At 72.0% G+C, this 57,671-nt stretch carries 43 protein-coding genes (1 of these 43 running past the window's edge); 13 read left to right on the forward strand and 30 right to left on the reverse strand.

The window, feature by feature from the left end:
* Positions 1–480 precede the first annotated feature (480 nt).
* The 3 genes from ACFYZ4_RS18615 to thyX form a co-directional block, all read right to left on the reverse strand.
* Complete coding sequence (locus ACFYZ4_RS18615; protein WP_351288737.1) at positions 481–2,166, reverse strand: ribonuclease J; 1,686 nt, start codon at positions 2,164–2,166, stop codon at positions 481–483.
* A 122-nt stretch (positions 2,167–2,288) separates the two neighbouring features.
* The gene (dapA, locus tag ACFYZ4_RS18620) at positions 2,289–3,188 is read right to left on the reverse strand and encodes a 4-hydroxy-tetrahydrodipicolinate synthase (RefSeq protein WP_351288739.1); all 900 of its coding nucleotides are present in this window, start codon (positions 3,186–3,188) and stop codon (positions 2,289–2,291) included.
* 230 nt (positions 3,189–3,418) lie between these two features.
* Complete coding sequence (thyX, locus tag ACFYZ4_RS18625) at positions 3,419–4,159, reverse strand: FAD-dependent thymidylate synthase (protein WP_030708713.1); 741 nt, start codon at positions 4,157–4,159, stop codon at positions 3,419–3,421.
* A 213-nt stretch (positions 4,160–4,372) separates the two neighbouring features.
* On the opposite strand from thyX, the gene ACFYZ4_RS18630 reads away from it, so the two are divergent.
* Together ACFYZ4_RS18630 and ACFYZ4_RS18635 are read left to right on the forward strand one after the other, a co-directional pair.
* Positions 4,373–4,612, forward strand: a complete 240-nt coding sequence (locus ACFYZ4_RS18630; protein ID WP_351288741.1) for a hypothetical protein — start codon at positions 4,373–4,375, stop codon at positions 4,610–4,612.
* Positions 4,613–4,660: 48 nt separating this feature from the next.
* Complete coding sequence (locus ACFYZ4_RS18635; RefSeq protein ID WP_351288743.1) at positions 4,661–5,233, forward strand: hypothetical protein; 573 nt, start codon at positions 4,661–4,663, stop codon at positions 5,231–5,233.
* A 35-nt stretch (positions 5,234–5,268) separates the two neighbouring features.
* Here ACFYZ4_RS18635 and ACFYZ4_RS18640 read toward each other — a convergent pair whose 3' ends face one another.
* From ACFYZ4_RS18640 to eccD, 6 genes are all read right to left on the reverse strand, one after another.
* Positions 5,269–5,721: a hypothetical protein gene (locus ACFYZ4_RS18640; RefSeq protein WP_362804174.1), complete on the reverse strand. Its 453-nt coding sequence runs from the start codon at positions 5,719–5,721 to the stop codon at positions 5,269–5,271.
* A gap of 7 nt (positions 5,722–5,728) precedes the next feature.
* Positions 5,729–6,481 (reverse strand): 4-hydroxy-tetrahydrodipicolinate reductase, encoded by a 753-nt coding sequence (gene dapB / locus ACFYZ4_RS18645; protein ID WP_351288747.1) that lies wholly within the window; start codon positions 6,479–6,481, stop codon positions 5,729–5,731.
* A gap of 25 nt (positions 6,482–6,506) precedes the next feature.
* The gene (locus tag ACFYZ4_RS18650; RefSeq protein WP_351288749.1) at positions 6,507–7,886 is read right to left on the reverse strand and encodes a pitrilysin family protein; all 1,380 of its coding nucleotides are present in this window, start codon (positions 7,884–7,886) and stop codon (positions 6,507–6,509) included.
* On the reverse strand, positions 7,883–10,105 hold the full coding sequence (locus ACFYZ4_RS18655) for a polyribonucleotide nucleotidyltransferase (RefSeq protein ID WP_351288850.1): 2,223 nt from the start codon (positions 10,103–10,105) through the stop codon (positions 7,883–7,885). The genes ACFYZ4_RS18650 and ACFYZ4_RS18655 overlap by 4 nt, the downstream gene beginning before the upstream one ends.
* A gap of 304 nt (positions 10,106–10,409) precedes the next feature.
* Positions 10,410–10,697, reverse strand: a complete 288-nt coding sequence (gene rpsO / locus ACFYZ4_RS18660; protein ID WP_030011220.1) for a 30S ribosomal protein S15 — start codon at positions 10,695–10,697, stop codon at positions 10,410–10,412.
* Positions 10,698–10,881: 184 nt separating this feature from the next.
* Positions 10,882–12,387 carry a type VII secretion integral membrane protein EccD gene (gene eccD / locus ACFYZ4_RS18665; RefSeq protein WP_384340975.1) on the reverse strand — a complete coding sequence of 502 codons (1,506 nt, stop codon included), beginning with the start codon at positions 12,385–12,387 and terminating at the stop codon, positions 10,882–10,884.
* Positions 12,388–12,582: 195 nt separating this feature from the next.
* On the opposite strand from eccD, the gene eccCa reads away from it, so the two are divergent.
* Together eccCa and ACFYZ4_RS18675 are read left to right on the forward strand one after the other, a co-directional pair.
* Positions 12,583–16,539: a type VII secretion protein EccCa gene (eccCa, locus tag ACFYZ4_RS18670; RefSeq protein WP_351288753.1), complete on the forward strand. Its 3,957-nt coding sequence runs from the start codon at positions 12,583–12,585 to the stop codon at positions 16,537–16,539.
* 143 nt (positions 16,540–16,682) lie between these two features.
* Positions 16,683–16,928 carry a DUF397 domain-containing protein gene (locus ACFYZ4_RS18675; RefSeq protein WP_351288755.1) on the forward strand — a complete coding sequence of 82 codons (246 nt, stop codon included), beginning with the start codon at positions 16,683–16,685 and terminating at the stop codon, positions 16,926–16,928.
* 109 nt (positions 16,929–17,037) lie between these two features.
* Here the strand turns inward: ACFYZ4_RS18675 and ACFYZ4_RS18680 are convergent, their stop codons facing one another.
* From ACFYZ4_RS18680 to eccB, 4 genes are all read right to left on the reverse strand, one after another.
* Entirely contained in the window at positions 17,038–17,349 is a 312-nt protein-coding gene (locus ACFYZ4_RS18680; RefSeq protein WP_351288757.1) for a WXG100 family type VII secretion target, read from the reverse strand.
* A gap of 49 nt (positions 17,350–17,398) precedes the next feature.
* The gene (locus ACFYZ4_RS18685) at positions 17,399–17,740 is read right to left on the reverse strand and encodes a hypothetical protein (protein ID WP_351288759.1); all 342 of its coding nucleotides are present in this window, start codon (positions 17,738–17,740) and stop codon (positions 17,399–17,401) included.
* Between the two features lie 215 nt (positions 17,741–17,955).
* Positions 17,956–19,212, reverse strand: coding sequence for a type VII secretion-associated serine protease mycosin (mycP, locus tag ACFYZ4_RS18690; protein ID WP_390784382.1), 1,257 nt, complete (start codon positions 19,210–19,212; stop codon positions 17,956–17,958).
* A gap of 11 nt (positions 19,213–19,223) precedes the next feature.
* Complete coding sequence (gene eccB / locus ACFYZ4_RS18695) at positions 19,224–20,807, reverse strand: type VII secretion protein EccB (protein ID WP_351288763.1); 1,584 nt, start codon at positions 20,805–20,807, stop codon at positions 19,224–19,226.
* A gap of 287 nt (positions 20,808–21,094) precedes the next feature.
* Between eccB and eccE the strand changes: the two genes are divergently transcribed.
* The 3 genes from eccE to ACFYZ4_RS18710 all read left to right on the forward strand — a co-directional run bounded on the left by eccE (position 21,095) and on the right by ACFYZ4_RS18710 (position 25,664).
* The gene (gene eccE / locus ACFYZ4_RS18700) at positions 21,095–22,369 is read left to right on the forward strand and encodes a type VII secretion protein EccE (RefSeq protein WP_351288765.1); all 1,275 of its coding nucleotides are present in this window, start codon (positions 21,095–21,097) and stop codon (positions 22,367–22,369) included.
* Positions 22,366–23,064 (forward strand): hypothetical protein, encoded by a 699-nt coding sequence (locus tag ACFYZ4_RS18705; RefSeq protein WP_351288767.1) that lies wholly within the window; start codon positions 22,366–22,368, stop codon positions 23,062–23,064. The genes eccE and ACFYZ4_RS18705 overlap by 4 nt, the downstream gene beginning before the upstream one ends.
* 107 nt (positions 23,065–23,171) lie before the next feature.
* Entirely contained in the window at positions 23,172–25,664 is a 2,493-nt protein-coding gene (locus ACFYZ4_RS18710; protein ID WP_390784383.1) for an SCO5717 family growth-regulating ATPase, read from the forward strand.
* A 63-nt stretch (positions 25,665–25,727) separates the two neighbouring features.
* On the opposite strand, the gene ACFYZ4_RS18715 is transcribed toward ACFYZ4_RS18710, so the two are convergent.
* The 9 genes from ACFYZ4_RS18715 to rimP form a co-directional block, all read right to left on the reverse strand.
* Positions 25,728–26,684: a bifunctional riboflavin kinase/FAD synthetase gene (locus ACFYZ4_RS18715; RefSeq protein ID WP_390784384.1), complete on the reverse strand. Its 957-nt coding sequence runs from the start codon at positions 26,682–26,684 to the stop codon at positions 25,728–25,730.
* A 128-nt stretch (positions 26,685–26,812) separates the two neighbouring features.
* Complete coding sequence (locus ACFYZ4_RS18720) at positions 26,813–30,415, reverse strand: serine protease (RefSeq protein ID WP_390784385.1); 3,603 nt, start codon at positions 30,413–30,415, stop codon at positions 26,813–26,815.
* A 226-nt stretch (positions 30,416–30,641) separates the two neighbouring features.
* On the reverse strand, positions 30,642–31,550 hold the full coding sequence (truB, locus tag ACFYZ4_RS18725; RefSeq protein WP_390784386.1) for a tRNA pseudouridine(55) synthase TruB: 909 nt from the start codon (positions 31,548–31,550) through the stop codon (positions 30,642–30,644).
* Entirely contained in the window at positions 31,547–31,999 is a 453-nt protein-coding gene (rbfA, locus tag ACFYZ4_RS18730; RefSeq protein ID WP_281211222.1) for a 30S ribosome-binding factor RbfA, read from the reverse strand. Before rbfA ends, truB begins: the two co-directional genes overlap by 4 nt.
* A gap of 28 nt (positions 32,000–32,027) precedes the next feature.
* Positions 32,028–32,321: a DUF503 domain-containing protein gene (locus ACFYZ4_RS18735; RefSeq protein WP_030651158.1), complete on the reverse strand. Its 294-nt coding sequence runs from the start codon at positions 32,319–32,321 to the stop codon at positions 32,028–32,030.
* A 160-nt stretch (positions 32,322–32,481) separates the two neighbouring features.
* Positions 32,482–35,613, reverse strand: coding sequence for a translation initiation factor IF-2 (infB, locus tag ACFYZ4_RS18740; protein WP_351288778.1), 3,132 nt, complete (start codon positions 35,611–35,613; stop codon positions 32,482–32,484).
* Between the two features lie 148 nt (positions 35,614–35,761).
* Positions 35,762–36,049 carry a YlxR family protein gene (locus ACFYZ4_RS18745; protein WP_351288780.1) on the reverse strand — a complete coding sequence of 96 codons (288 nt, stop codon included), beginning with the start codon at positions 36,047–36,049 and terminating at the stop codon, positions 35,762–35,764.
* 169 nt (positions 36,050–36,218) lie between these two features.
* Complete coding sequence (nusA, locus tag ACFYZ4_RS18750; protein WP_351288782.1) at positions 36,219–37,229, reverse strand: transcription termination factor NusA; 1,011 nt, start codon at positions 37,227–37,229, stop codon at positions 36,219–36,221.
* A gap of 2 nt (positions 37,230–37,231) precedes the next feature.
* Positions 37,232–37,753, reverse strand: coding sequence for a ribosome maturation factor RimP (gene rimP / locus ACFYZ4_RS18755; RefSeq protein ID WP_351288784.1), 522 nt, complete (start codon positions 37,751–37,753; stop codon positions 37,232–37,234).
* Between the two features lie 156 nt (positions 37,754–37,909).
* Here rimP and ACFYZ4_RS18760 point away from each other — a divergent pair, with 156 nt between their 5' ends.
* Genes ACFYZ4_RS18760 through ACFYZ4_RS18775 form a run of 4 tightly spaced genes read left to right on the forward strand, consistent with a single transcriptional unit; the run spans position 37,910 to position 40,819 of the window.
* Positions 37,910–38,452: a hypothetical protein gene (locus ACFYZ4_RS18760; protein WP_351288786.1), complete on the forward strand. Its 543-nt coding sequence runs from the start codon at positions 37,910–37,912 to the stop codon at positions 38,450–38,452.
* Positions 38,449–38,916, forward strand: a complete 468-nt coding sequence (locus ACFYZ4_RS18765; RefSeq protein ID WP_351288788.1) for a ferritin-like domain-containing protein — start codon at positions 38,449–38,451, stop codon at positions 38,914–38,916. The genes ACFYZ4_RS18760 and ACFYZ4_RS18765 overlap by 4 nt, the downstream gene beginning before the upstream one ends.
* 16 nt (positions 38,917–38,932) lie before the next feature.
* Positions 38,933–39,835: an aminoglycoside phosphotransferase family protein gene (locus ACFYZ4_RS18770; RefSeq protein WP_390784387.1), complete on the forward strand. Its 903-nt coding sequence runs from the start codon at positions 38,933–38,935 to the stop codon at positions 39,833–39,835.
* Positions 39,836–39,877: 42 nt separating this feature from the next.
* The gene (locus ACFYZ4_RS18775; protein ID WP_351288792.1) at positions 39,878–40,819 is read left to right on the forward strand and encodes a slipin family protein; all 942 of its coding nucleotides are present in this window, start codon (positions 39,878–39,880) and stop codon (positions 40,817–40,819) included.
* Between the two features lie 110 nt (positions 40,820–40,929).
* Here ACFYZ4_RS18775 and ACFYZ4_RS18780 read toward each other — a convergent pair whose 3' ends face one another.
* The 8 genes from ACFYZ4_RS18780 to ACFYZ4_RS18815 all read right to left on the reverse strand — a co-directional run bounded on the left by ACFYZ4_RS18780 (position 40,930) and on the right by ACFYZ4_RS18815 (position 51,656).
* Complete coding sequence (locus tag ACFYZ4_RS18780; protein ID WP_390784388.1) at positions 40,930–42,627, reverse strand: proline--tRNA ligase; 1,698 nt, start codon at positions 42,625–42,627, stop codon at positions 40,930–40,932.
* A gap of 42 nt (positions 42,628–42,669) precedes the next feature.
* Positions 42,670–43,212: a GNAT family N-acetyltransferase gene (locus ACFYZ4_RS18785; RefSeq protein ID WP_351288796.1), complete on the reverse strand. Its 543-nt coding sequence runs from the start codon at positions 43,210–43,212 to the stop codon at positions 42,670–42,672.
* 125 nt (positions 43,213–43,337) lie between these two features.
* Positions 43,338–44,183, reverse strand: coding sequence for a GNAT family N-acetyltransferase (locus tag ACFYZ4_RS18790; RefSeq protein WP_351588761.1), 846 nt, complete (start codon positions 44,181–44,183; stop codon positions 43,338–43,340).
* Positions 44,184–44,349: 166 nt separating this feature from the next.
* Positions 44,350–45,507: a flavodoxin-dependent (E)-4-hydroxy-3-methylbut-2-enyl-diphosphate synthase gene (gene ispG, locus ACFYZ4_RS18795; RefSeq protein WP_351288800.1), complete on the reverse strand. Its 1,158-nt coding sequence runs from the start codon at positions 45,505–45,507 to the stop codon at positions 44,350–44,352.
* Positions 45,508–45,683: 176 nt separating this feature from the next.
* A complete protein-coding gene (locus ACFYZ4_RS18800; RefSeq protein WP_384340952.1) occupies positions 45,684–46,985 on the reverse strand; it encodes a M50 family metallopeptidase in 1,302 nt (433 codons plus the stop codon).
* A complete protein-coding gene (gene dxr / locus ACFYZ4_RS18805) occupies positions 46,982–48,235 on the reverse strand; it encodes a 1-deoxy-D-xylulose-5-phosphate reductoisomerase (protein WP_351588758.1) in 1,254 nt (417 codons plus the stop codon). The genes ACFYZ4_RS18800 and dxr overlap by 4 nt, the downstream gene beginning before the upstream one ends.
* 21 nt (positions 48,236–48,256) lie before the next feature.
* Positions 48,257–49,579 carry a hypothetical protein gene (locus tag ACFYZ4_RS18810; RefSeq protein ID WP_390784389.1) on the reverse strand — a complete coding sequence of 441 codons (1,323 nt, stop codon included), beginning with the start codon at positions 49,577–49,579 and terminating at the stop codon, positions 48,257–48,259.
* Between the two features lie 91 nt (positions 49,580–49,670).
* Complete coding sequence (locus tag ACFYZ4_RS18815; protein ID WP_351288808.1) at positions 49,671–51,656, reverse strand: acyl-CoA dehydrogenase family protein; 1,986 nt, start codon at positions 51,654–51,656, stop codon at positions 49,671–49,673.
* Between the two features lie 336 nt (positions 51,657–51,992).
* Between ACFYZ4_RS18815 and ACFYZ4_RS18820 the strand changes: the two genes are divergently transcribed.
* Positions 51,993–55,463 carry a helicase-related protein gene (locus tag ACFYZ4_RS18820; RefSeq protein WP_390784390.1) on the forward strand — a complete coding sequence of 1,157 codons (3,471 nt, stop codon included), beginning with the start codon at positions 51,993–51,995 and terminating at the stop codon, positions 55,461–55,463.
* 81 nt (positions 55,464–55,544) lie between these two features.
* Positions 55,545–57,671, forward strand: partial view of a DUF1156 domain-containing protein gene (locus tag ACFYZ4_RS18825; RefSeq protein WP_390784391.1) — the 5' portion only. 735 nt of this gene lie beyond the right edge of the window; only the first 2,127 of its 2,862 coding nucleotides appear in the window; the start codon lies at positions 55,545–55,547; its stop codon lies off the right edge, out of view.

The following is a 57,671-nucleotide window of genomic DNA, read 5'->3' on the forward strand; positions in this document are numbered from 1 at the left end:
ATCCACCGAAATGGACGGGGTATCAACTTTTGGCGTTGATTTTTGGCACGCTGTTGAGTTCTCAAGGAACGGACGCTTCCTTTGTACTCACCCTCTCGGGCTTTCCTCCGGGCTTCGTTCTGTTCTGCTGTGTTCTTGCGTTTCCGACTCTATCAGACTCTTTCGTGTCCGACTTCCTCGGTGCTTTCCAGTTCCAGCGCTTTCACGCTTTCCCTTTCCGGCGATTCCGACTCTATCAGATTCTTTCCGGGCCGTTTCCGGCTGGATTCGAATTCCGATGGCCTTCGGAGGGCCTTTCCCTTTCGGGCGGATCAGACTTTATCAGGTCTCCCTGGTCTGGATTCACACCCGCTCGCGCGGATCGTCCGGACACACGTGTGTGCCCGGATGTCGTGCGAGGTGGAGACGTAAACGTACTGGAGCGGGGCCCCCGGATGCAAATCCGGTTGCCCCGCTCCCCGTCCGGCGTTACGGCGAGGCTCAGACCTCGACGACGACCGGGAGGATCATCGGGCGGCGGCGGTAGCCGTCCGAGACCCACTTGCCCATCGTGCGGCGGATCAGCTGCTGGATCTGGTGCGGCTCGGCGACGCCGTCGGCCGCGGCGCGGGCGATGGCTTCCTCGATCTTCGGGATGACCGATCCGAAGGCCGAGTCGTCGATGCCGGAGCCGCGGGCCTGGATGTTCGGGCCGGTGACGACCTTGCCGGTGGTGCTGTCGACGACGACGTAGACCGAGATGATGCCCTCGTCGCCGAGGATCCGGCGGTCCTTGAGCGAGGACTCCGTGACGTCGCCGACCGAGAGGCCGTCCACGTACACGTAGCCGGCCTGGACCTTTCCGGAGATCCGGGCCTTGCCGTCGATCAGGTCGACGACCACGCCGTCCTCGGCGATGACGATGCGGTCCTTGGGGACGCCCGTCATGGCGCCGAGCTCGGCGTTGGCACGCAGGTGGCGCCATTCGCCGTGGACCGGCATCAGGTTCCGCGGCTTGCAGATGTTGTAGAAGTACAGCAGCTCGCCGGCCGAGGCGTGGCCCGAGACGTGCACCTTGGCGTTGCCCTTGTGCACGACGTTGGCGCCCCAGCGGGTCAGGCCGTTGATCACGCGGTAGACCGCGTTCTCGTTGCCCGGGATCAGGGACGACGCCAGGATCACGGTGTCGCCGGGGACGATCCGGATCTGGTGGTCGCGGTTGGCCATGCGGGACAGGGCCGCCATCGGCTCGCCCTGGGACCCCGTGCAGACCAGGACGACCTCGTGGGCCGGCAGGTCGTCGAGGGTCTTGACGTCCACGACGAGACCGGCCGGGACCTTCAGGTAGCCGAGGTCGCGGGCGATGCCCATGTTGCGGACCATCGAGCGGCCGACGAAGGCGACCCGGCGGCCGTACTCGTGGGCGGCGTCGAGGATCTGCTGGATGCGGTGCACGTGGCTGGCGAAGCTGGCCACGATGATCCGGTTGTGGGCGTTCGCGAAGACCGTGCGCAGGACGTTGGAGATCTCGCGCTCGGGCGGGACGAAGCCCGGGACCTCGGCGTTCGTCGAGTCCGAGAGGAGGAGGTCGATGCCCTCTTCGCTCAGACGCGCGAAGGCGTGCAGGTCGGTGAGGCGCTTGTCCAGCGGGAGCTGGTCCATCTTGAAGTCGCCGGTGCAGACGACCATGCCCGCACCGGTGCGGATGGCCACGGCCAGCGCGTCCGGGATGGAGTGGTTGACCGCGATGAACTCGCAGTCGAAGGGGCCCAGGGCCTCGCGCTCGCCTTCCTTCACCTCGAGGGTGTAGGGGCGGATGCGGTGCTCCTGGAGCTTCGCCTCGATGAGGGCCAGCGTCAGCTTGGAGCCGATCAGCGGGATGTCCGGCTTCTCCCGGAGGAGGTAGGGGACGGCGCCGATGTGGTCCTCGTGACCGTGCGTGAGGACGATGCCCTCGATGTCGTCGAGGCGGTCCCTGATGGACGAGAAGTCCGGCAGGATCAGGTCGATGCCCGGCTGCTCCTCCTCGGGGAAGAGGACGCCGCAGTCGACGATCAGCAGGCGACCGTCGAACTCGAAGACGGTCATGTTGCGGCCGATCTCGCCGAGACCACCCAGGGGGGTGACTCTGAGGCCGCCCTTGGGCAGCTTCGGCGGCGGACCGAGTTCCGGATGCGGATGGCTCAAAAGGTTCTCCTCACCACGCACGCCACGTACCCGGAAGGCACGTGGCGCGCATGTCATTCGTGCACTTGCTGTTGTCTGTTCTGTATTTGTTCGTCTTGCTTATTCAGTTGTGAAGTCTGTTGTCAGAGCTGTACCCCGCCGGCGGCAAGATCGATCTTGAGCTGCGCCGTCTCTTCGGCGGTCAGTTCGATCAGGGGGAGCCGGAGCGGGCCCGCGGGCAGGCCCTGCAGGTTCAGCGCGCCCTTGGTCGTCATCACGCCCTGGGTGCGGAACATACCGGTGAAGACCGGGAGCAGCTTCTGGTGGATCTCGGCGGCCTTCTGGACGTCTCCGCCCAGGTGGGCCTCCAGCATGGCGCGCAGCTCGGGGGTGACCACGTGGCCGACCACGGAGACGAAGCCGACCGCGCCGACCGACAGGAGCGGCAGGTTCAGCATGTCGTCGCCCGAGTACCAGGCCAGGCCGCTCTGCGCGATGGCCCAGCCGGCGCGGCCGAGGTCGCCCTTGGCGTCCTTGTTGGCAACGATACGGGGGTGCTCGGCCAGCCGTACGAGAGTTTCCGTCTCGATCGGGACACCACTGCGGCCGGGGATGTCGTAGAGCATGACCGGCAGCCCGGTGGCGTCGGCGATGGCCGTGAAGTGCCGGTAGAGGCCCTCCTGCGGCGGCTTGCTGTAGTAGGGGGTGACGGCGAGCAGGCCGTGGGCGCCGGTGCGCTCGGCCTGGCGGGCCAGCTCCAGGGTGTGGCGGGTGTCGTTGGTACCGATGCCGGCGACCACGTGGGCGCGGTCTCCGACGGCTTCGAGCACGGCTCGTACGAGGTCGTTTTTCTCCGCGTCGGTGGTGGTCGGCGACTCACCGGTGGTGCCGTTGATGATCAGGCCGTCGTTGCCTGCGTCCACCAGGTGGACGGCGAGCTGCTGCGCGCCGTCGAGGTCGAGTGCGCCATCCGCCGTGAACGGCGTGATCATGGCGGTGAGGACCCGCCCGAAGGGGGTCTGCGGAGTCGAGATCGGAGCCATGGGTAACACGCTACTCGCTGCCATGCTCGCGGTGTCCCCTCGGGGGACGTCAACGGGGTGTGCCGCCCGGCGGCGGCCGGGGGGGAGGTGTTGGACGCCGGCACTGCCTGCTCGGGGGTTCAAGCAGTGCCGGGTCCGTTTGATCAGCCTAGATGAAGTTTACGAAACGTCGCAATACGGACACTTAGGACTTGACGCAGCACATCTGTACGCCGCTGGAGCAACGGGCCTTACGGGGCAACGCGCCCGTTGCCGTTGTAGGCCGCGTACGTGAGCGGCATGAGCTTCGCCCAGTGCTGCTCCATCTTCTCGCCGACCATCTCGATCTCCCGCTGCGGGAAGGACGGCACGGCCGCGAGCTCGTGCTGCGTGCGCAGGCCGAGGAAGTGCATCAGCGAGCGCGCGTTGCAGGTGGCGTACATCGAGGAGAAAAGACCGACCGGCAGGACCGAACGGGCAACCTCCCGGGCCACGCCCGCGGCGAGCATCTCCTGGTAGGCCTCGTAGGCCCGCACGTAGGAGTCCTCCATGACGCGGCCGGTCAGCTCCTGCTGCGCCCGGGTGCCCTCGACGAAGACGTACTTGCCCGGGCGGCCCTCCTGGACCAGCTTGCGCTCCGCGTCCGGGACGTAGAAGACCGGCTCGAGCTCCCTGTAGCGACCCGATTCCTCGTTGTACGACCAGCCCACGCGGTGGCGCATGAACTCGCGGAAGACGAAGATCGGGGCGCTGATGAAGAAGGTCATCGAGTTGTGCTCGAAGGGGCTGCCGTGGCGGTCCCGCATCAGGTAGTTGATCAGGCCCTTGGAGCGCTCCGGGTCCTTCTGCAGCTCCTCCAGGGACTGCTCGCCGGCGGTGGAGACGCGCGCGGCCCACAGCACGTCGGAGTCGGCGGCGGAGTGCTTCACCAGCTCCACCGTCACGTCACTGCGGAAGCTGGGTTTCAGATCTGAAGCGGCGGTCTCGCTCACCGGGGGTCCTTCCAAACGTGCGTTCCTGGGGCGCGCCCACTCTACGGCGCCCCCTGCGGCTCCTCGCGCAATCGCACGGGCACGGCGGACGCCGCACAGCTGACGCACAGCCATGAAATCTGGTGAATGTCCCGAAATCCGGCACCGATTGACCGGTTCGTTCGTCCTACGTAGGAGAACGCACACCCACCCATCTCGAGGAGATTCGCTCTGATGTTCCTCCGGCGTGAAGCCGTCCCGTTCGCTTTCGTCTCCGAGGCCGACCGTTTCCGAAGCAATGTCACTCCGCCGCCGCGCGAGCGTCCGAGCCGGACCCAGATGGCCGCCCGTAGTCTGGTCGGACTGACCGTGGTTGCGGGGCTCGCCGGCTCACTGCTCTTCGGTATGCCCGCACTGCAGCCGAGCAAGGCACCGGAGAAGTCGCAGCAGTCGGAGGCGTCCCAGGGGCGGTAGCCTCACGGGCACAGCCCAACCGAACGTGCATGTGAGTGAGGTCCAGCCGTGCCCCTGCCCTTCCTGATGGCCGACGGCGTATCCGATGCGGATGACGACGGCGACGGCGACGAGGTCCTGGCCCATGCCGACCACGACCGCTGGCGCCGGCCCTACCGCCCCGGCCCCTGGCGCGTGGCCATCTCCGCGCTGCTGCTCCTGCTGTCCGCCTTCATGCTGCTGGCCACGATGATCATCGCGTTCGCGGGTGCGTGGAGCGGTGCCGGGATCTGCCTGGTGGCCGCCCTCGCGGTCGTCGCGTCGGCGGTGCAGACGCTGCGCGTGGGCGTGTGGGTGAGCCGTGCGGGGCTGCGCCGGGTGGGGTTCTTCGTGACCCGCACGGTGAAGTGGAGCGAGATCGCCGAGCTCCGTACGGTGCAGCAGCCGGTGCGCTGGCTCGGACTGCCGAGGACCGTGCAGGGGCAGGCGCTGACGATGTCCGGGCACGACGGCGCGCAGTTCGCCGCGCCGGTGCTGCTGACCGACCACAACGCCGATTTCCTGTCGCGGGCCGAGGCCTTCGACCGGGCGGCCGACACGGTGGGTGCCTGGGCCGACGAGTACCGGCCCGTGCCCGCCTGATCCGCCACGGCGCGCCCCGGAAGCCCGTACAGGTGTCAGACCTGTACGGGCTTCTTGTCGTGCAGGGCGATCGCCCGCTGCATGGCCTTGCGCGCCCGCGGGGTGTCCCGGGCGTCGTGGTAGGCGACGGCGAGCCGGAACCAGCTGCGCCAGTCCCCCGGCGCGTCCTCGGTCTCGGCCTTGCGGCGCGCGAAGACCTCGTCGGCGGAATCCCGCAGGATCCGCCCGTACGCGTCCCGCTCCAGCTCGTCGACGGGCAGTCCGCCCTCGGCCTCCAGCTCGGTGGCGAGGTGGTTGGCCCGGGTGACGAACTGCGTGTTCTTCCAGAGGAACCAGACACCGATGACCGGCAGGATCAGCACGGCCACCCCGAAGGTGACGGTGAGCCAGGTGCCGTGCCCGATCAGCATCAGGCCCCGGCTGCCGACCAGGACGAAGTAGACGACCAGGACGGCGGCCGTGAGGAAGTACGTGATCTTCGCGCGCATCGTGGAATCAGCCCAGGTCGAGGAAGTGTTCCAGGCCGAAGGTGAGGCCCGGGGTCTGCGTCACGCGGCGCGCGCCGAGCAGGATGCCCGGCATGAAGCTGCTGTGGTGCAGAGAGTCGTGACGGATGGTCAGGGTCTCGCCCTCGGCGCCGAGGAGCACCTCCTGATGGGCCAGCAGTCCGCGCAGGCGGACCGCGTGCACCGGGACGCCGTCGACGTCCGCGCCGCGGGCCCCGTCGAGGGCCGTGGCCGTGGCGTCGGGCTGCGCGCCGAGGCCGGCCTCGGCGCGGGCTGCCGCGATGAGCTGCGCCGTGCGGGTCGCCGTACCGGAGGGGGCGTCGACCTTGTTGGGGTGGTGCAGCTCGACGACCTCGACGGACTCGAAGTAGCGGGCGGCCTGGGCGGCGAACTTCATGGTGAGGACGGCACCGATGGAGAAGTTCGGGGCGATGAGCACACCGGTCTCCGGGGAGCCGGCGAGCCAGGTGTTCAGCTGGGCGAGGCGGTCCTCGGTCCAGCCGGTGGTGCCGACCACTCCGTGGATGCCGTGGCGGATGAGGAAGTCCAGGTTCCCCATCACCGAGGCCGGGGTGGTCAGCTCGACCGCGACCTGGGCGCCGGCCTCGGCCAGCGTCTCCAGCTTGTCGCCGCGGCCGAGGGCGGCCACCAGCTCCATGTCGTCGGCGGCCTCGACCGCCTTGACCGCCTCGGCGCCGATGCGGCCCTTGGCGCCGAGGACTGCCACGCGCAGCTTGCTCATGTTGCTTCCTTACTCACGTACGGAACTAGGCGACCGCTTCGTCGAGACGGGCGGCCTGCTTCTCCTTGAGCGGGCCGATCACCGCGAGCGAGGGGCGCTGGGCCACTACATCCTGTGCGACCGAGCGGACGTCGTCCGGGGTCACCGCGGCGATCCGGGCCAGCATGTCGTCGACCGACATCTGGTCGCCCCAGCACAGCTCGCTCTTGCCGATCCGGTTCATGATGGCGCCGGTGTCCTCCAGACCGAGGACGGTGGAGCCGGACAGCTGGCCGATGGCCCGCCTGATCTCGTCGTCGCCCAATCCGTCGTTCGCGACCTTGTCGAGCTCGTCGCGGCAGATCCGGAGCACGTCGTGGACCTGGTTGGGCCGGCAGCCCGCGTACACGCCGAAGAGTCCGGTGTCGGCGAAGGCCGAGGTGTACGAGTACACGCTGTAGGCCAGGCCGCGCTTCTCCCGGACCTCCTGGAAGAGCCGGGAGGACATGCCGCCGCCGAGGGCGGTGTTCAGCACGCCGAGCGCCCAGCGCCGCTCGTCGGTGCGGGCGATGCCCGGCATGCCGAGGACCACGTGGGCCTGCTCGGTCTTGCGGTTCACCAGCTCGACGCGGCCGGCGGTGCGGATGCGCTTGGCGCCGCCGCGCGGGCCGATCGGCTCCGCGTCGGTGCGACCGAGGGCGCCGGCCTTCTCGAAGGCGGCGCGGACCTGGCGTACGACCTTGTTGTGGTCGACGTTGCCGGCGGCGGCCACGACGAGGTGGGTCGGGTCGTAGTGCTTCTTGTAGAAGCGGCGGATCCGGTCGGCGCCCAGGGCGTTGATCGTGTCGACGGTGCCGAGGACGGGGCGGCCCAGGGGGGTGTCCCCGTACATGGTCTGCGCGAACAGGTCGTGGACCATGTCGCCCGGGTCGTCCTCGGTCATCGCGATCTCTTCGAGGATGACGCCGCGCTCGGCGTCGACGTCCTCCTCGCGGATCAGCGAGCCGGTGAGCATGTCGCAGACCACGTCGATGGCGAGCGGCAGGTCGGTGTCGAGCACCCTGGCGTAGTAGCAGGTGTACTCCTTCGCCGTGAAGGCGTTCATCTCGCCACCGACCGCGTCGATCGCGGAGGAGATGTCGAGGGCGGTGCGCTGGGCGGTGCCCTTGAAGAGGAGGTGCTCCAGGTAGTGCGTGGCGCCGTTCAGCGTGGGCGTCTCGTCACGGGAGCCGACGTGCGCCCAGATGCCGAAGGTGGCGGACCGGACGGAGGGCAGCGTCTCGGTGACGACGCGCAGTCCGCCGGGCAGGACCGTGCGCCGGACGGTGCCGATGCCGTTCTGGCCCTTCAGGAGGGTTTGGGTACGGGCGACGGCCCGCCCCTCCGAAGAGGGGCGGGCCGTCACACGGGAACTACGCGACATCACTTGTCGGAGTCGTCCTTGTCAGCGTCGTCGCCGGCGGCCTCGCCGTCGATCACGGGGATCAGGGAGAGCTTGCCGCGCGAGTCGATCTCGGCGATCTCCACCTGGACCTTGGTGCCGACCGCGAGCACGTCCTCGACGTTCTCCACGCGCTTGCCACCGGCGAGCTTGCGGATCTGCGAGATGTGCAGCAGGCCGTCCTTGCCGGGCATCAGGGAGACGAAGGCACCGAAGGTGGTGGTCTTGACGACCGTACCCAGGTAGCGCTCGCCGACCTCCGGCATGGTCGGGTTGGCGATCGAGTTGATCGTGGCACGGGCGGCCTCGGCGGCCGGGCCGTCGGAGGCACCGATGTAGATGGTGCCGTCGTCCTCGATCGTGATCTCGGCGCCGGTGTCCTCCTGGATCTGGTTGATCATCTTGCCCTTGGGCCCGATGACCTCACCGATCTTGTCCACCGGGATCTTGACGGTGATGATCCGGGGGGCGAACGGGGACATGGCGTCCGGCGTGTCGATCGCTTCCATCATCACGTCGAGGATGTGGAGGCGGGCGTCGCGGGCCTGCTTGAGGGCGGCGGCCAGGACCGAGGCCGGGATGCCGTCGAGCTTGGTGTCCAGCTGGAGCGCGGTGACGAACTCCTTGGTGCCGGCGACCTTGAAGTCCATGTCGCCGAAGGCGTCCTCCGCACCGAGGATGTCGGTGAGGGCGACGTAGTGGGTCTTGCCGTCGATCTCCTGGGAGATCAGGCCCATGGCGATACCGGCGACGGGGGCCTTGAGGGGCACACCGGCGTTCAGCAGCGACATGGTGGAGGCGCAGACCGAGCCCATGGACGTCGAACCGTTGGAGCCGAGGGCCTCGGACACCTGACGGATCGCGTACGGGAACTCCTCGCGGGTCGGGAGGACCGGCACGATCGCGCGCTCGGCGAGCGCGCCGTGGCCGATCTCGCGGCGCTTCGGCGAACCGACGCGGCCGGTCTCACCGACGGAGTACGGCGGGAAGTTGTAGTTGTGCATGTAGCGCTTGCGGGTCACCGGGGAGAGGGTGTCCAGCTGCTGCTCCATGCGGAGCATGTTGAGGGTGGTGACGCCCAGGATCTGGGTCTCGCCACGCTCGAACAGCGCCGAGCCGTGCACGCGCGGGATGGCCTCGACCTCGGCGGCGAGGGTACGGATGTCCGTGATCCCGCGGCCGTCGATGCGGACCTTGTCCTTGATGACGCGCTCGCGCACCAGGGCCTTGGTCAGGCTGCGGTAGGCGGCGGAGATCTCCTTCTCGCGGCCCTCGAAGGCCGGGAGGAGCTTCTCGGCGGCGATCTCCTTGACGCGGTCCAGCTCGGCCTCGCGGTCCTGCTTGCCCGCGATGGTCAGCGCCTGGGAGAGCTCGCCCTTGACGGCGGCCGCGAGGGCCTCGTACACGTCGTCCTGGTAGTCCAGGAAGACCGGGAACTCGCCCTCGGGCTTCGCGGCCTTGGCGGCCAGGTCGGCCTGGGCCTTGCAGAGGACCTTGATGAACGGCTTCGCGGCGTCGAGACCCGCGGCGACGATCTCCTCGGTCGGCGCCTGGGCGCCGCCCTTGACGAGGGCGATGGTCTTCTCGGTGGCCTCGGCCTCGACCATCATGATCGCGACGTCGCCGTCCTCCAGGACGCGGCCCGCGACGACCATGTCGAAGACAGCGTCCTCGAGCTCGGTGTGCGTCGGGAAGGCCACCCACTGGCCGCGGATCAGCGCGACGCGGACGCCGCCGATCGGGCCGGAGAAGGGCAGGCCGGCCAGCTGGGTGGACGCGGACGCGGCGTTGATCGCGACGACGTCGTACAGGTGGTCGGGGTTGAGCGCCATGATCGTGGCGACGACCTGGATCTCGTTGCGCAGGCCCTTCTTGAAGGACGGGCGCAGCGGGCGGTCGATCAGGCGGCAGGTGAGGATCGCGTCCTCGGAGGGGCGGCCCTCACGGCGGAAGAAGGAGCCGGGGATCTTGCCGGCCGCGTACTGCCGCTCCTCGACGTCCACCGTCAGGGGGAAGAAGTCGAGCTGGTCCTTGGGCTTCTTCGACGCGGTGGTGGCGGACAGCACCATCGTGTCGTCGTCCAGGTAGGCAACGGCGGAGCCGGCGGCCTGGCGGGCCAGACGGCCCGTCTCGAAGCGGATGGTGCGGGTGCCGAAGGAACCGTTGTCAATGACGGCCTCGGCGTAGTGGGTCTCGTTCTCCACTAGCGTTTTCTCCATTTTCGTCGTCTCCGTCCGCCGCCCGTGTGGCGGTGGACGGTTGCGGAGAAGCGCTCCTGGCGTGCGGGCCGGTCTTCGATCGAAGCATCCGGTTCGTTGCCCCCTGGGGCATTCCGGGTGCCACTACCGAGGACCGGCGGCGTGGGAGGGCGCTCCTCCTCTTCAGTTGTGCGCGTCTTCCTCAGACGCGCACGTGCGTCGGTTCCAGACTACAAAGGGTCCGGTCCGGTGCGCACGTACAGCAAAGGGAGCGGCCCCCTGATGTGGGAACCGCTCCCTTCACGGCGTGTTACTTGGCGCCGGCCGCACCGCGGCGGATGCCGAGGCGCTCGACCAGCGTACGGAAGCGCTGGATGTCCTTCTTGGCCAGGTACTGCAGCAGGCGGCGACGCTGGCCGACCAGGATCAGCAGACCACGACGGGAGTGGTGGTCGTGCTTGTGCGTCTTGAGGTGCTCGGTCAGGTCCGAGATGCGGCGGGAGAGCATCGCAACCTGGACCTCGGGGGAGCCGGTGTCGCCCTCCTTGGCACCGAACTCGGTGATGATCTGCTTCTTCGTAGCGGCGTCGAGCGGCACGCGTACTCCTCGTTTTAGGTCTTCGTTGCCACCGAGTGCCCCAGGTCTGAGTCTCTGGGGAGCTTCCGTAACTCGGGAGGCGGGGTCCGCTGAGCGCAGTCCACAGACCCTTGCGAAAGGGATCCGGAAAACGCGTACACAAACGGCCGTCACACAGCGTACCAGGCTGCCGGGACGCGGCGTCTCAGCTGGTGAGAGCGCGGGCCCGGGAGTAAACGTCCAGCACGGCCAGGGTCAGGGGGACCAGGCTGAGCAGGACCGCCGCCTCGGTGAGGTCGAGCAGCCTTCCCCAGAAGGGTGACAGACCCTTGCGCGGGATGACAAGCGCTATTCCCGCGAGGAGGGCCGCGCCGGCGGCGACGGCGGCGGTCAGCCAGATCGTACGGAGGTCCAGGCCGCTGTGGTCCTGCTCGACGACCAGGGCCTCGATCAGGTCGGTCGGCGGGTGCAGGGCCATGCCGAGGATCAGCAGGGCGATGGCGGCCAGACCGGCGGCCAGGGTGCACACGACCTGCGAGGTGTAACGGAAGAGGCGGGCGCGCAGCAGCATCGCGAGGCCGGTGGCGAGGGCCAGCAGCCGGCCCCAGGTGTTCTCGGAGAAGCCGAGGACGGCGGCGGAGCCGACGGCGACGGCCGCGCAGCCGCCGACCAGGCCGAGGAGCATCTCGTGGCCGCGGCGGGCCTGGGCGGCGATCGCCTCGGCGTCGAGCGGGGCGCCCTGCTCGTGCTGGTCGGAGCCGGCCTGGTCACCGTACGGCTCGGTCTCGTAGCGGTCCGGGGTCTCGTAATCCTCGGTGGCGCTCTGCGGGGCGGCGTAGCCGATGGGCAGCCGGGCGAAGCGGGCGGAGAGGCCGGGGAGGAAGGCGACGAGGCCGATGGCGACGGGGGCGCAGGCGGCGGCGGTGTAGGTCGCGGAGGCCTCGGTGGCGATGGCGACGAAGGTGGCGACGGTTCCGGTGGCGGCGACGAAGGTGGCCGCGACGAAGGGGGCGTCGCCACTGGGGGTGAGCGCGACCAGGGCGACGGAGGCGACGAGGACGCAGACGCAGCCGAGCAGGAACTGGAGGCGGCCGGGGCCGTCGCCGACGGCCGGGGCGATGATCCCGGAGCCGGCGATCAGCAGGTGCGGGAGGGCGCCGAGGCCGAGGGCCACGGCGGAGAGGCGGTCGCGGTAGACGCGGGCCCGGACCCCGGCCACGCCGGTGAGCAGGACGCCGACGGCCCCGGCGATGATCCCGGGCAGGCCGTGCATGTCGTGGCGGATCGGGTCGGCGTACCAGAGGACGAAGCCGAGCATGACGAGCAGCAGGGCGGCGCCGGCCAGGCCCGCGCCGCGCAGCATGTCGTCGCTCCAGCGGTGCCGGTCGCGGACGACGGCGGAGGCGACGGCGTCGGAGACGTCGTCGAACACCGCGGGCGGCAGGGACTCGGCGAAGGGGCGCAGGCTCAGCACCTCGCCGTCGAGGACCTGCTGGGCGGCGAGGGTGCGGGCGCCGTCGAGGACGGTGCCGGAGCGGCGTACGAGGTGGAAGCCGGTCGGGGCGCCCACGGGCTGGGTCTGGCCGGTGAGGCGCAGCAGCTCGGGATAGACGTCGGCGACGGCGATGTCCTCGGGGAGGGCGACGTCGATCCGGCTGTCAGGAGCCACGACGGTGACCCTGCAGAAGCCCGTCGTTGCGGCCGTACTCACCTGTGTGACCCCCCTGGTTGGTGCCCGCACCCGCGGACGATTCGCGGATGCGCATGCTGCGCGCGCCACCCTACCGGGCGTCTGCCCTACTGTCGGCAAGTAGGATCACCGTCGCGTGGGGGAACCCCCTTCGCGCCCGGGACTTGGGGGCGCCGGTTATGACGTCCCGTCCGTTTTCGAGGGATTGATGCTCCGGTGAGCCAGATCGTCGTCAAACGCCCGCCGCGGTCCCTGCCGCCCGAGGTCCCCTCGGACGAGCTGAGACTGGAAGCTCCGCCCGAACTTCCGCGCGGGCAGCAGGAGGGCATGCTGATGCAGCTCCTGCCGATGCTCGGCATGGGCTCGTCCGTCGTCTTCTTCTTCATGCCGGGCGCCGCACCGTTCATGCGCATCATGGGCGTGCTGATGCTCGTGTCGACCGTCGGCATGGTCGTCGCCCAGCTGGTGCGCCACCGGCGCGGTACGCAGGGGCAAATGGCCGATGTGCGCCGGGACTACCTCAAATACCTTGCGCAGACGCGCCGTCAGGTACGCAGGACCGCGCGGGCGCAGCGCGACGCGCAGCTGTATCTGCACCCGGCCCCCGAGCAGTTGTGGTCGGTCGTGGCGGAGGGTTCGCGGCTGTGGGAGCGGCGGGTCGGCGACCAGGACTTCGGGCAGGCCCGGCTCGGGCTGGGCGCGCAGCGGCTGGCGACCACGCTGGTGGCGCCGGAGACGGCGCCGGTGGACGAGCTGGAGCCGCTGACCGCGGGCGCGATGCAGCGCTTCCTGAAGGTGCACTCCACGCTGGACGGGCTGCCGGTGGCCCTGTCGATGCGGGCGTTCTACCACGTGACGGTGTCCGGGGAGCCGGACACCGCGCGCAGTACGGCGCGGGCGATGGTCGCGCAGCTGGCGACGCTGCACTCCCCCGAGGACCTGATGGTGGCCGTGGTGGCCGCGCCGGGTGCGGTGCCCTCGTGGGACTGGACGAAGTGGCTGCCGCACACGCAGATCCCGGGCCAGGTCGACGGGGCCGGTACGAAGCGGCTGTTCGGTGACGACCTCGTCGAGCTGGAGGGGCTGCTGGGCCCCCGGCTGGAGGGCCGGCCGCGGTTCAGCCGTGACGTGTCCCCGGTCCTGGACCAGCCGCACCTGGTGGTCGTGCTGGACGGGGGCATGGTGCCGCCGGACTCGGTGTTCGCGGCGGCCGAGGGGCTGCAGGGCGTGACCATAGTCGAGGTGGTCGCGGGCGAGCTGGACGAGCCGCGCGGCGGGCTGTCGGTCGTGGTGCGGCCGGGCCGGCTGCGCCTGGAGTCGGGCGCGGGGGTCGCGTACGAGGGCGTCCCGGACGCCCTGTCGCTGCCCGCGGCCGAGGCGCTGGCCCGGCAGTTGGCGCCGCTGCGCACGGGCGGCGGGGACGATGACGAGCCGCTGCTGGCCAACCTGGACTTCACGGACCTGCTGAACCTGGGCGACGCGGCCGCGGTGGACGTGGCGCGGACCTGGCGGCCGAGGTCGGCCGGTGAGCGGCTGCGCGTGCCGATCGGTGTCGGCGAGGGCGGCGCCCCGGTGATGCTGGACCTGAAGGAGGCCGCGCAGGAGGGCATGGGCCCGCACGGCCTGTGCGTGGGCGCGACCGGTTCCGGCAAGTCGGAGCTGCTGCGCACGCTGGTGCTGGGCCTGGCGGTCACGCACACCTCGGAGACCCTGAACTTCGTGCTCGCCGACTTCAAGGGCGGTGCGACCTTCACCGGCATGGGGCAGATGCCGCACGTCGCGGCGGTCATCACCAACCTGGCGGACGACCTCACGCTCGTGGACCGCATGGGCGACTCGATCCGCGGTGAGCTGCAGCGCCGTCAGGAGCTGCTGCGTTCGGCGGGCAACTACGCCAACATCCACGACTACGAGAAGGCCCGCGCGGCCGGCGCCCCGCTGGAGCCGCTGGCCTCGCTGGTGCTGGTCATCGACGAGTTCAGCGAGCTGCTGACGGCGAAGCCGGACTTCATCGACATGTTCATCCAGATCGGCCGCATCGGCCGGTCGCTGGGTGTGCACCTGCTGCTGGCCTCGCAGCGTCTGGAGGAGGGCAAGCTGCGCGGCCTCGACACGTACCTGTCGTACCGGATCGGTCTGCGGACCTTCTCGGCGGCGGAGTCGCGGACCGCGATCGGCGTGCCGGACGCCTACCACCTGCCGTCGGTGCCCGGTTCGGGCTACCTGAAGTTCGGTACGGACGAGATGACCCGCTTCAAGGCGGCGTACGTGTCCGGCACCTACCGCTCGGGCGGGCCCGACCTGTCGGTGGGGCTGTTCCCGGTGGAGCGGCGGCCCGCGCTGTTCACGGCGGCTCCGGTGCCGGTGGTGTACGCGGCCCCGGACCCGGCGTACCTGGCGGCGCAGACCCCGCGGGAGGACGACGCGCTCGCCGACACGGTGCTCGACGTGATCGTGAGCCGGCTGGAGGGGCAGGGGGTGCCGGCGCACCAGGTGTGGCTGCCGCCGCTCGACCAGGCCCCGCCGCTGGACCAGCTGCTGCCGGCGCTGGCGCCGAGCGCGGAGCGCGGGCTGCACGCGGACGGGTACACGCGGCCCGGCGGGCTCGTGGTGCCGCTCGGCCTCATCGACAAGCCCTTCGAGCAGCGGCGCGAGGTGCTGTACCGGGACTTCTCGGGTGCGGCGGGCCACATGATGATCGTCGGCGGTCCGCAGTCGGGCAAGTCGACGCTGATGCGGACGCTGATCTCCTCCTTCGCGCTCACCCACACCCCGCGCGAAGTGCAGTTCTACGGGCTGGACTTCGGTGGTGGCAGCCTGTCGGCGGTGGCCGAGCTGCCGCACGTGGGCGGGATCGCCTCACGTCTGGACCCGGAGCGGGTACGGCGCACGGTCGCGGAGGTCGGGGGCATCCTCAACCGCCGCGAGGAGTTCTTCCGCGCGAACAACATCGACTCGATCGGCACCTACCGGCGGCGCCGGGCGGCCGGCGAGCTGCCCCACGAGCCGTGGGGCGACGTGTTCCTGGTCGTCGACGGCTGGGGCAACTTCCGGGGCGAGTACGAGGGCCTGGAGCAGATCGTCACGGACATCGCCTCCCGCGGTCTGGGCTACGGCATCCACGTGGTGATCACCGCGGCGCGGTACATGGAGGTGCGGGCCGCGCTCAAGGACCAGATGCTCAGCCGGCTGGAGCTGCGCCTCGGTGACACGATGGACTCCGAGTTCGACCGCAAGGTCGCGGCCAACGTCCCCGCGGGGATGCCGGGCCGCGGCCAGGTGGCGGAGAAGCTGCACTTCCTGGGCGCGCTCCCGCGGATCGACGGCTCGCACGAGGCCGGGGACCTGTCGGAGGCCACGGCGGCCTTCGTGGAGGCGGTGAAGCAGAACTGGCCGGGCCAGGCGGCTCCGGGCGTACGGCTGCTGCCGCGGCTGCTCCACTCGGACCAGCTGCCCAAGGGCATGGAGTTCCCCGCCCGCGGGATCGCGATCGGCATCGACGAGAACGACCTGGAGCCGGTCTTCGTCGACTTCGAGTCCGACCCCTTCCTCCTCGTGTTCGGCGAGAGCGAGTCGGGCAAGACGAACCTGCTGCGGCTCATCGCCAAGCAGATCTCCGAGCGCTACACGCCGGACCAGGCACGGCTGGTCGTGGGCGACTACCGGCGCAGCCTGCTCGGGGCGCTGCCGGAGGAGCACCTGCTGGAGTACGCGCCGATGGCGAGCTCCCTGCAGATGCACATGGAGGCGCTGGGCGGGGTGTTCTCGCGGCGGCAGCCGCCGACCGACGTCACCCCGCAGCAGCTGCGCGACCGCAGCTGGTGGACGGGCCCGGACGTGTTCATCGTCATCGACGACTACGACCTGGTCTCCACCAGCCAGGGCAATCCGCTGGCGCCGCTGGTGGAGTTCCTGCCCTTCGCCCGGGACACGGGTGTCCGCTTCATCATCGCGCGCAACTCGGCGGGTGCCTCGCGTTCGCTGTACGAGCCGTTCATGCAGCGGATCAAGGAGCTGGGCGCGCAGGGCCTCGTCCTGTCCGGCGACCCGTCCGAGGGCGACCTGGTCGGCAACGTCCGGCCGCGTCCGATGCCGCCGGGCCGGGCGTACTTCGCCTCGCGCAAGCGGGGGACCTCGCTGGTCCAGCTCGGCCGGATGCCGGGCGGCATGTGAGTCCCCGGGCCCTGGTGACCGGCCGGCCGAGGCGCCGGTCACCGGGGCCCGGGCACGGGGCATCCGCTGGAAACCGGTCCCGGCCGGCGGCGCAGCCCCGATAATCGGCGGTGAAGACCGCGCCACCGAGGGAAAGGCCTCCTATGGGCACCCAGCAGGAGAAGGACGAGCTGTACGCGCTGGACATCAGCGGTGTGGAGTGGGAGGGGCCGCCCGGGACCAGCCCGGACGAGGAGCGGGTCGAGATCGCCCGGCTTCCCGAGGGCGCGGTGGCCATGCGGTCCTCGCTGGACCGGGAGACGGTGCTGCGCTACACCGCCGCCGAGTGGGAGGCGTTCGTACTCGGCGCCAGGGACGGCGAGTTCGACCTGGACCGGCACCGCCCCTGACGGGACGGGAAGGCACGGCAGGCACGACGATGCGCCGAAGGGGCGCGCCCGGTGCGGGCGCGCCCCTTCGGCGCGTACGGAAAACGACGTGCTGGACGTGCTACCGGGCTCAGTAGGCCTCGGTGAACAGGCGCGAGGCCTTCACGTCGGTGGCGCGGTAGTCGCCCTTGCCCTGCTCGATGAGGCGGGCGACCTGCTCCAGCGTCTTCTGCATGTGGTCGGCCTTGCCCCTGTACTTCGTCTGGAGCTGGACGTACTGGGCGTGCGCCTCACCGTCCCAGGTGTCCGTGACGACCTTCAGGGCCGCCTTCATATCGTCCAGGTCCTTGACGATGTTCCCGGAAACGACCCGGATCCGGTCCGCCATCTGCTGGACCGTCTCATACCGGACCTTGGTGTGTCCGTCATTGCCGCCCGACATGTTCTTCTCCTTCTCGCTGCGCTGCGGAAACTCGTGAACGACGCTGGAATCAGATGCTGTTGAGGCCGGAGTTGTTGCCTCCGCCACTCGACTGGACAGCCTTGAACGCGGCGCGCACGTCGTCGTCCTGTGCGTTGCTGAGGTTCTTCGTCTGCGACACCGCGTTGTACAGGACGCCGAGCATCCGGCGGATCTCGTCGTGGTCGTCATTGACCGTGCTCTGCGCGGAGATGAACCCCGAGGCACCCACACCGGTCCAGCCGGCGCTCACGGTGGCGAGGATGTCCGCGAGCTCGCGGGCCTGCCTGGTGACGGCGTTGGCCGTCTCCTCGATCTTAATCTTCGCCTGGGAGACCGGATCGTCCGCAAGTCCGAAGGTGTTCGTGCTCATCGAAGCTCCTCACTTCTCAATTCGCCGGCAGAACCGGCGGATTGCGCGGCGGAGCGGATCCGGCCCCGGCGCGGTTTTGAGCCACGCGCCTCGGGCCTTCCCCCTCCGCTCCACGCGATCCCCCGATCACACTCGTGAAGCCTGGTGCCACTCTAGCCAGTTCGGCGCCCAGTCCCAACACCGGTAGGCCGCTTCCGTTGATGAACTGTGACCGTTCACTGCAAACGGCGTCGCCGGCCGCGTGCATCCCGGATGACCGTCGCGGTGCCCGCGATGACGGCGATGAGGACGGCGCCGATGCCGAGAGCGTACGTGCCGAACCGCTCCTCACGCTCCTGTGCGGTCTCGGTGAGCTGGAGCGCAGCCGCCTCCGGGGCCGCCGCCGGGGGCGGTCCGGGGTCCGGGACCGGGGCCTTGGGGACCTCCTGGTCCTGGCTGAGCGCGCGCACCGGGTCGACGATGCCCCAACCGACGTAGTCGTCATGACCGTTGATCGAGCGCTCGGCGGTGTTCTGGATCTGCCAGACGATCTGCTCGGCGGACCAGTCCCCGTGCTCGGCGCGCAGCAGGGCGGCGACCCCGGCGACGTACGGGGCGGAGAAACTGGTGCCGTTGTCGATGCACTGGCCGAAGCCCGGGACCGTGGACACCATGTCGACGCCGGGCGCCGCCACCCCGATGAAGTCGCCGGGCTGGGAGAACGCGGCACGCTCGTTGTTGCGGTCCGAGGCGGCGACGGCGAGGACCCCGGGGAAGGCCGCCGGGTAGGTCTTGCGCTTCTCGCCGGTCATGCCGTCGTTGCCGGCCGAGGCCACCACCACGACGTTTGCCGCGATGGCCCGCTGGACCGACTTGCCGAGCTCGGAGTCCGGGGACAGCTGCGCGTCGGTGTCCTGGGAGACGTTGATCACCTGGGCGCCCCTGGAGACCGCGTGGTCGATCGCCTGGCTCAGGGACAGGGCGTTGCCCTTGCCCTGCCCGTCGTTCTGCCGGATCGGGATGATCGTGGCGTCCGGGGCCAGGCCGACGAAGCCGGTGCCCTCCTGGGGGCGGGCCGCGATCAGCCCGGCGACCTTCGTGCCGTGGCCGACCGTGTCGACGGTGCCGTCGCCGCCCTTGGGGTCGACGAAGTCCTTGCCGGCGCCGGTGTCGAGGGCGCCGGCAAGCTGCGGGTTCGCCCGGTCCACGCCGGTGTCGATGACGGCGACGCGGACACCGGCGCCGTTCTTGTCCTTGCCCTTGGTCTGCGCCCACAGCTCGTCGAGCAGCAGCCGCTGCAGGGCCCAGGGGCGGTCCGCGATCTGCTTCTTCATGGGGAAGGTGCACTCCCCCGCGCCGTCCAGGCGCAGGGCGTACGGAGGCTGCGGCGCGGGTGCCTCGGCCGCGGCGGCCGCGCCCGCGCCGCCGGGGACCAGGGCGAGGGCGAAGGCGGCCGCGAGGAGCGCGCTCCGGGGCGTCTGGGGCTGGGGCATCGGCGGCTTCCTCACGAACCCTGGGGCTGGCGGGCGGAGTTGGTGTCCAGGCGCGGGCCCTTGGAGAGGAACTCCGACCAGGCGATGGGCACCATGGACGGAGTGATGTTCCCGTAGCCGAGCCGGACCTGTGCCTGGCTGGCCTCGGGGCGGCCGTCGGTGCCCCCCTTCGCCTGGGGGTCGGGCGCGCCGATCTTCGACTTCTCGGCGTCGCTGTCGCCGTTGGCCTGGACGGCGTACCGCAGACCGGTGTCGGTGACCAGGAAGAGCGAGCCGCCGGCCGTGGTCTGCTTGCCCTGGACCTGCATGTAGAGCAGCCCGGAGCCCGGGGTGACGTACGCGCTGGTGCCGCTGGCGGTGATGTCGACGGGGAAGCCGGTGCCCGCCCAGGTGCTCAGGGTCTGGTTGCCCTGGCCGTCGACGGAGCGCAGGACGTTGCAGACGGTGTCGCGGTTGTTGGAGCCGCCGCCCGCCTGGGTGCCGGCGGCCGGCGCCGTCTGGTTGATGCGGTCGGTCTTCTCCTGCGGCCACTTGACGTCGCCGGCGAACGGGGCGGCGTCCGGGCTGAGCGACTGGAGGTCGACCTCGCGGGGCTTGCCGTGCATGTTGAGGCCGTCGGTCGCGGGCGCCGAGATCAGCAGCCAGGCGACGAAGTCGGAGACCGGCGCGACCTTCCCGGGGAGCACCACGTAGTGCTGCGCGCCGGAGCCGGTCTGGGCCTTGAGCACCATGCCGACCTTGTTGTCGGCGGTGACCAGGCCCTTGACGTCGGCGTTGGCTCCGGCCTTGCCGGGGAGCGCCGGGAAGGCCAGGTCGTCGCCGGAGTTGAGGGTCCCCAGCCATTCCGGGGTGACCTGCTGCGGGGTGGCGCCGGTGCCGACGAGCGCGTTGGTCATCGTCCCGGCGGCGGGGGTGCCCTCCGGGAACTTGTACTTCGTCCCGGTCCAGTCGACCAGGTAGCGCTCCTTGCCCGGGCCGGTGCTCTGCACGTACAGCGACTGGGTCTCGGTGAGCCTGCGGGCGTCGTCCGTCTTGGCCGCCTCGCGGTCGGCGAGGACGAAGGTGGCGGTCTGCACGCCGCGGCCGTTGCCGCCCGGCTGCTGACAGACGGCCCAGCGCTTGGCCTTGCCGGCGTCCTCCTTGGACGGGAGCCGGTCCGGGGCGTACTGGATGCCGATGATGGGGCCGCGCGGCGGCTTGCCCGCGTCGAGCACCTTGTCCTCGACCTGGATCACCTTGAACTTCGAAGGGTCCAGCAGGAGTCGGGCGGAGGCGAGGTTCAGCACCGGGTGCAGCCGGGTCTGGTCCTTGCCGTTGACCTTCGTGGTCAGGACCACGTACCGGGTCGTCGAGTCCTTGCCGACGATGACCCGTGTCCCGGGCTCCGCCCAGCCCTTGGGCGCCGTCGGCTTGAACATGCCCCAGGCGCCGAACGCGGCGAGCACGAGCGCGCCGACGATCAGGCCCGGCAGGACCGCGCGCAGCGGGCGCGGCGCGCCCTCCTCCGTGCCCGTGGCGGAGGGCTGGAGGAACGCGGCCACCGTGCGCCGCTTCGCAAAGGTGTACGCGTTGAGCTCATCACGTCGTGATGCCATGACCGCCTGTTTCTCCCCCGCACGGCCCGGCCGGTGAGTACGGTCCCCGGGCCTCGATTGTCGGACCGGGCACCTACTATGCCTCTTGACCGACGGTATGCACGGGCCGGGTAGGGTGAGGCTGCCGCTCAGCGCCTCCCGCACCGGGGTATTCAGGGCTTGTTGAGGTGGATTGGGGAGATTCCGGGGCCGTGCGGCAGGTGTCGCGCAACGCCCGGACTCAGGGGATTTCGCCCTGGGGGCACCCCCCGGCGGTAGCCGGGGGAGAAAGGGGAAGTGCGCACGTGATGGCCACCGCGACGGAGCCGCAGACCGGCGCGCCCGCACCCGCCCGTGGCGGGGTGACGCCGCATCCGAAGTCGAGCCCCGGCCGCTTCGGTCCGTTTCGACTGCAACAACTCGTACTGCTCCAGGTCGCGGCGGCCGCGCTGCTCGTGGCCTGGGTGGTCGAACCGATGCTGCTGGTTCCGGTCGGCGTACTGGCGCTCGTGCTGGTGGTGCTCGCGGTCGTACGCCGCCACCAGCGCTCCCTGCCGGAGTGGATCGGCAGCGCGCTCGCCCTGCGGGCGCGCCGCGGCCGTGCCGCTTCCCTCGTCGTGCCCGCGGGCACCGAGCCCGGGCTGGCCCCGCTGGTCGAGGCCGATCCGGCGCTGCGCACGCTGACGTTCAGCGACCGCGAGCGGCGTCCGGTCGGGATGATCGGCGACGGGACCTTCCTGACCGCGGTCGTCCAGGTGGACACGGACGCCACCGCGCTGCGGCCCGACCGGGCGGCGCGGCCGCTGCCGCTCGGCCTCGTACGGGACATCCTCGAAGTCGACGGCATCCGGCTGGAGTCCGCCCAGCTGGTGCAGCACACCCAGCCGGCGCCGGCCCCGCACCTGCCCGCCCAGTCGATGGCCACCCGCAACTACGCGCCGCTGCAGGCCCGGACCGGGACCCCGGCGGTGCGGCTGACGTGGATCGCCCTCAAGCTCGACCCGGAGCTGTGCCCCGAGGCCGTCGCCGCGCGCGGCGGCGGGCTGGCGGGGGCGCAGCGGTGCGTGGTGCGCGCGGCCGACCAGTTGGCGAGCCGGCTGGCCGGGGCCGGGTTCACGGCCACCGTGCTGACCGAGCAGGAGCTGACGGCGGCGCTGGCCACGTCCTCGTGCGCGAACCCGATGGCGATCACCCAGGCCGGGCGGTCGGCCAGCACCGGGCGGCGCACCGAGGAGACCCCGCGGACCTGGCGCTGTGACGACCGGCGCCACACGACGTACTGGATAGGCCGCTGGCCGCAGCTGGGCGGTGCCGGAGCGGCGGCGCTGCCGCAGTTCGTGGCGCTGCTGACCTCGCTGCCCGCGCTCGCCACGAACTTCAGCCTGACGATGGCCCCGGCCGAGCGACAGGGCGTGACCCTGACCGGACACGTACGGGTGACCGGCCGCAGCGACGAGGAACTCGTCGTCGCGCGCAGGGAGTTGGAGAGGACGGCGCGGGGCGTGAAGGCCGGGCTGGTCCGGCTCGACCGGGAACAGGTGCCGGGGCTGCTGGCTTCGCTGCCGCTGGGAGGGGCGCGATGAGGGGCGGTTTCGGGCTGGTCGGCCCGCGACGGGAACGGCACGTGGTGCCCTCGGCGGACCTGGACGCGCTGGCGCTGCCCGTCGGGGACGACGGGGTCGTCATCGGCGTGGACGCCGAAGGGCGGCCGGCGGTGCTCGGCATCAACCGGCCGACGCCGTACGAGGTGACGCTGATCGGCGGCCTGTGGACGGCTCAGGTGCTGGCGCTGCGCGCGGCGGCCACGGGCGCGCGGGTGGCGGTGGAGACCGGGCGCGGCCAGGTGTGGTCCGGGCTGGCCCAGGCGGCGGGCGGCGGGCAGCAGTGCGTGACCCTGCACGAGGTGGGCCGGGTCCCGCCGCAGGGTGCCTCAGCCGGCAGCCCGGTGCTGGTGGTCCGCGACTGCGGGATGCGGCCGCCGCGCGGGCGCGTGGTGGCCGGGCCGTGGCAGTCGGTGCTGACCCTGCTGCCCTATCTGAGCCCGACGGCACCGCGGTTGCTCCAGCAGTCCTCGCTGGTGGGCGTGCAGCGGGTGTCCCCGGACGAGGCGGAGCAGATCGGCCGCCTGATGCAGCTGCCGCGGCAGGCGGTGGCCTCCCTGCCGACGCTGGGCGACGGGGTGACGCTGTGGTGCACGCCACGGGACCGGCAGTTCGTGATGACCCAGGGGACGGAAGCGGAGACGGGCCTGCTCGGCGGAGCCCGGCGCATCGACTGATCGCGGCCCCCTGAGGGGGGCGGACAGTGGTGTCGGGGCGCGATTAGGCTGGGTGCGGGCGCGGCGAGGTGGACGCCGGACCGGTGTTCGACAGACCAGGAGGACCAGTGAGCGGCGATCGGAACGAGAGGCGCGGCGGGACGTGGGACGTCCCGACGGACGATCAGTCCGATGCGGAGCCCGAACTGACGGGCGAGTTCACCATCGACTACACCCCGCCGGCCTGGTACACGCAGGGCGCGGCCCCGGCAGCGCAGGTGCCGGGGCTCCCCGAGGGCAGCGGCTTCGAGCCGCACCGCCCTGCGGACGTGGAGTCTCCCTCGACGATGCGGATCGCTCCGCCGGCGCCTCGGACCCCGTCCGACGGTGCGGGCGTGCCCGTCCCGTTCCCGGCGCCCGCGCCGGCCGAGACCCCTCTTCCGGCTCCGACCCCGACCCCGTTCGAGGCCTCCGCCCCGGTCCCGCTCGACGCCGTCCCGCCGTACCCGGCGCCGACCCCTGCTCCGGCCCCGGCCCCGGCTCCCGCCCCGATCGAGGCGCCGTTTCCGGCACTGCCTCCGCTCGAGGCTCCGGCCCCGGCACCGGTGGCCGCCGAGGCTCCGGCTCCGGCCCCGGTCGACGCCTTCCCGCCGTACCCGGCCCCGACTCCGATCGAGGCGGCGGCTCCGGCCGACCCGCTTCCGGCGTACCCGGCTCCGGTGCCCCCGTACCCGAACCCGGCCCCGGTCGAGGCTCCGGCTCCGGCTCCCGCCGAGAACGGCCTGCCCGCGCTCGACGCCCCGGCTCCCGCCGCGCCGTTCGGCCCTCCCGCCGATGCGGCGTCGCCGTACGCTGCTCCCGCCCTGGACCCGGCGCCGATCGAGGCTCCGGCCCCGTTCGAGGACGCCCGGCCCGCGCTCGACGCCCCGGCGCCGTACGCGGCTCCCGCCCTGGACCCGGCACCGGCACCGGCACCGGCACCGGCACCGGTCGAGGCTCCGGCTCCGGCCGAAGACGTTCGGCCGGCACCCGACGCGCCCGCGCCGTACGCGGCCCCGGCGGCCCAGGCTTCGTCCGGAGGCTGGGCCGGTCCGCAGGACACCCCCGCCGACGGGGTGCCCGTGCTTCCTCCCGTCGAGCAGCCGCCTGCGCCCGCACCGGCTCCGGCGCAGGCCGGCGGGGAGACCCCGTTCGGGGCACCCGTCGGCGAACTGCCGTCGCTGCCGCCCGCGTTCGCGACGCAGGACGCCTATCCGTTCCAGCCGCCGGCACCTGCCCCGCAGCAGCAGCCTCAGCCGCCGCAGCCGCAGCAATACGACCCCCGTGCCGCCGGGCAGTGGCCCGTGGGACCCGGCCAGCAGCAGCAACAGCCGCCCCAGTCGCAGCCCCAGCCGCACGACCCGCGGTACTCGGCTGGCCCGACCGGCGGCGGGGCGCCGCTCGGCTACACCGCCGCGGTCGAGCTGTCCTCGGACCGCCTGCTGCGCAACAAGCAGAAGCCCAAGAACAACAACAACGTCGGCGGCCGCTTCCGCTTCGGCGGCAAGGCGGCCGAAGCGGAGCGCCAGCGCAAGCTGGAGCTGATCCGCACCCCGGTCATGTCCTGCTACCGCATCGCCGTCATCAGCCTCAAGGGCGGCGTCGGCAAGACCACGACCACCACCGCACTGGGCTCCACCCTCGCCACCGAGCGCCAGGACAAGATCCTGGCCATCGACGCGAACCCCGACGCCGGTACCCTCGGCCGCCGCGTGCGCCGCGAGACCGGTGCCACCATCCGCGACCTGGTCCAGGCGATCCCGTACCTGAACTCGTACATGGACATCCGCCGGTTCACCTCGCAGGCGCCCTCCGGTCTGGAGATCATCGCCAACGACGTGGACCCGGCCGTCTCCACGACCTTCAACGACGAGGACTACCGCCGCGTCATAGAGACGCTGGGCCGCCAGTACCCGATCATCCTCACCGACTCGGGCACCGGCCTCCTCTACTCCGCCATGCGCGGGGTCCTGGACCTGGCCGATCAGCTGATCATCATCTCGACCCCGTCGGTGGACGGCGCCAGCAGCGCGAGCACCACACTCGACTGGCTCTCCGCGCACGGGTACGCGGACCTCGTCTCCCGCTCCCTCACCGTCATCTCGGGGGTCCGCGAGACGGCCAAGATGATCAAGATCGAGGACATCGTGCAGCACTTCGAGACCCGCTGCCGCGGTGTCGTCGTGGTGCCGTTCGACGAACACCTCGCGGCCGGCGCCGAGGTCGATCTCGACATGATGCGGCCCAAGACGCGCGAGGCGTACTTCAACCTCTCCGCGCTCGTGGCCGAGGACTTCCTGCGGGCCCAGCAGCAGGCCCCGCAGGGCCACTGGGGGGCACCGCAGCAGCCCCAGCAGTCCCAGCACCCCCATCCCCAGCAGCCGCCGCAGCCGCAGCCCCACCAGCAGCCGCAGCCGTACGGACAGCCCCAGGGCCAGCCCCCGTACCAGCAGCCCCCGCAGCAGCCGCAGCCCTACGGCCAGCCCTACCCGCAGCCCGGCCAGCCCTGGCAGCAGCCCCCGGCCCCGCAGCAGCAGCCGCCGCAGCCCCAGCAGCCCCCGCGCGACCCGCGCCTCGGCTGAGCGGCGGCACGACGAAGGGCCCGTACCACCCCGGGGGTGGTACGGGCCCTTCCGTTTCGTCCGTCAGCGCTTCAGGTCGTACGTGTCCGTCAGCACCCGCGCCCGCTTCACGTCGTCCGCGATCGCCTCCAGCAGCCCGTCCAGCGACTCGAACCTCGCCATCCCCCGCACGTACGCGAGGAAGTCGACGGCCACGTGCTTCCCGTACAGGTCCAGCCCGACCCTGTCGATCGCGTACGCCTCCACGGTCCGCTCGGTGGCGTCGAACTGCACGTTCGTCCCCACCGAGATCGCCGCCGGCATCCGCTCGCCGTCCGCCGTCAGCCAGCCCGCGTAGACCCCGTCCGCCGGGATCGCGGTGTGCGGCGCCGTCTCCACGTTCGCCGTCGGGTAGCCGAGCTCGCGCCCGCGCTGCGCACCGCGCACCACCACGCCCTCGACCCGGTGCGGGCGTCCGAGGATCTCGGCCGCGCCGTCCATGTCGCCCTCGGAGACCAGCCGGCGGGCCAGCGTCGAGGAGAACGGCACGCCGCCGCCGGCCGTGCCCCGCTCGACCAGGTCCACGACATCGACCTCGTAGTCGTACGTGGCGCCCAGCTCGCGCAGGAAGTCGACGTTCCCGGCGGCCCGGTGGCCGAAGCGGAAGTTCGGGCCCTCGATGACGGACCGCGCGTGCAGCTTGTCGACGAGCACCTTCACGATGAAGTCGGCCGGGGACAGCTGCGAGAACTCCGCCGTGAACGGCAGGATCAGCAGCGCGTCCACGCCCAGCCCGGCCATCAGCTCGGCGCGCCGGTCGTAGGGGGCCAGGATCGGCGGGTGGCTGCCGGGGCGGACGACCTCGCTCGGGTGCGGGTCGAAGGTGACCACGACGGACGGGACACCGAGCGCACTCGCCGTGGACACGGCCCGTCCGATGATCAGCTGATGTCCCCGGTGCACGCCGTCGTAGGAGCCGATGGTGACGACGCTGCGTCCCCAGTCCTGGGGGATGTCCTCCAAGCCACGCCAGCGCTGCACTGTGACCGCTCCTCGCCCGAACCCGGTTGGTCCTTGAACTGATTGCCGATTGCAGGTCTAAGACTGCCATGCCGGTGGCCGGTGCCCCGCATCGGCGTCGGGGTGGGCTCCGCTGCCGCGGCATATCGTCACGTCACGTCCGGCGCCGCCCTGCTGAGGGTCTCCACCGTCCGCCGTGCGCTCGGCCCCAGCAGGGCGGCGGCCTCCGCGCGCGCCTCCGCCAGCCAGCGGGCGACCAGCGCCCCGAAGGCCGGTTCGGCCCGGGCCAGCTCCACCGTCCGCCGCTCGAAGACCGCCGGCCCGCCGGGGGCCCGCAGCAGCTGCCTTCCGGTGCGCCGCAGCAGCTCCCGCGTACGGGCCTCCGGGCGCCCGGAGGTCCCGGCCGCGAGCCCCGCGAGGAACGCGCCGAGGACCTGCGGATCGGCCTCCTCGCGCAGCAGTACGCCGGCCAGCTCGCCCCGCAGCGGGTACGAGCACTCCCCTCCCGGCGCGGCCAGCACCGCGGCGAGCTCCGCCCTGACCGCCACCGGGGCGTTCCGCAGCAGGTCCAGGACCAGCGGGCGCAGCACGGGATCTGCGGCCGCGCCCTGTTCGAGCCGCCGGTCCACGAAGACGGCGGCGTGCGGTGCGTCCCCGGGCCGCCGCGCGAGGTGTTCCCGTACGAGGTCGGCCGCGCGGCGGGCCAGCCCCGGCGTGGTCAGCGCGGCCAGGGCGCGCACCACCTCCCCGTCGGCCCGGGCCCGCAGGGTGGCGAACACCGCGTCCGGGTCGGGCAGTACGGGCAGGGCCGCGACCAGCGCCGCCGCGGGCAGCCGGGAGCCGTGCTCGGGGTCGCGGAAGCAGGCGAGGGCCTCGGGCAGGTAGCGGCCGCGCACCTGCGGGTCGCGCAGCAGCACGGCGAGGGCGCTGCCGTGCAGGGTGGCGTCCGCGGGCCGGGCCAGCAGTGCCTGGGCGGCGTAGCGCAGCAGGTCGCGGTCGGCGGGGGTGCGCACGTGCGGGGCGGTGGCGAGCCCGTAGGCGGCGGCCGCGACCCGTCGCCCGGGCCGTTCGTCGTGCGCCCACCGGTCCACGGCCCGGGACATCGCGGACGGCTCCTCCTCGGCGAGTACGGCCAGCAGCTCGTCGGCGCGGGGGTGCGCGGCCGTGACGAGCGCCTCGGTGAGGTCGTCCACGGCGAGGCGGCGGTGGGTGTGCAGCAGGGCCTGCGCGGCGGTGGCGACGGTGGCCCCGGGGCGGCCGCGCAGCCGGCGGCCGTCGGCGAACCAGGCGCAGAGCAGCGGCTGGGCGCGCCGCGGGTCCCGGGCGAGGCGGCGGGCCGCGGCGTCGAGGTAGCGGTCGCCGGGGACCGCCTCGGCGGGGTCGGCGGGCAGCAGGCGGCGCAGCAGGTCGAGGCGGTCGGGCTCGGGCAGCCGGAGCCGGTTCCAGAACCAGCCGCCGAACTCCCCCGGGCCGGCGCGGGCCACGTGCTCGGCGAGGGCGTGCAGGACGGGCAGGTGGGGGTGCGCGTCGGGGGCCCGGAGCAGGCTCTCGCGCAGCAGCCGGGTGGCCCACCAGACGCGGTCCGGGTCGGCCTGCGCCGGTTCCTCGGCGAAGCCGTTCAGGGCGTGCACCAGCCGGGTGAGCTCGTGGCGCAGCCGGTCCGGGGCGAGTCTGCGCAGGGCCTCCAGGACGGGGCCGATGCGGTGCCGGGGCACGGGCAGGCCGGGCCCGGCGGGGCCGTGCGCGAGGTGGCCGAGGGCCGTCGGGACGTCCAGGTGGCCGGCCTGGATCCAGTCGGACAGCTCCTCGTGGGCGAAGCGGTAGCCGGACCCGGCGGGCACCAGCAGGCCCTCGGTGAGCACGGCGGAGGCCCAGCCGGTGCGCCAGGGGAACAGCTCCTCGAAGGAAGCCCGGTCCAGCTGCCCCTGCCCGGGCCCCAGGCAGCGGCGCGCGGCCTCGTGGACGCTGCCGGCCATGCGGGCCGCGAGCCGGCGGATGCCGGGGCCGTGCGCCCTGGCTCCGCCGGCATCGGCATCGGCATCGGTGTCGGCGCGGGCCGCGGCGGTGCGGAGGGCTGCGCGCAGGCACAGCAGGTCCAGGTGGGCGGCGAAGACCTCGTCCCTGTCGGGGCGGCCGGCGGTGACTCCGGCGGCGCGGATGCCGGCCAGCAGGGTGAGGGTGAGCGGGTGGCGGGCGTGCGCGGAGGGGGCGTCGGCCTCGGCGGCGGGGAGGCCGAGCCGGGCGCGGGCGGTCTCGGCCTCGGCGGGGGTGAGGTCGCCGATCGCCAGCGCGGGCGGCAGGTGGTGGGCCGGGCGGGCGGGGCGGGGCGGGATGTGCAGGGCGTCGGGCGGGTAGAGGGCGCCGGCGCGCTCCCAGTACTCGGGCCGGGTGGCGATCACGAGGCGGGCGCCGGTGCCGCGCAGCCAGGCGGTGGTGGCCTCGGTCCAGGGCCCGAGGCGGTGGGCGAGCTCCGGCGGCATCTCCTCGGGGGCGTCGAGCACCACGAGCAGGGGCCTGCCGGCGCGGGCGACTACGTGGGCCAGGTGCGATGCCGGGTCGGTTTCGGCGGGGCCCGCTGTGGTGGGGGCGGGTTCGGCGGGGCCGGGCGGTGTGGGGGCGGTTCCGGTGGGGCCGGGCGCGCGCCGGGACGTCTCCTCGGAGGCCGAACGTGGCGAGGGGTCGAACAGCGGAGGCTTGTTGCGTTCGGCGCCCTGCGGGGATAGCCCCGACACACACCCGTCCTCACCGGAACCGCCCCGGGTGGTGGAGAGCCCGGCCTCGTCGCAGTCCAGTTCCTCCGGATACCCGAACCCGACGGAACCACCCTGGGGGTCGGAGCCCTTCGGTGATCGGCCCGGCGTGCTCCCCGCGGTGGCTTTGCTCAGGGCTCGGGTGAGGGCGTCGGAGAGGGAGGTGTCGGTGGGGTGGAGGTCCGCGCCGCGGAGCCAGAGGGTGGGGGCGGGACGGGGGGCTCGGGCTCGGGCTGCGGCCAGGGCCGCGAGTGCGGTGGTGCGGCCCGTGCCGGGGTCTCCGACCAGGCCGAGGACCGGCCTGTCGCCCTCCGTGAATTCCGTCAGTGCCGAGGTGATCCCCGGGCGTTCCACCGGATGCGGGGAGAGCGGTTCCAGGGTGGTTGCCGTGAGTTCCAGGGCCCCGGCGAGGTTCAGGTCGGGGCCGTGGCCCGGCACGGTGGCGGCGTTGCGCTCCAGCAGGGCGGCCAGGGGGCCGGCGGGGTCGGCGGCGGCGGCCGTGCGCAGGGCCACCGCGCGGGGGGCCGAGCGGTGTTCCGTCGGGAGGGCGGTGCCCAGGACCGCGAGCACCGCTCCGGTCGCGGCGTCGAGGACCGGGGCCCCGCAGGCCTCCCCGCCGAGCAGCAGCGCGTCCCGGCCGTCCGTGCCGATCGCCAGCTCCACCGCCGGGTACGCGGCCTCCGCGCCGCCCAGCACCCGCGCCTGCCGCCAGCCGCGCGCGGGCAGCCGTACGTAGGTTCCCGGATCGATCGCCCCGCGCTGCGCCACCGGCAGCGGCCGCACCCCGAGTCCGTCCGTGCGGATGAGGGCCAGTGCCAGGCCGGGCAGCGCGGTCACGTCGGCCGCCTCGGCCAGCCAGGTCCGTCCGGGGCCGTGCAGGAGCACCCGGGTCAGTCCGGCGACGGCCTCGTGGCTGGTGACCACCGTGCCGCGGTCGTCGGCGACGAATCCACTGCCGCGCACCCGCCCGGCGGGATCGCTGATCTTGACGAGCTCCGCCATGGCCTCACCACTCCCCCGCAACGCCCCGTGGTCACGACGGTAGGCAGGTGAAGATCAGCACGAAAAGCACGTGAGGCGAACGCGCCCCCTTACGCTCCCTCCATTCACTCCGAGCGCCTGCTCGGACGGGTGAATACGGGGGTCCGGGTGGATAGAGACCTACCCGAGGGGGGTCGTGGAGCGGTGAGCAGCAGTCCATGTGCGCTCACCGCTCCACGTCAAAGGATCAGACGAAGACCGCGAGGGACTTCGCCTTCCCGTTCTTGCTCTCGACGAGGCCGAGCAGCTGCCCCTGCGGTCCGAAGACCGCGACGGTGCGGCCGGCCTCGTACTCCTCCGGCATGTCGATCCGCACGCCGTTGGCGAGCAGCGAGGCCCGCCGGGCGTCCAGGTCCCAGCGCGGGAAGGCCGCCGCGGCCGCCTCGCCGATGGGCATGACGGTCAGCTCCTCCTGGAGCTGGTCCAGGGTCCGCGCCCGGTCGAGCTTGTACGGACCCACCCGGGTGCGCCGCAGCGCGGTCAGGTGCCCGCCGACGCCGAGGTCGGCGCCCAGGTCGCGGGCGAGGGCGCGGATGTACGTACCGCTGGAGCAGACGACGGAGACGACGAGGTCGACGACCTTGGTGCCGTCCTCGGCCTCCGCCTCCCGCATGTCGTACACCTGGAAGGAGGAGACGGTCACCGGACGGGCCGGGATCTCGAAGTCCTCGCCGTCCCGGGCGCGCTTGTAGGAGCGCACGCCCTTGATCTTGATGGCGCTGACCTTGGACGGGACCTGCATGATCTCGCCGGACAGCTTGGCGATGCCCGCGTCCACGGCGTCCCGGGTGACCCCGGTGGCGTGCGTGGAGGAGGTGATCTCGCCTTCGGCGTCGTCCGTCAGGGTGTTCTGGCCCAGCCGGATCGTGCCGAGGTACTCCTTCTCCGTGAGCGCGAGGTGGCCGAGGAGCTTGGTGGCCTTCTCCACGCCCAGGACCAGCACGCCCGTCGCCATCGGGTCGAGCGTGCCGGCGTGGCCGACGCGGCGGGTCCTGGCGATCCCGCGCATCTTGGCGACCACGTCGTGCGAAGTGAAGCCGGACGGCTTGTCGACGATGACAAGGCCGTCCGGAGTCTTCCCTGCGTTGGTGCTCATTCCGCGGCTGCGTCCTCGTCGTCCTCGTCGCCCGGCTTCTTGTACGGGTCGGCGTCGCCGGCGTACTTCGCGCCGGAGGAGACCTCGCGCACCTGGGCGTCGGAGGTGCGCGCCTTCTCGAGGAGGTCCTCGATGGTCTTCGCGTTCTCCGGGAGGGCGTCCGCGACGAAGGTCAGGGTGGGCGTGAACTTGGTGCCCGCCGCCCGTCCGACCGCGGAGCGCAGGACGCCCTTGGCGCTCTCCAGGCCCGCTGCCGCGCTGGCGCGGTCCTCGTCGTCTCCGTAGACCGTGTAGAAGACCGTGGCCTCCCGCAGGTCGCCGGTGACCCTGGTGTCCGTGATGGTCACGTGCGTACCGAGGCGGGGGTCCTTGACACCACGCTGCAGCTTCTCCGCCACCACCTCCCGGATGAGGTCCGCCAGCTTCTTCGCCCGCGCATTGTCGGCCACTGGTCCGTCTCCTTCTTATGTCTTGCTGTCAGTCTTCATCACCGTGGAGGCGCCGTCGTACGGACAGCAGCTCCACTTCCGGACGTGCCGCGACCAGCCGCTCGCAGCGGTCCAGTACATCCGAGAGGAACCCCGCGTCCCCACTCACCAGAGCGACCCCTATACGGGCCCTGCGGTGCAGGTCCTGGTCGCCCACTTCAGCCGCGCTCACGGAGAACTTGCGTTGGAGCTCGGCCACGATGGGCCGGACGACGGAGCGTTTCTCCTTCAGCGAGTGAACGTCGCCGAGGAGCAGATCGAAGGACAGAGTCCCCACGTACATGCAGTTCCGGATATCCCGCCGGTGCGGGTTCGGTGGCCTGCCGGCCGTCGCTCGGCAGGGTCACCAGAACCGTACACGCAACGGCCGGGGCCGATCGACGGATATTCCGCCGACCGGCCCCGGTGTTACGAGTTACGACACGGTGCGAACCGCCTCGCGCTTACGCGCGGGGCTTCTCGCGCATCTCGTACGTCGCGATGACGTCGTCGATCTTGATGTCGTTGTAGCTGCCGAGGTTGATACCGCCCTCGAAGCCTTCGCGAATCTCGGTGACGTCGTCCTTGAAGCGGCGCAGACCGGAGATGTTGAGGTTCTCGGCGATGACCTTGCCATCGCGCAGGAGCCGCGCCTTGGTGTTGCGCTTGACCTCGCCGGACCGGATGAGGACACCGGCGATGTTGCCCAGCTTGGACGAGCGGAAGATCTCGCGGACCTCCGCCGTACCGAGCTCGACCTCTTCGTACTCCGGCTTGAGGAGACCCTTCAGGGCCGCCTCGATCTCCTCGATGGCCTGGTAGATCACCGAGTAGTAGCGAACGTCGACGCCCTCGCGGTCCGCCATCTGCGCGGCACGGCCGGCCGCACGGACGTTGTAACCGATGACGATGGCGTCGGAGCCCATCGCCAGCGAGATGTCGGACTCGGTGACCGCACCCACACCGCGGTGCAGGACCCGGATGTCGACCTCTTCACCGACGTCGAGCTGGAGCAGCGAGGACTCGAGAGCCTCGACCGCACCGGACGCGTCGCCCTTGATGATGAGGTTGAGTTCCTGGACCAGACCGGCCTTGAGCACGGAGTCGAGGTCCTCGAGGGACACGCGACGGACGCGCTTGGCGAAGTTGGCGTTGCGCTCACGCGCAGCACGCTTCTCGGCGATCTGACGGGCCGTACGGTCCTCGTCGACGACGAGGAAGTTGTCGCCGGCGCCGGGGACGTTGGTGAGACCCAGGACCAGGACGGGGGTCGACGGACCCGCTTCCTCGACGTTGTTGCCCTTGTCGTCGAGCATGGCGCGCACTCGGCCGTAGGCGTCGCCCACGACCATCGTGTCGCCGACGCGGAGGGTACCGCGCTGGACGAGGACGGTGGCGACGGCACCGCGGCCGCGGTCGAGGTGGGACTCGATCGCAATACCCTGAGCGTCCTGCTCCGGGTTGGCGCGGAGGTCGAGCGAGGCGTCGGCGGTGAGGACGACGGCCTCGAGCAGGGAGTCGATGTGCAGACCCTGCTTGGCGGAGATGTCGACGAACATCGTGTCGCCGCCGTACTCCTCGGCGACCAGACCGAACTCGGTGAGCTGACCGCGCACCTTGACCGGGTCGGCACCCTCGACGTCGATCTTGTTGACCGCGACGACGATCGGGACGCCGGCGGCCTTGGCGTGGTTGAGCGCCTCGATCGTCTGCGGCATGACGCCGTCGTTGGCCGCGACCACGAGGATCGCGATGTCGGTCGACTTGGCACCACGGGCACGCATGGCGGTGAACGCCTCGTGACCCGGGGTGTCGATGAAGGTGATCTTGCGCTCTTCACCGTTGACCTCGGTACCGACCTGGTACGCACCGATGTGCTGCGTGATGCCGCCGGCCTCGCCCGCAACGACGTTCGTCTTGCGGATGGCGTCGAGCAGTCGGGTCTTACCGTGGTCGACGTGACCCATGACGGTCACGACCGGCGGACGCGGCATGAGGTATTCCTCGCCGCCCTCGTCCTCGCCGAACTCGATGTCGAAGCCCTCGAGGAGCTCGCGGTCCTCTTCCTCCGGGCTGACGATCTGGACGACGTAGTTCATCTCGCCGGCCAGCATCTCGAGCGTCTCGTCGGAGACGGACTGCGTGGCAGTGACCATCTCGCCGAGGTTCATCATCACGGCGACGAGCGACGCCGGGTTGGCGTTGATCTTCTCCGCGAAGTCGGTGAGGGACGCACCGCGCGACAGGCGAACGGTCTCGCCGCCACCGCGGGGCAGCATCACGCCGCCGACGGACGGGGCCTGCATGGCCTCGTACTCCTGGCGCCTCTGACGCTTGGACTTGCGACCACGACGGGCCGGACCACCGGGACGGCCGAAGGCACCCTGCGTGCCACCACGGGCACCGGGACCGCCGGGACGACCACCGAAGCCGGGACGACCGCCGCCACCGGCACCGGCCGGACCGCCACCGAAGCCGCCGCCACCGGGACGGGGACCGCCGAAGCCGCCACCGCCGCCGGGACGCGAGCCCGGACCGGCCGGACGGCCGGCGAAGCCGCCGCCCGCGGGACGACCAGCGCCGCCACCGGGACGGGCGCCGCCCGCACCGGGACCACGGCCACCGGGGCCGCCACCGGGACGGGGACCGGGACCACCGGCAGCGGGACGCTGCGGCATCATGCCCGGGTTCGGACGGTTGCCACCGGGGGCACCACCCGGACGCGGGGCGCCGGCCTGCGGACGCGGCATGCCGCCCGGGGTCGGACGGGCGCCGCCGGCACCCTGCGGACGCGGGGCGCCGCCGGGGCCGCCCTGCGGGCGGGGAGCACCCTGGCCGCCACCGGCGCCGGGGGCACCGGGACGGGGAGCGCCGGCCGGACGGGGCGCCTGCGGGCGCGCCATGCCGGTGGAGCCACCAGAGGTGAAGGGGTTGTTGCCCGGACGGGGACCGGCCGGACGGGCGCCCTGGGGGCGCGGGGCCGAGGAACCGGGGGCACCGGCGGGCCGCTGGCCCTGGCCACCGGGGGTGGAGCCGGCCGGACGCGGGGCGCCGGGACGGGCGCCGGCCTGGCCACCCTGTGCCGGACGCTGCTGCGCCGGACGGGGACCGGGGGCCGCGGCGGCGGGACGCTCGGTGCGCGCCGGGGCGGCCGGAGCCGCCGGAGGCGCGGAGAACTCGGTCGCCACGGGCGCCGCCGGAGCGGGCTTCGGGGCGGCCGGAGCCTTCGGACCGGGACGCGGGCCGGAGGCGGCCGGAGTCACCGGGGCGGGCGCTGCGGCGGCCGGAGCCTCCGCGACGACCGGCTTGGGGGCCGGGGCGCCGGGCTTCGGCGCACCGGGACGTGCAACGGCGCCCGGGGTCGGGGCCCCGGGCTTGGCGGGCGCCGCCTTGCGGGGCGCACCAGGCTTGGCAGCGGACTTGCCGGCGTTGCCGCCGGGCCCCTGCAGTGCATCGGTCAACTTGCGCACAACCGGCGCCTCGATCGTCGAGGACGCCGAACGGACGAACTCACCGAGTTCCTGGAGCTTGGCCATGACGACCTTGCTCTCAACTCCGAACTCCTTGGCGAGTTCGTATACCCGGACCTTAGCCACTTCGCTCCTTTTAGGTCCGGGTTACGCCGGACCGTTGCTACTTCATGGGCGTACTCATCGCGTACTCATCGAGTGCTCATCGCAATCTCGACCTACTTCCAACTCGCGAGGTACCTGACCGCACGGGGTATCCGTGCCGTTCTACGTCTTACGGTGTGGCCCCGGCCTCGTCGACCAGGGCTTTGCGCAGTTCCGCCGTGTCGAGTGCTCCGGCGGACCGAAGGGCCCGGGGAAACGCTCGGCGGCGGACCGCCTGGTCGAGGCAGACCACGGCGGGGTGCACGTAGGCACCCCGGCCGGGCAGCGTACCGCGAGGATCGGGGACGCATTCGTCCTCGATCGCCACGATCCGCAGCAGATCGCTCTTGGCCGCTCGCTCCCGACACCCCACACAGGTGCGTTCGGGGCATGCGCGGGCTTGCGTCCGGCCAGACACGCCTAAGTCTACCTCCCCGCACCGACCTCTCTCCCGACAAGTGACGGGCGAAAAATCGAACGGCTGTTGTGTTGTCTTGATCCGCCGCCTTGGCAGCGGCCGTACGGCACCGCCTCGGCGGCAGCCGTACGCCCTGTCTACCGTCCGGGTAGCCCCGGCCGGTACCGGTTTATTCCCCGCCCCGGTCCCGGTCGGCGTCCGGGGACACCTCGGTGTCGGGACGGATGTCGATGCGCCAGCCGGTGAGCCGCGCGGCGAGGCGGGCGTTCTGGCCCTCCTTGCCGATGGCCAGCGACAGCTGGTAGTCCGGCACGGTCACCCGGGCGGACCGGGTGTCCCAGTCGACGACCTCGACCTTGCTCACCCGGGCGGGTGACAGCGCGTTCGCGACCATCTCCGCCGGGTCGTCCGACCAGTCGACGATGTCGATCTTCTCGCCGTGCAGCTCGGCCATGACGTTGCGCACGCGGCTGCCCATCGGGCCGATGCAGGCGCCCTTGGGGTTCAGGCCCGAGCGGGTGGACCGTACGGCGATCTTGGTGCGGTGACCTGCCTCACGTGCGATCGCCGAGATCTCGACGCTGCCGTCGGCGATCTCCGGGACCTCCAGCGAGAAGAGCTTCTTCACCAGGTTGGGGTGGGTGCGGGAAAGGGTCACGGACGGACCGCGGACACCCTTCGCCACCCGCACGACGTACGCCTTCAGGCGCAGACCGTGCGTGTACTCCTCACCGGGGACCTGCTCCTGCACGGGCAGGATGGCCTCCAGCTTGCCGATGTCGACGAGGACGTTCTTCGGGTCCTTGCCCTGCTGCACCACGCCGGTGATGACGTCGCCCTCACGGCCGGCGAACTCGCCGAAGGTCAGGTCGTCCTCGGCGTCGCGCAGACGCTGCAGGATCACCTGCTTGGCGGTCGTCGCGGCGATCCGGCCGAAGTCCGACGGGGTGTCGTCGAACTCCTTGGGCTCCTGGCCCTCTTCGAGGTCCCTCGGGTCTTCCGTCGCCCACACGATCACGTGACCGTTGGTGCGGTCCAGCACGACGCGTGCGCGGCGGAAGCTCCCCTCGGTCCGGTGGTACGCGATGAGGAGGGCCGACTCGATCGCCTCGACGAGCAGGTCGAAGGAGATCTCCTTCTCCCGGACCAGACCCCGCAGGGCACTCATGTCGATGTCCATGGCTACGCCTCCTCTTCCTTCTTGTCCTTGCGGTTGAACTCGATCTCGACACGCGCCTTGGCGATGTCGGTGAAAGCAATGCGGCGGGCGGTCGCCTTGCGGCCCTTCACGCCCGGGACTTCGAGGTCCAGTCCCTCGTCGTCGACGTCGAGGATGCGGGCGACCAGTTCCCCGGCGCCCTTGTCTCCCTTGTCGCCCTCGGCGGACAGCTGGAACTTCACGAGGCGGCCGATGGCCCGCACGTAGTGACGGTGCTCGGTCAGCGGACGGTCGGCGCCCGGCGAGCTCACTTCGAGGACGTACTCGTCCTCACCCATCACATCGGTTTCGTCGAGCTTGTCGGAGACCTCGCGACTCAGCTCCGCACACGCGTCCAGCTCCACGCCCTCGTCGGAGTCCACGATGATCCGCAGCATCCGGCGCTTGCCCGCCCGCGACATCTCGATCTCTTCGAGGTCCAGGCCCTTGGCGGCGACGAGCGGCTCCAGCAGTCCGCGCAGCCTGTCGCTCTGGGTGGTGCTCATCCGGGTGACTCCTCGGCCGCGTGTGCTGTTGTGATTTCCGTCGTGTGTCAGGTCAAAGGGTATCCGGTGTCGGAGGGTGTTGCCGTCCGCCCTGTGGACGGGGCCCCGGGTACCGTGATCACACCCTGCCCCGCCATCACCCCCGAGGACGTCGCCGTGCCCTGGACTCTGCCTTCGAGACCCTCGCGCCGGAGCCTGCTCGCCGGAGCCGCCGGCGTGGCCGGAGCCGCGCTGCTGACGGGGTGCTCCGACGACCGCCCGGCCGGCGGCGAGAGCGGGATTCCACTCGAACGGCGGATGCGGGAGGCGGCCGTTCGTGACAGTGCGCGCCTGCTGGAACGTTACGACGCCACGGCCGCCGCCCATCCGGCCCTGGCCGCCCGGCTGGCGCCGCTGCGCGCCGCCGTCGCCGCGCACTCCGCGGCCCTGGCCCTGCCCCCCGCGGGCTCGCGGTCGCCGTCCGCCTCCCCCACGGGCGGTACGGGGGCCGCCGCGCCCTCGGCGGGCGGCGAGCCGGTGCCCCCGAAGCCCGCGGAAGCCCTGACCGCCCTCGCGGACGCCGAGCGGAGCCTGTCGGAGGCCCGCACCATCGATCTCGCCGGGGCCCCGGGCGAGCTGGCCCGGATGCTGGCCTCGGTGGCCGCCTGCGGCGCCGTCCACGCGTACCTGCTGACCTCGACCCCCGGAGCCACGTCGTGAAGCCCGAACCCCCCGCCGCCGGCCGGGCCCTGGAGGCCGCCCAGGCCGCACTCGCCGCCGAGCACGCGGCCGCCTACGGCTACGGAGTGATCGGCGCCCGCAGCACCGGCGCCCGCGCGAACGAGGCCCGGGAGTCGTACGGCGCCCACCTCGCGCGCCGTGACGCGCTCGCCCGGACCGTACGGGAACTGGGCGGTGCGCCCCGGCCCGCGGAGGCGGCGTACGCGCTGCCGTTCGAAGTGCGCGGCCAGGCCGACGCCGAGCGGCTGGCCGCGGTGATCGAGGACCGGGTGGCGGGCGCGTACTCCGATCTGGTGCGCGCGGCGGAGGGTCCGCTGCGCCGCGAGGCGGCCGACGCGCTGAGCGCCGCGGCCGTGCGCGCGGCACGCTGGCGCGGTGTCGGCGTAGCCTTCCCTGGGCTCGCGGAACGCGCTGACGAGGCGCAACGGGCCCAGCACAGCTGAAAGGGACCACGCACGCATGGCTTTCGAACCGCCGCAGCGGCTTGTACGGGCGCTCGGCGAGATGCCGGAAACGGCGCAGGACGAGGACTGGCTGGGGCAGTTGCCCCGACTCACCGAGGCCGCGCTCTCCCGGCGCGGCGTAAGCGCCCAGCGGGTCCAGGCACCCGGCGGCCGCAGCAGCCTGGTGGTCCTCGTCACGTACGCGGACGGGACCCCGGCCGCGCTGAAGCTGGCGCCGCCGCACGCCCGGCCCGACCGGGAACTGGCCGCGCTGGCCCACTGGGGCGGTTTCGGCGCCGTACGGATCCTCGACACCCGGCATCACGACGACGACGGGGCGCTGCTGCTGGAGCGGCTGCACCCGGAGGTGTCGCTGCGGTCGCTGCCGGAGGCGAAGGCGCTGCTGGAGGCCAGCGGCACCCTGCGCAGGCTGTGGGTGGCCCCGCCGGCCGGGCACGTCTGGGAGACGGTGGCGGAGCGCACGGGGCAGCAGGCGGCGGCGCTGCGTGCGGCCCCGGCGGAGGTGCGGGCCCTGGCCGACGCGGCTCTGGCGATGCGCGGGGAACTGGTCGCGGCCCCGCCGGAGGAGCTGCTGCTGCACGGGAACTTCCGGCAGGGCAAGGTCCTCGCGGGCGAACGGGCGCCGTGGCTGACGGTGGGCCCCGACCCGCTGGTCGGCGAGCGGGCGTACGACCTGGCGCGGCTGGTCCGGGACCGGCTGGAGGACCAGGTGGCCTCGTCGGCGGGGGCCGCGGGAGCCCGGCGCCGGGTGAACAAGCTGGCCGACGCCCTGGAGGTGGACCGGGACCGGCTGCGCGGCTGGACGCTGTTCCGGGCGGTCGAGTCGGGGAACCGGGCCCTGGCCGCCGGACGGCGCCGGGACGCGGAACTCCTGCTGGAGTTCGCGGCCTGGCTGTAGGGCATACCGTAGGTAGGAAGGTATGTCCGGCAGGGGGCCGTCATGGTCGAAGAACTGCTGACAGCGGCGATCGCCGCGGGTGTGGGCGTCGCTGTCTACGTGGGCGCCGCGGCCCGGGTGGTGAAGCAGTACGAGCGGGGCCTGGTCTTTCGCTTGGGGAAGCTGCGCGAGGAGATACGGCCGCCCGGCTTCGCGATGGTCGTTCCGGTCATCGACCGGCTCCACAAGGTGAACATGCAGATCGTGACGCTGCCGGTGCCCGCGCAGGAGGGCATCACCCGGGACAACGTCACCGTGCGGGTGGACGCGGTCGTGTACTTCAAGGTCGTCGACCCGGCGAACGCGATCGTGGCGGTGGAGGACTACCGGTTCGCGGTCTCGCAGATGGCGCAGACCTCGCTCAGGTCGATCATCGGAAAGTCGGACCTGGACGATCTGCTGTCCAACCGGGAGATGCTGAACCAGGGTCTGGAACTGATGATCGACAGCCCGGCGGTGGGCTGGGGCGTGCAGATCGACCGGGTCGAGATCAAGGACGTCTCGCTGCCGGAGACGATGAAGCGGTCGATGGCCCGGCAGGCCGAGGCGGATCGCGAGCGGCGGGCGCGCGTGATCAACGCGGATGCGGAGCTGCAGGCCTCGCACAAGCTGGCCGAGGCGGCGGAGGTCATGTCGGAGCAGCCGGCGGCGCTGCAGTTGCGTCTGCTGCACACGATCGTGGCGGTCGCCGCCGAGAAGAACTCCACGCTGGTGCTGCCGTTCCCGGTGGAGCTGCTGCGCTTCCTCGAGCGCTCGGCGCCTCCGCCTGCGGCGGGCCCCGCGCGGGTTGCACCGGCCCCGGCCGGCCCGGCTTCCGAAGGCCCCGGGCCGGCCGAGGTCGCCGACGCGCCGGCCGAAGCCCCGCCCAAGCTCGACACCCCGGAGCCCGGCCTGATGCTGGACGCACCGCCGCCGGAGCATGAGCCTGAGGGGCCGCGCAACTAAGCCGCTGCGCGGAGCCGGTCCTCAAACGCCGGACAGGCTGGATGATGCCGGCGTCGGCCACATCCAGCCTCGCCGGCGTTTGAGCCCCGGGGGCCCGGCCGCGGTCGGCGTTACGACGTCAGGCGGGCGAGGGCTTCCGTCAGGGGGAGTTCCTCGCGGGTGCCGGAGGCGCGGTCCTGGAGTTCGACCACGGACTCCGCGGAGCGCCGCCCCGCCACGAGGATCCACGGCACGCCGATCAGCTCCGCGTCCGTGAGCTTCACGCCCGGCGACAGCCCGGGCCGGTCGTCCAGCAGGACGCGCAGCCCGGAGCCCGCCAGGGCCGTCGCCGCCTCCTCCGCCAGCGCCAGCGGCACGGCCTTGCCCGCCGCCACCACGTGGACGTCGGCCGGGGCCACCGCCGCCGGCCAGCACAGGCCCCGCTCGTCGGCCGTCTGCTCGGCCAGCGCCGCCACCGCCCGCGAGACGCCGATGCCGTAGGAGCCCATGGTGACGCGGACCGGCTTGCCCTCCTTGCCGAGGACGTCGAGGCCGAAGGCGTCCGCGTACTTGCGGCCCAGCTGGAAGATGTGGCCGATCTCGATGGCGCGGTCCAGGCGCAGTCCGGCGCCGCAGTTCGGGCAGGGGTCGCCGGGTTCGACGACGACCACGTCGAGGTACCGGTCCACCTCGAAGTCGCGGCCGCAGACCACGTTCCGCGCGTGCGTGTCCGCCCGGTTGGCTCCGGTCACCCAGGCCGTGCCGGGCGCGACCCGCGGGTCGGCGAGGTAGCGGACCTTGTCCAGGCCCTGCGGGCCGACGTAGCCGCGTACGAGGTCGGGCCGGTCCGCGAAGTCCTCGGCCGTGACCAGTTCGACCACCGCCGGGGCCAGGTGCTCGCCCAGCTTGCCGAGGTCGACCTCGCGGTTCCCCGGTACGCCCACGGCCACGATCTCGCCGTCCACCTTGACGAGGAGGTTCTTCAGGGTCGCCGAGGCGGGGACGCCCAGGTGCGCCGCGAGGGTCTCGATGGTCGGGGTGTCCGGGGTGTCCACCTCCTCGATGGCCGGGTGCTCGGCGCTCACGGGGGTCAGGGCGAAGGTCACGGCCTCGGTGTTCGCCGCGTAGTCGCAGGACGGGCAGTCCACGAAGGTGTCCTCGCCGGCCCCGGCCGGGGCCAGGAACTCCTCCGACGCCGAGCCGCCCATCGCCCCCGACACCGCCGACACGATCCGGTGGTCGAGGCCGAGCCGCTCGAAGATGCGGACGTACGCCTCGCGGTGGAGCCGGTAGGACTCCTCCAGCCCCTCGTCGGACACGTCGAAGGAGTACGAGTCCTTCATCTGGAACTCGCGCCCGCGCAGCACGCCGGACCGGGGCCGCGCCTCGTCCCGGTACTTGGTCTGGATCTGGTACAGCATGACCGGCAGGTCCTTGTACGAGGTGCACTGGTCCTTGACGACCAGGGTGAAGATCTCCTCGTGGGTGGGGCCGAGGAGGTAGTCGGCGCCCTTGCGGTCCTTGAGCCGGAACAGCAGGTCGCCGTATTCCGACCAGCGCCCGCTGACCTCGTACGGCTCCTTCGGCAGCAGCGCCGGCAGCAGCACCTCCTGGGCGCCGATGGCGTCCATCTCCTCGCGGACGATGCGCGAGACGTTGTCGAGGACCCGCTTGCCGAGCGGCAGCCACGTCCACACCCCGGCCGAGCTGCGCCGGACGTAGCCGGCGCGGACCAGGAGCCGGTGGCTGAGGGTTTCGGCGTCGGCCGGGTCCTCGCGGAGGGTCTTGGCCATCAGGCGGGACATGCGCTGCACGTGTTGCGTAGACATGCCGGGAGGTTACCGGGGCCCGCGCGGGCCCCGGTAATCAATTCAGTGCCTGCTCAGCGGCAGTGTGGCGCCCATGACGGCGTACGGGAGGCTCGCGCTCGGGAAGTGGACCTGGCGGGCGAGGTCGGTGTAGCCGAGGGCCCGGTACAGCCCGCGGGCGGGGCTCTCGGTGTCGATGGCGGAGAGGATCGAGCGGGGCTCGGCGGCGGCGTCGGTGATCCGGGTGATCAGCTCGCGGCCCACTCCGTGGCCCTGGAAGCCGGGGTGGACGTGGAGTTCGGTGATCACGAAGGAGTCGTCGAGCCAGCCCTCGTGCCCGCCGGCCCGCAGGTAGGGCTCGACGATCGTGGACCACCAGTGGGTCCGGTCGTTCGGCATCCCGTACACGAATCCGGTGAGGGCCCCGTCCTCGGCGAACGCCCCGAGGGCGCGGGCGCCGCGGCAGGTCATGTGGCGCTGGACGATGTAGCGCCGGATGCCCACTTCCTCCTCGCTGAGGCCGAAGGCGACGGCCTGCACGCGCAGGGCCTCGTCCACGCGGGCGGCGAGGTCGAAGGGGCCGATGCGGAGTCCGGAAGGCAGCATGCGGCGACCTTACTTCGCGGTAGGGGCGGGCCGGAATGCCATCGGCGGGGTCCGGGTCCGCCTTTTCGATCAGGGCGGTCGGGACCCGGTGGCCCGCTCGGAACGGCACGCTCGGGAGAGTGCGCTCAGAACAGCACGCTCATGAAGGCGCCGACCTCGCGGAAGCCGACCCGCCGGTAGGCGGCCCGCGCGGCGGTGTTGAAGTCGTTCACGTAGAGGCTGACCACGGGAGCGACGTCCCGCAGCGCGTAGGCGACGACGGCGGCCATCCCGGTCTCCGAATGCCCGCGGCCGCGGAACTCGGGGGCCACCCACACGCCCTGGATCTGGCAGGCGCGCGGGGTGGCGGCGCCGATCTCCGCCTTGAAGACGACCTTGCCGTCGTCGACGTGCGCGAAGGAACGGCCGCCGGCGACGAGCTCGGCGACGCGGGCCTGGTAGAGCAGACCGCCGTCCCCGGCCATCGGCGAGATGCCCACCTCCTCGGTGAACATGGCCACGCAGGCGGGCATGATCAGGTCCATCTCGTCCTTGCGGATCCGGCGGACCCGCGAATCCGCCTCGACCGTGGTGGACGGGCGGTCGATGACCATGAGCGGCTGGTGGGAGCGGACCTCGCGGGCCGGTCCCCAGCTGGGCTCCAGGAGCTGCCACAGGAGCCGGGTGGCCTCGGCGGGGCCGACGATGGACGAGCAGCGGCGGCCGGTGCGGCGGGCGCGGTCGGCGAAGGCGCGTACGGCGTCGGGCTCGGCGCAGACGGGGACCAGGTTGGCGCCGGCGTAGCAGAGCGAGCGGAGCTCGCCGTCGGCGTACCAGCCCCACATCTCGCCGCCCAGGCGCCACGGGTCGAGTCCGGCGACCTGGACCCGGGAAGTGACGAAGGCGTTCTCGACCGGCTCGCGTCCGAGGATCTCGAGCGCGGCGTCGAGATCACTGGGCTCAAGGACCCGGGTGGTGGTCTGCGTCAACACTGGGGCCTCACCATGCAAGTCTGCTGATCTCCGCACTGTACCCGGCGATGCCTGGCGATGCCGCGTCGCAGGTCACGCAAAAGCCCCGGCCCCGCCCGCGAACTGCGGGAACGGGGCCGGGGCGGCAGCTTCGGGTGCTCGGACTCCGATGCTCGGGCGCCGATGCTCAGACGCCGATGGCGACGGTGGGCTCGCCGCTCGCGATGCCGTCCTTCTCCATCTGCTCGGCGATCTTCATCGCCTCTTCGATGAGGGTCTCCACGATCTTCGACTCGGGGACGGTCTTGATGACCTCGCCCTTCACGAAGATCTGGCCCTTGCCGTTGCCGGAGGCGACGCCGAGGTCGGCCTCGCGGGCCTCGCCCGGGCCGTTGACGACGCAGCCCATGACCGCGACGCGCAGCGGGACCTCCATGCCCTCCAGGCCCGCCGTGACCTCCTCGGCCAGCTTGTAGACGTCCACCTGCGCGCGCCCGCAGGACGGGCAGGAGACGATCTCCAGGCGGCGCGGCTTGAGGTTGAGCGACTCCAGGATCTGGATGCCGACCTTGATCTCCTCGACCGGCGGGGCCGAGAGGGAGACGCGGATGGTGTCGCCGATGCCCTCGGAGAGCAGCGCGCCGAAGGCGACGGCGGACTTGATGGTGCCCTGGAAGGCGGGGCCGGCCTCGGTGACGCCCAGGTGCAGCGGGTAGTCACAGGCGGCGGCCAGCTGCCGGTAGGCGTTGACCATGACGACCGGGTCGTTGTGCTTGACCGAGATCTTGATGTCGCCGAAGCCGTGCTCCTCGAAGAGGGAGGCCTCCCACAGCGCGGACTCGACCAGCGCCTCGGGGGTGGCCTTGCCGTACTTCTTCAGGAGTCGCGCGTCGAGCGAGCCCGCGTTGACGCCGATCCGGATCGGGGTGCCCGTGTCCTTCGCGGCCCGCGCGATCTCCTTGACCTTGTCGTCGAACTGCTTGATGTTGCCCGGGTTCACGCGGACCGCGGCGCAGCCGGCGTCGATCGCGGCGAACACGTACTTGGGCTGGAAGTGGATGTCGGCGATCACCGGGATCTGCGACTTCTTCGCGATCACCGCGAGCGCGTCGGCGTCGTCCTGCGTCGGGCAGGCCACGCGGACGATGTCGCAGCCGGAGGCGGTCAGCTCGGCGATCTGCTGGAGCGTCGCCCCGATGTCGGAGGTCCTGGTGGTGGTCATCGACTGCACGGAGATCTGTGCGTCGCCACCGACGGCGACCCTGCCGACCTGGATCTTGCGGCTGACCCTGCGGTCGGCAAGCTTCGTCGGCACGGCCGGCATTCCGAGAGAGATGGCAGTCATCTGCTGTGCAACCCCAAGGTGTGGATCAAGGTCCCGAATTCGGCGGGCTCCAGGCTTCGAGATTACGCCAACCACGGGGCGCCCCGTGCATCCGAGGGGGTGAGCCACCCGAACGTAGGGAGCCGGGCACGATGTGTGCCCGGCTCCCGTGGATGCGGGGTAGGGCCCCGCGCCGACTAGGTGATCTTGATGGGGTTCACCACGTCCGCGACCATCACCAGCAGGGTGAAGCAGATGAACAGGCCGGCGACCACGTACGCGACGGGCATCAGCTTCGCCACGTCGAAGGGGCCGGGGTCGGGACGCCGGAAGACCCGCGCGACATTGCGCCGCACCGACTCCCACAGGGCGCCGGCGATGTGCCCGCCGTCGAGCGGGAGCAGCGGCAGCATGTTGAAGAGGAACAGCGAGAGGTTGAAGCCGGCCAGCAGGTTGAGGAAGAACACCAGCTGGTGCTGGGCGGGGATGTCGAGGGTGAAGATCTCCCCGCTGACCCGCGCCGCGCCGACGACGCCCATCGGGCTGTCCTGCTTGCGCTCGGCCCCGTTGAAGGCCGCGTCCCACAGGTCCGGGACCTTGGACGGCAGCTGGACCAGCGACTGGACTCCGGCCTGCATCATCTCGCCCATGCGGTCGACGGACTGGCCGAAGGACTGCGGAACGTAGCCGGAGGCGGGGGCGAAGCCGAGGAAGCCGGCGGTGACGTACTCGTCCTTGACGTACCGGCCGCTGCCGTCGGTCTTGGCGACCTTGTTCTCGATCAGGTTCGCCGTGAGGTCCACGCGCTCCCCGGCCCGCTCGACCGTGATCTTGGCGGGGCCGACGGTGGCGCGGATGTCCTTCTGCAGGGCGGACCAGTCCCGGACCGCGCGGCCGTTGAAGGCGACGATCTTGTCGCCGGCCTTCAGGCCCGCGGCCTTGGCGGGGGCGGCCGGGTCCCCGGCGGCGCACTTGTCGCGCTTCTCGCTCTGCTGGATGACGCAGTCCGAGACGGTGGCGACGGAGGTGGTCTGGGTGTTCAGCCCGAAGGCCATCAGCGTGGTGAGGAAGATCGCCACGGCCAGGATCAGGTTCATGAAGGGGCCGGCGAACATCACGATCACGCGCTTCCACGGCTTGCGCGTGTAGAAGAGCCGGCTCTCGTCCCCGGGCTGGAGCTCCTCGTACGCGGCCGAGCGCGCGTCCTCGATCATCGACCGGAACGGCGAGGTGGAGCGGGCGGTGACCTTCCCGTCCTCGCCGGGCGGGAACATCCCGATCATGCGGATGTAGCCGCCCATGGGGATGGCCTTGATCCCGTACTCGGTCTCGCCCCTGCGCCGCGACCAGATGGTCGGGCCGAAGCCGACCATGTACTGCGGCACGCGGATGCCGAAGAGCTTCGCCGTGGACAGGTGCCCCAGCTCGTGCCAGGCGATGGAGACCAGCAGGCCCACCGCGAAGACCACGACCCCGAGCACCGTCATCAGTAGTGTCATGCGCGCGCCTCCACGGCGGCCCGCGCCGCCATCTCCCGCGCCCGGGCCCTGGCCCAGGCCTCGGCTTCAAGGACGTCCTGGACGGTCAGGGAAGTTCCCGACTCCGGTGTCCCGTGCTCATCGACCACGGCAGAGACGGTATCCATGATTGCTGTGAACGGCAGCCGACCGGCCAGGAACGCCTCCACGCACTCCTCGTTGGCCGCGTTGAACACGGCCGGGGCGGTGCCGCCGAGGGTGCCCACGTGCCGGGCCAGGCCCACGGCGGGGAAGGCCTCGGTGTCCAAGGGGAAGAACTCCCAGGTGGAGGCCTTGGTCCAGTCGAAGGCGGGGGCCGCGTCGGGGATCCGCTGGGGCCAGCCGAGGCCGATCGCGATGGGGCCGCGCATGTCCGGCGGGGTCGCCTGGGCGAGCGTGGAGCCGTCCGTGAACTCCACCATCGAGTGCACGTAGGACTGCGGATGGACCACGACCTCGATGCGGTCGAAGGGGATGTCGTAGAGCAGGTGCGCCTCGATGACCTCCAGCCCCTTGTTGACCAGGGTGGCGCTGTTCACCGTGATCACCGGGCCCATGGCCCAGGTGGGGTGGGCGAGGGCGTCCTTGACGGTGACGTGTCCCAGCTCGGCGCGGGTGCGGCCGCGGAAGGGCCCGCCGGAGGCGGTGACGACGAGCTTGCGCACGTCGGCCCGGGTGCCGGCGGCGAGCGCCTGGAAGAGCGCCGCGTGCTCGGAGTCCACCGGGATGATCTGGCCGGGCTTCGCGAGGGCCTTGACCAGCGGGCCGCCGACGATCAGCGACTCCTTGTTGGCCAGGGCCAGGGTGCGGCCCGCGCGCAGGGCGGCGAGGGTCGGCGCGAGGCCGATGGAACCGGTGATGCCGTTGAGGACGGTGTGGCACTCGGAGGCGGCGAGCTCGGTCGCGGCGTCCGGTCCGGCCAGGATCTCGGGCAGCGGCTCGGACGGACCGTACTGGGCGCTCAGCGCCTCTTTCAGGGCCGGTACGACGTCCTCGCGGGCGACGGCCACGGTCGTGACCCGCAGCAGCCGGGCCTGCTCGGCCAGCAGCCCGACCCGTCCGCCGGCGGCGGACAGTGCGGTGACCCGGAACCGGTCCGGGTTGCGCAGGGCGAGGTCGATGGCCTGCGTGCCGATGGATCCGGTCGACCCGAGGATGACGATGTCCCGGAGGCCGGCCGCGGGGTCGAAGAGGAGGTGCGGATCGGCGAGGGGGGCTGGGCGGTCGCTCATGCCCCCCATTGTTGCCGGAAGTCAGGAGCGGCCGGACACGGAGCCCCCTTCCGTGACGCGGAGCAGCAGGTGCGGGAGGGTGCCGGCGAAGTCCGGGAGGGTGCGGGCCACGCGCCACCAGGCGTCCGGGGCCTCGCCGAGGGCCGCGGCGAACAGCCGGTCGGCCTCGGCGTGGGCGGCGAGGACGGCCTCGGGGTGGTCGTGGCGGTCGGGGTGGTCCACCTCGCCGAGCCAGTGGTCCTCGTCGAGGGCCCAGCAGGCCGGCAGCTTGTGGCGGATCACGTCGATGCCGGTGAGCAGGCCGCGGTCGAGGCAGTCGCGCACCCAGCGGATGTCCTCCCGGACGCTGTCCATCGGGACGGCGAGGCTCGCCAGGGCCAGCTCGCGCTCGACCTCGCCGGGCGGCTCGGCGGCCGCCGGGGCCAGGTGGCGCACCGCCCGGGCGAGCTCGGGGTCGGGCTCCCGCGCGTCGGCCGGCTCGGGCAGGGTCGCGTCGGTCACGGCGGCCACGAGCGCGGGCAGCGGGCCCGGGTGGCCGGGGGCGTGCCTGAGCAGCTCGGCCCACAGGCGCGGGTCGTCCCCGAGCGGGCGCAGGGCCCGCATCACGGCCGTCTGCATGCCGGCCTGTTCGGGCAGGGTCCAGCGCAGGGAGCGGCGGGCGGGGAGGTGGCCGAGGAGCAGGGTGTGGCGGGCGGGGGCGACGTGGGCGACGAGTTCCTCGTGCGTGACGCGGCCCATCCGCACGGCGCGGACGGCGGGCCGGTGCCATGCGCGCTCGTCCTCCGCCCCGGTGGCGAGCAGTCCGTGCACGGTGTGCGGGGGCAGGTCCTCGACGAGCAGCAGGGCCTCGACGGAGCCGGCGGGCAGCGGCCGTCGGAGGTGCTCGGCGAGCAGCAGGTCCGGGTCGGTCCGGTGGCGGAGCGCCAGGATGTCGAGCGGGACCCTGGGCCCGCGCCGGCCGTGGCGGCGCAGCAGGCCGATCAGTTCGGCCGCGGTGAGCGGTTCCTCTTCGGGGTCCCGGCCGAGTTCGGCGCGGAGCACCGGCAGGAGTTCCGGTGGGGTCCGGCGGCGGGCGTAGCGGGCGGGTCCGGGCAGGCCGGGCAGCGGCCGGCCGACGACGCGGGGGTTGCGGGCGATGTAGGTCCGGTCGGCCGCGCCGCCGTGGCGCAGCAGCAGGGTGACGGTCGAGGCCGCCAGCCATTCGTCCCGGCACAGGTACTTGAGGGCGGGCTCGTCGAGCCGGCCGATCATGTCGGTGACGACGTGGTCCGGTGCGTGGCGCAGCAGGTGCGCCACGCACCAGGCCAGCCGTCGGCTGGTGCGGTCTTCCTCGGCCGTCGGCATCGTTCTCGTCCGCCTCGCGCTGTGCTCGTACGCGTACCAGTACTCGTACTCATCCTCGTACGTCTGTCCGACGTCCGGCGATGATCGCAGGTCAGCGGATGGGGCGGTGCACGTTTTTCCGATCGGAGGGTCCGGGTGCGGCGTCCGCGATCCAGGGGCCGTCGCCGGAGGGATCGAGGACGCCCTCCTCCAGCCAGGCGTAGGTGCCGGTGAGGACTCCCGCGACGACCTTGCGGTCGAGGTCGTCGGTGTTGGCCCAGAGCCGGCCGAAGAGTTCCTCGACGCGCAGCCGGGACTGCTCGCAGAAGGCGTCGGCCAGCTGGTACGCCTCGCGGCCGTGCTCGCCGGTGGCGCGCATGTGCTCGGCGCGGACGCAGGCCGCGCTCATCGCGAAGAGCTCGGCGCCGATGTCGACGATCCGGCCGAGGAAGCCCTGCTTGGTCTCCATGCGGCCCTGCCAGCGGGACATGGCGTAGAAGGTGGACCGGGCGAGTTTGCGGGCGCTGCGTTCCACGTAGCGCAGGTGGGTGGCGAGGTCGGGGTGGCCGCCGGGGTGGAAGGCCCGGTAGGTGCCGGGGACCTGGCCGGGGCCGGTGGCCAGCCTGGGCAGCCAGCGGGCGTAGAACCCGGCGGCGCGGGCGCCCGCCTTCGCCTTGTCGCCGAGTGCCTTGTCGGGGTCGATGAGGTCGCCGGCGACCGAGAGGTGGGCGTCGACGGCCTCGCGGGCGATCAGCAGGTGCATGATCTCCGTCGAGCCCTCGAAGATCCGGTTGATGCGCAGGTCGCGGAGCATCTGCTCGGCGGGGACGGCGCGCTCGCCGCGGGCGGCCAGCGACTCGGCGGTCTCGAAGCCGCGCCCGCCGCGGATCTGGACCAGCTCGTCGGCCATCAGGCAGGCCATCTCGGAGCCGTAGAGCTTGGCGAGGGCGGCCTCGATGCGGATGTCGTTGCGGTCCTCGTCGGCCATCTGGGAGGCGAGGTCCACGACCGCTTCGAGGGCGAAGGTGGTGGCGGCGATGAAGGAGATCTTGGCGCCGACCGCCTCGTGCTTCGCGACGGGCCGGCCCCACTGCTCCCGTACGCCGGACCATTCGCGGGCGATCTTCAGGCACCATTTGCCGGCGCCGACGCACATGGCGGGCAGCGACAGCCGGCCGGTGTTGAGGGTGGTGAGGGCGATCTTGAGGCCGGCGCCCTCGGCGCCGATGCGCTGGGCGGCCGGGACCCGTACGCCGTGGAAGCGGGTGACGCCGTTCTCCAGGCCGCGCAGGCCCATGAAGGCGTTGCGGTGCTCGACGGTGATGCCCGGGGAGTCGGCCTCGACGACGAAGGCGGTGATCCCGCCGCGGTGGTTCTCCGATTTCGGGACGCGGGCCATCACGACGAGGAGGTCCGCGACCACCCCGTTGGTGGTCCACAGCTTCACCCCGTCGAGGACGTACGCGTCCTCGCCGTCCGGGACCGCGGTGGTGGCCAGCCGCGCCGGGTCGGAGCCGACGTCCGGCTCGGTGAGCAGGAAGGCGCTGATGGCGGTGGTGGCGCAGCGCGGCAGGTAGGCGTCCTTCTGCTCCTGCGTGCCGAACATCTTCAGCGGCTGCGGTACGCCGATCGACTGGTGGGCGGAGAGGAGGGCGCCGATGGCCGGGCTGACCGAGCCGACGAGGGCGAGCGCCTTGTTGTAGTAGACCTGGGTGAGGCCGAGGCCGCCGTACTTGGGGTCGATCTTCATGCCGAGGGCGCCGAGCTCCTTGAGCCCGCGCACGGTCTCGTCGGGGATCCTCGCCTCGCGCTCGATGCGGGCGCCGTCGATCTCCGTTTCGCAGAAGACCCGCAGCCGGGCCAGGAAGGCCTCGCCGCGCCGGACGTCCTCGTCGGCGGGCAGCGGGTGGGGATGGATCAGGTCGAGCCGGAACCGTCCGAGGAAGAGTTCCTTGGCGAAACTGGGTTTGCGCCAGTCCTGTTCCCGGGCCGCTTCCGCGACCTGCCGTGCCTCGCGCTCGGTCACCTTGGGCTGTGTGCCGCCGGGCGGTACGGGCTGTGCGGGCTGTGCTGGCTGTGCGGGCTGTGTTGCGGACATGAGGGGACTCACCTCGCCGCCGGAGTCGGGGTTCATCGGATTACCAGCCGGTGCTACCTGTGAGTCGTACCCAATGTCGGCGGGATGGAAAAGGGGAACGGCTGGAGCCCTCGCACACCGACCTCCCGGTCACCCACCTGACCTGCGCTTTCTCGCCGATCTACGCGGACACGGCGGCGCCCGGGCCGGCATCTTCACTCATCTGTCCGAACCCGCCCGGATGCGACAACCGGCCGACCGGCGACTTTCATGATCGAACAGGGCGGACGATCACCTCGTCCTCGCTACGATGGCAGCGCCGGGGCCGCTCGGCGCCCGGCCGACGAGAAGGGCTCCATGCGCGCCGATGATGTCCAGCCCGGCATCCGCCTGACCGGGCTGTCGTCGGGAACGGTCACCGTCGTGGCCGTCACACCGATCGGCGACGCCCTCCAGGTCACCATCCGGAACGACCGCGGACACCTGTCCGACCAGGTCCTCTTCCCCCACGACATCGCCTCGCTCCGGCCGGAGGCACCGCGCTCGCGGTGGTCGTTCGACGCCGACCCTGCCCGGTTCCGGCTGGCCGCCGAGGCGCTGCGGATGCGGCACGCGGGCCTGTCGGACCCCATGCCGGCGGTGGAGGCCAGCGACATCGACCCCCTGCCCCACCAGATCCGCGCCGTCTACGGCTCCATGCTGAGCCGGCCCGGTTCCCTGCGCTTCCTGCTCGCGGACGACCCGGGAGCCGGAAAGACGATCATGGCCGGCCTGTACCTCAAGGAGCTGCTGCTCCGCGGGGACGTGCAGCGCTGCCTGATCGTCGCGCCCGGCGGCCTGGTCGAGCAGTGGCAGACCGAACTCGCGGAGAAGTTCGGGATCGAGATGACCGTCCTGAGCCGCGACCTCGCCGAGGCCGTCCGCGACGGCGACCCGTTCCGTCACCACCCGATGCTGATCGCGCGCATGGACCAGCTGGCCCGCAACGACGAGTGGCAGGCGCTGCTCGCCGGGTCGGAGTGGGACCTCATCGTCGTGGACGAGGCCCACCGCATGAGCGCCTCCTGGTTCGGCGGCGAACTCAAGCGCACCCGCCGCTACGACCTGGGCCGGCTGCTCGGCGGGATCACCCGGCACTTCCTGCTCATGACGGCGACCCCGCACTCCGGGTCGGAGGCCGACTTCCAGACCTTCCTCGCCCTGCTGGACCCCGACCGGTACGACGGCCAGTACCGCCAGGGCGTGCACTCCACCGACACCACCGGACTGATGCGCCGGATGGTCAAGGAGGACCTCCTCACCTTCGAGGGCAAACCGCTCTTCCCCGAGCGGGTGGCGGAGACCGTCGCGTACACCCTCTCCCCGCAGGAGATGCTCCTGTACGAAGAGGTCACCGCGTACGTGCGCACCGAGATGAACCGGGCCGAGCAGGCCGACGGCAGGCGGCGTACGGTCGGCTTCGCGCTCACCGTCATGCAGCGGCGCCTCGCGTCCAGTCCCGAGGCGATCCACCGGTCGATCCGGCGCCGCATCGCCCGCCTGCGCACCCACCGCGAGCAGACCCTGGCGGGCCCGTTCGTCCCCCCGCCCGGGGCCCCGTCCTTCGACCCGGACGACTTCGACCCCGACGAGCTGGGCTCCGCAGAGCTGGAGCAGCTGGAGAACGAGGTCCTGGACTCCGCGACCGCCGCGCGCACCGCGGCCGAGCTGGACGCCGAGCTCGCGGTCCTGGCGCGCCTGGAGGAGATCGCCCTGCGGGTGCGGTCCTCGGGCGAGGACCGCAAGTGGCAGGAGCTGCGCTCCCTCGTGCTGAAGGCCCGTGAGGACGGTCTGGAGGGGGCCGGGCGGGCCCCGCTCAAGCTCATCGTGTTCACCGAGCACCGCGACACCCTCGACTACCTCGCGGGCCGCATCACCACCCTGCTGGGCGGGGACGACGACGCCGTGCGCACGATCCACGGCGGGACCTCGCGGCAGGCGCGCCGGGAGGTCCGCACCGAGTTCACCAACGACCCTCGCTGCCACGTCCTGATCGCCACCGATGCCGCCGGCGAGGGCCTGAACCTCCAGGCCGCCCACCTGATGGTCAACTACGACCTCCCCTGGAACCCCAACCGGATCGAGCAGCGCTTCGGACGCATCCACCGCATCGGCCAGCGGGAGGTCTGCCGGCTGTGGAACCTCGTGGCCTCCGAGACCAGGGAGGGCCAGGTCTTCCAGCGGCTGCTGACCAAGATCGAGCAGCAGCGGCGCGCCTACGGCGGCAAGGTCTTCGACGTCCTGGGCGAGAACGCCTTCGCGGACGAACCGCTGCGCGACCTGCTCATGCGGGCCGTCCGCTACGGCGAGCGGCCCGAGGTCCGGGCCTACCTGGACCAGGTCATCGACAAGTCCGTCTCCGACGGCCTGGAGGAATTGATCAGGGAACGCGCCCTGGCCACCCCGGAGATCGGGCTGGAGGAGCTGGCCGGGCTGCGGCGGCGGATGGACGAGGCCCGGGCCCGGCGCATGCAGCCGCACTTCGTGCAGGCCTTCGTCATGGAGTCCCTGCGCGCCCTGGGCGGGCGGGCCTCCAGGCGGGAGAAGGACCGGTTCGAGCTGACCCGGGTACCGGCCGTCCTGCGCGAGGGCAGGCGTACGGTCAGCCCGCGCTACGCACGCGTCACCTTCGATCCGTCGGCCGTGGTGCTGGCCGGCCGCCCGGACGCCGAGCTCATAGCCCCCGGTCATCCGCTGATGGACGCGCTCGTCACCGAGGTCCTGGCCCGGTACGGCGACACCCTGACCCGCGGGACCACCTTCCTGGACCGGACCGCCACCGCTCCCCAGCTCGTGTTCACCCTGCTGGAGGAGCTCTCGGACGGGCACGGCACCGCGATCGGCAAGAGGTTCGCGTACGTCTCCGTACAGCCGGACGGAACGGCGCAGCCGGCCGGCCCCGCCCCGTACCTCGACCTGTCCCTGCCCACGGGCCCGGACCCCGAGCAGCACGCCGCACTGGCCCGGGCCGTCGCCGCCGAGCTGTCCTCGGCGTGGCTCGCCGACGGGGTGGAGCGGATCGCCCGGGACTGGGCGGTCGAGCACGGCCTGCCCGAGCACCGCGCCGACGTCGTCGCCCGCGTGGTGCCGGCCGTCGAGCGCACGCGCAAGCTCGTACGCCGGCGGCTGATGGCCCAGATGAACTACTGGGACGGCGAGTCGATCAAGCTCGCCGAGGCGCAGGCGGCCGGCCGGAAGGTCCGCGTCTCGCCGGCCACCGCACGCGAGCGCGCCCGGTCACTGGAGGCCCGGCTCGAGCGCCGCCAAGCCGGCCTCGACCTCGAGGCCCAGGTCAACGTGCACCTGCCGCAGATCATCAGCGCCGCGCTGGTCCTGCCCGCCTCGGTCGTCCCCGACCCCGCCGGCGAACCGCCGGCGCCCGCCGCCTTCGCCGCGGACACCACCGTCACCGAGCGCCGGGCCGTCGACGCCGTACTGGCCGCCGAGCGCCGGCTCGGCCGGGTGCCCGAGGAGATGCCGCACTCCAACAAGGGCTTCGACATCCGTTCCCTCATGCCCGACGGCCACCTGCTCTTCATCGAGGTCAAGGGCCGGGTGCTGGGCGCCGACACCTTCACGGTCACCACCGGCGAGGTCGGCTACGCCAAGAACGCCGAGCCCCGCTACCGGCTCGCGCTGGTCTCCGTCGACCCCGACACCCCCGACGGATCCGCCGACCAGGTCCGCTACGTGCTCAACCCCTTCGCCGACCTCGTCCTCGACACGTACGTCGACGACCTGCGCCGCAAGTGGAAGGCCGAGTGGGAACGCGGTGTGGAGCCCCTCTGACGCACAGCAGCCATGCCCCTACCCTCCGCTCGAAAGCCACCCGAGGCACGGTTCGAGCGCCTCGGAAACTAAATTGAGTAGGTGAACACCGCAGTGCAGCCCGGAACGCCGTCAGGCTCCGTCCCCCGACGCAAGCTCATCGAGGTCTCCCTCCCGCTGGAGGACATCAACGCCGAGTCGGCCCGAGAGAAGTCGATCCGCCACGGACACCCGTCCACGCTGCACCTGTGGTGGGCCCGCCGCCCCCTGGCGGCCGCACGGGCGGTGCTGTTCGCCCAGCTCGTCGACGACCCCTCCTCGCATCCCGAGCTGTTCCCCACCGAGGAGGAGCAGAAGAGCGAGCGCGAGCGCCTGCACGGCATCATCCGCCGGCTGGTGGTCTGGGAGAACATCAGCGACGAGGGCCTGTACCGGGAAGCCCACGAGGAGATCCTCAAGAGCACCGGAGGGAACCCGCCGGCCGTCCTGGACCCCTTCGCGGGCGGCGGGACGATCCCGTTGGAGGCGCAGCGCCTGGGCCTGGCGGCGCACGCCAGCGACCTCAACCCGGTGCCGGTCCTGATCAACAAGACCCTGATCGAAACCCCGCCGAAGTTCGCGGGTCGGCCCCCCGTCTTCCCGGGCGTGGAGGAGAGCCGCATGGGCCCCTGGCCCCGCGCCACGGGTCTGGCGGAGGACGTCCGCCGCTACGGCGCCTGGATGCGGGACCGCGCCCAGGAGCGCCTGGGGCACCTGTACCCCACCGCTCGGGTGCCGGTTCCGGGACGCGACGGAGAGCCCACGGGCAAGACCGCCGAGGCCACCGTCATCGCGTGGATCTGGGCCCGTACGGTGGCCTGCCCGAACCCGGCGTGCGGCATCCGGATGCCGCTGGTGCGTTCCTGGTGGCTGGGCAAGAAGAAGGGCAAGGAGGCGTACGTCGTCCCGACGGTGGTGGACGACGCGTCGGCGCCCGGCGGGCGGCGGGTGGAGTTCGGCATCGGCCACGACCCGAAGCAGGCCCCCACGAAGACGCACGACGGGACCATGACGAGCAGCAGGGGCGCCACCTGCGTCGCCTGTGAGGGATTCGTCGAGCTGACGGCCATCCGGTCCGAGGGAGCCGCCGGCCGGATCGGCGTCCAGCTGCTCGCCGTGGTCGCGGAGGGCAACCGCCGCCGCATCTACCTGGCTCCGGACTCGGAACACGCACGGGCGGCCGAGGTCCCGCGGCCGGACGACGCGCCCATGGGCTCCATCGCGACGAACCCGCGCTGGTTCTCGCCGCCCCAGTACGGCCTGACCGAGTTCTCCGACCTGTTCACCGACCGTCAGCTCACCACGCTGATGACCTTCACCGACCTCATCGGCGAGGCCCGCGAGCAGGTGCTCGCCGACGCCCTCGCCGCGGGCCTGCCCGCGGGCGCCCGGCTGGCGCAGGGCGGTACGGGGGCCGAGGCGTACGCGGACGCGGTCGCCACGTACCTGGGCCAGGCGGTGAGCCGCCTGTCCTCCACCAACTCGTCGCTGTGCCGCTGGAACTCCGCGCCCTCGAAGGAGAGCGTCTCCGACACGTTCTCCCGGCACGCCCTGCCCATGCTCTGGGACTTCGCCGAGGGGAACACGTTCTGCAAGGGACCGTGTGACATCGAGTGGAGCGCGACCTGGGTGTCCCGGGCCCTGGACATGCTGCCCGCGTCCACGCAGGGCACGGTCACCCAGGCGGACGCGGCCGGCCGTGACTACACGGGCCTCCTCGTGTCGACGGACCCTCCCTACTACGACAACATCGGGTACTCCGATCTGTCGGACTTCTTCTACGTCTGGCTGCGCCGGTCCCTGCGCGGCATCCACCCGGACCTGTTCCAGACGATGCTCGTCCCCAAGGCGGAGGAGCTCGTCGCGAACCCGTACCGGCACGGGAGCAAGGAGAACGCGGAGGAGTTCTTCGAGAACGGGTTCCAGCACGTCTTCGCCCACGCCCGGGAGACGGCTTCGCCCGACTACCCCATCACCGTCTTCTACGCCTTCAAGCAGGCCGAGCTGGAGAAGGAGGGCGTCGCCTCCACCGGGTGGTCCACCTTCCTGGAGGGCATGGTCCGCAACGGCTGGACCATCACCGCGACGTGGCCCGTCCGTTCGGAGCGCGGCGGCCGGATGATCTCGGTGGGCACCAACGCGCTGGCCTCCTCGATCGTGCTGGCCCTGCGGCCCCGCGAGACGACCGCA

This window comes from Streptomyces sp. NPDC001513 (assembly GCF_042894695.1).
Classification (GTDB): Bacteria; Actinomycetota; Actinomycetes; order Streptomycetales; family Streptomycetaceae; genus Streptomyces.

Bases quoted from the DNA above. Each gene is read 5' to 3' on its own strand.
- ACFYZ4_RS18785 (WP_351288796.1), bottom strand. From the start codon at position 43,212: ATGCTGCCTTCCGGACTCCGCATCGGCCCCTTCGACCTCGCCGCCCGC.
- ACFYZ4_RS18705 (WP_351288767.1), top strand. From the start codon at position 22,366: ATGAGGGGCGGTTTCGGGCTGGTCGGCCCGCGACGGGAACGGCACGTG.
- ACFYZ4_RS18735 (WP_030651158.1), bottom strand. From the start codon at position 32,321: ATGTACGTGGGGACTCTGTCCTTCGATCTGCTCCTCGGCGACGTTCAC.
- ACFYZ4_RS18640 (WP_362804174.1), bottom strand. From the start codon at position 5,721: ATGCGCGCGAAGATCACGTACTTCCTCACGGCCGCCGTCCTGGTCGTC.
- truB (WP_390784386.1), bottom strand. From the start codon at position 31,550: ATGAGCACCAACGCAGGGAAGACTCCGGACGGCCTTGTCATCGTCGAC.
- ACFYZ4_RS18680 (WP_351288757.1), bottom strand. From the start codon at position 17,349: ATGTCGGGCGGCAATGACGGACACACCAAGGTCCGGTATGAGACGGTC.
- dxr (WP_351588758.1), bottom strand. From the start codon at position 48,235: ATGAGCGACCGCCCAGCCCCCCTCGCCGATCCGCACCTCCTCTTCGAC.
- ACFYZ4_RS18810 (WP_390784389.1), bottom strand. From the start codon at position 49,579: ATGCCGACGGCCGAGGAAGACCGCACCAGCCGACGGCTGGCCTGGTGC.
- ACFYZ4_RS18770 (WP_390784387.1), top strand. From the start codon at position 38,933: ATGGCTTTCGAACCGCCGCAGCGGCTTGTACGGGCGCTCGGCGAGATG.
- ACFYZ4_RS18720 (WP_390784385.1), bottom strand. From the start codon at position 30,415: ATGGCGGAGCTCGTCAAGATCAGCGATCCCGCCGGGCGGGTGCGCGGC.
- ACFYZ4_RS18675 (WP_351288755.1), top strand. From the start codon at position 16,683: ATGGGCACCCAGCAGGAGAAGGACGAGCTGTACGCGCTGGACATCAGC.
- ACFYZ4_RS18800 (WP_384340952.1), bottom strand. From the start codon at position 46,985: ATGACACTACTGATGACGGTGCTCGGGGTCGTGGTCTTCGCGGTGGGC.
- dapB (WP_351288747.1), bottom strand. From the start codon at position 6,481: ATGAGCAAGCTGCGCGTGGCAGTCCTCGGCGCCAAGGGCCGCATCGGC.
- eccE (WP_351288765.1), top strand. From the start codon at position 21,095: ATGGCCACCGCGACGGAGCCGCAGACCGGCGCGCCCGCACCCGCCCGT.
- eccB (WP_351288763.1), bottom strand. From the start codon at position 20,807: ATGGCATCACGACGTGATGAGCTCAACGCGTACACCTTTGCGAAGCGG.
- rimP (WP_351288784.1), bottom strand. From the start codon at position 37,753: ATGAGCACCACCCAGAGCGACAGGCTGCGCGGACTGCTGGAGCCGCTC.
- ACFYZ4_RS18780 (WP_390784388.1), bottom strand. From the start codon at position 42,627: ATGTCTACGCAACACGTGCAGCGCATGTCCCGCCTGATGGCCAAGACC.
- ispG (WP_351288800.1), bottom strand. From the start codon at position 45,507: ATGACTGCCATCTCTCTCGGAATGCCGGCCGTGCCGACGAAGCTTGCC.
- ACFYZ4_RS18630 (WP_351288741.1), top strand. From the start codon at position 4,373: ATGTTCCTCCGGCGTGAAGCCGTCCCGTTCGCTTTCGTCTCCGAGGCC.
- ACFYZ4_RS18820 (WP_390784390.1), top strand. From the start codon at position 51,993: ATGCGCGCCGATGATGTCCAGCCCGGCATCCGCCTGACCGGGCTGTCG.
- nusA (WP_351288782.1), bottom strand. From the start codon at position 37,229: ATGGACATCGACATGAGTGCCCTGCGGGGTCTGGTCCGGGAGAAGGAG.
- dapA (WP_351288739.1), bottom strand. From the start codon at position 3,188: ATGGCTCCGATCTCGACTCCGCAGACCCCCTTCGGGCGGGTCCTCACC.
- ACFYZ4_RS18815 (WP_351288808.1), bottom strand. From the start codon at position 51,656: ATGTCCGCAACACAGCCCGCACAGCCAGCACAGCCCGCACAGCCCGTA.
- ACFYZ4_RS18775 (WP_351288792.1), top strand. From the start codon at position 39,878: ATGGTCGAAGAACTGCTGACAGCGGCGATCGCCGCGGGTGTGGGCGTC.
- mycP (WP_390784382.1), bottom strand. From the start codon at position 19,212: ATGCCCCAGCCCCAGACGCCCCGGAGCGCGCTCCTCGCGGCCGCCTTC.
- ACFYZ4_RS18685 (WP_351288759.1), bottom strand. From the start codon at position 17,740: ATGAGCACGAACACCTTCGGACTTGCGGACGATCCGGTCTCCCAGGCG.